This is a genomic window from Streptomyces sp. WG7, assembly GCF_049975785.1.
In the GTDB taxonomy this organism is placed as follows: domain Bacteria; phylum Actinomycetota; class Actinomycetes; order Streptomycetales; family Streptomycetaceae; genus Streptomyces.
Window position 1 is genome coordinate 55,682 of the sequence record NZ_JBNGGE010000030.1, and the last position, 44,288, is coordinate 99,969.

A 44,288-nucleotide genomic window follows, 5' to 3' on the forward strand; every position below is an offset into this window, starting at 1 on the left:
GCCCGCGCAGCCCAGCGAGGCGCCGACGAGCAGCGCCAGCACGATCCGGGGGAACCGCACGTTCCACAGCACCGACTCGGCCACCCGGTCCAGTTCCGTGCCGCCGAGCCCGATCCGGTGCGGCAGCGAGCCGAGCACGTCACCGACCGGGACCGGGTAGGCGCCGGTACCGGCCGCGACCGGGACGAGGAGCGCGAGACCGGCGACCAGGGCGGCCGTCAGCAGCCAGGCGGCGGTGCGCCGGCCGCGGGGTGGGGGCGGGGCCGGCTCGGCGGACGCCTCGGGGAGCTCGGGGCGAACCGGCTTGCCCAGTACGGTCATCGGGCGCCGCCCTCGCCGTACAGCTGGGCCACGACCGACTTCAGCACCTGGTCGGTGCGCGGGCCGTAGTTGAGGAGCACGCCGTCCTCGACCGAGACGATCCGGCGGTCCAGGCCGGCCGGGGTCTGGGCGACACCGGGGATCTTCACCAGCCCGTCGACGCCGCCGACCGACTCCAGGCCCTTGCTCATCACGAGGATCGCGTCGGGCGCGGCCTCGGCGAGTGCCTCGGTGGTGATCGCGGTGAAGTCCTTCACCAGGCCCGAGGCGGCCCCGGCGTCCACCGCACCGGCCGCCTCGATCAGTGAACCGGCGCCGGATTCCCTGCCGCCGATGAGGTAGACGGAGGCCGAGCCGCGCAGGTAGAGGAAGGCGACGCGCGGCCGGTCGCCGTCCGGAACGTCCTTACGGACGGCCGCGATCCGCTCCTCCGAGCGCCGGGTCAGTTCCCTTCCGGCCGCCGGTACGCCGAGCGCGTCGGCGACCGCCTGGATGCGCGGGCCCACGTCGTCCAGGCCCTTGGCCGCCTCGACGGACACCACCGGCACACCGGCGGCGCGGATCTGGTCGACGGCCTCCTCCGGCCCGGTGGTGGTCTCGGCGATCACGAGGTCCGGCCTGAGCGACAGCACGCTCTCGGCGGAGACGTCGTGGCCCCGGGTGACCACGGGCAGCTTCGCCGCCTGGTCGAAGGTGGCGGTGACGTCCCGGGCGACGACCCGGTCACCGAGCCCGAGCGTGAAGACGATCTCGCTGAGGCTTCCGGAGAGGGGGACGACGCGCCCGGCCCGTTCCACCGTCACCTGCTCGCCGTCGGCGGAGCGGACGGTCGCGGGCAGTCTCGGCTCGGGTCTCTTCGCGAGCGGCTCGACCCGGTCGGTGACGGGGGCCGCCGCCGCGGCGGCCCCCGGGCCGGACCCGGCGCCGGACGCCGCGCCGGAGGAGCCTCCGCATCCGGTGGCGGTCAGGGTCAGGGCGAGCGCGGACAGCAGTGCTCCCGCCAGTCGGTTCCGCAAGCGTCGCACGGTGGTGTCCGTTCCTCTCGTCGACCGCCAGTATCAGTCAGCCAGAGCTTAGGTTAGCCTTACCTTCGTTCGCTACCGGCCCCCCGATGCGGAGGACTTCGCATGCCCGCCCGCCTTCGCGCCCTGGTCACCGTGGTGTGCGCGGTGGTCCTCGGAGCGCTGCTCCCCGCGACCGCCGCACACGCCGAGAGCCGGACCGTGCAGGGCGGACGGCTCGACTGGGGTATCAAGTCGTCGTTCCAGAGCTACGTCACCGGGCCGGTCGCCAAGGGGAGTTACTCCTTGACCGGGGGAGCGGCCACCGTCGGTGGCAGCGCCTTCCGCTTCCACTCGGCGTCCGGCGCCTACGACGGCGAGACGGGTGCCTTCCGCGCCGCCTTCTCGGGCGGCGTCCACTTCCTCGGCCACCGCACCGGCACGGGCGCGTACCAGCTCGACCTCACCATCAGCCGTCCCACCGTGAGCATCACCGGCTCCACCGGCACGCTCCACGTGGACGTCGTCAGCAGGGCGAAGGACACCGGGGCGGTCACGACGTCCCGTCAGGTGCCCTTCGCCTCCCTCTCCCTCGGCGGCATCGACATGAAGGGCGGCGGCACCGCCGTGGCCCTGAACAACCTGCCCGCCACCCTCACCGCCCAGGGCGCCGCGTCCTTCGCCGGGTACTACACCGCCGGGACGGCCCTCGACCCGGTGAGCCTGTCGGCGGACGTGCGGGCCCCCGCACGGCAGCAGCGGAAGCAGCCGTCGAGCACGCCCACCGGGTCGGCCAAGTCGCCGGACGCCGCACGCACTTCGAGCGGCGCGGTCAGGGACGGCGCCGTCGACTGGGGCGTGCGCCGCACCTTCCGCGAGTACGTCACCGGCGACATCGCCGACGGCAGGTGGACCCTGTCCGCCGGCGCCCAGGACGGCGGCGCCCTCTTCCGCTTCCCCGGCGGCGAGGGGACGTACGAGGACGGCGGCCTCACCGCCGCCTTCGAAGGCGCGGTGCGCTTCACCGGCGCGCACGGCCTCGACCTGACCCTCAGCGGAGTACGGGCCACGGTCGAGGACGGCCGGGGCACGCTGTATGCCGATGTGAAGAGCCCGGACCTGACCGGCACGAAGGTGCCCCTGGTCACCTTCACCGCCGGAAGCCTGAAGCCGGCCGGCGGCCTGGTGCGGGTGACCGAGGCGCCCGCGAAGCTCACCGCGCGCGGCGCCGAGGCCTTCGGCGGCATGTACCGGGCCGGCACCGCCATGGACCCGGTCTCCCTGGCCGTCGCCCTCACCGCCGACGCGAAGCTGCCCGCACTGCCCGACCTGGGCAGCGCGCCCACGGCGGGCGCGAGCCCGCAGCCGAGGCAGTCCGAGCGGGCGGAGCGGCCGGATTCCGGGACCTCCGCCGAACCCGTCGCGAGCGCCACCGACGACGGCGGCTTCCCCGCCCTGCCCGTCTCCCTCGCGGCCGGCGCCCTGCTGCTGGCGGCCGCGGCCCTCGGGGCCGTCACCGTCCGCAGGCGCCGCGCCCGGCCCGCCGCGTCCGCCTCGGACGAGGGCTGAATCCACGACCCCCGGCCGCCCGCCCGCGGCCCCACCACTCAAGGAGAACCGAGTCATGCCCGTCGGACGACGCCGCTCCACCGCACTCGCCGCCGCCGTGGCGACGGCCGCCGCACTCGGCGCCACCGCCCTCGCCACAGTCGGCGCGACCACCGCCTCGGCGGCCGAAGTCCCGCTCAAGGACTACGAGCTGACGTGGGGCATCAAGGAGACGTACCGCAATTACGTCGCCACCTTCGCCAAGGGCAGCTTCACCCCCGCCGACGGCGCGACGCAGGCCGCCGGCAACGGCGCGTTCACCTTCGTCGACGGCACGGGCACCTACGAGTCGACCGGGCACACCGTGGACCTCGCCTTCGGGGGAAGCCTCGCGATCGAGTCCACGGCGCACCGCTTCGCGCTCACACTGTCGGACGTCAGATTCGACAGCAAGGACGCCGAGATCACCGCCGACGTGACGCGCGACGGCACCACGCAGGACGACGTACCGCTCGCCACGGTCGCCGTCACCCGCGAGATGAAGGACATGGCGACCACACTGACCGAGGAGGCCGCGGAGGTCTTCGGCAGCGCCGGCTACAAGGGCGCGGCGGGCGACCCGCTGACGGTGGCGCGGAAGACACCACCGGCGCCCGGCCCCACGCCCAGCACGGACGCCCCCACCACCGAGCCCTCCACCACCCCCTCACCGACGGCGACGCAGACCCAGCCGGAGGACCCGGAGCCGACGGCCACCGAGACCACCTCGACGGCGCCGGGCCCGAGCGTGACCGCGACCGCGAGCACCGGCTCGTCCCCCTCCGCCACCGCCCCCGCCACCGCGGCCCCCGCCAAGGGCGAGATAGCCGACGGCACCCTCGGCTGGGGTGTGAAGGAGTCCTTCCGCACCTACGTCGTCGACGGCCACGCCAAGGGCAGGGTGACCGTCTCGGGCGGGGCCACCCAAGCGGCCGGAAACGGCGCCTTCACCTTCAAGGACGCCACCGGCACCTACGACACGGACGCCGACACACTCACCGCCTCCTTCCAGGGCGCCGTGAACTTCAAGGGCCACGAGACGAACGGCACGTACGGCCTCGACCTGACCCTGAGCAACCTCAAGGCCACCCTCGACGGCGGCACCGGCACACTGACCGCCGACGTGAACAGCCTGGGCACGCGGACCAGGGGCGTCGTCCTGGCCGACCTCAAGGCCAAGTCCGCCGATCTGACCGCCCGGAACGACGTCATCACCGTCGACGGCGTCGCCGCCACCCTCACCGCCGCCAGCGAGCAGGTCTTCGGCAACTACCGGGCCGGCACCGCGCTCGACGCGGTCGACCTGTCCGTGGCGCTGAGCGAGGACGCACAGCTGCCGGACGGCGACGGCACGACCGGCGGCTCGGGCGCCAGCGGCGGCTCCGGCACCACGGGCGGCACCGGCGGCGCGTCCGGCTCGACGACCGGAGGCACTGGTTCCACCATCGGCGGCACCGGCACGACCACGGGCGGCTCGATCGGCGGCGGCAGCCTGGCCTCCACCGGCGCGGACATCCCGGGCCCGGCCCTGGGCACGGCGGCCGGCGTCGCGGTCGCGGTCGGCGCGGGCGCGGTGTTCGCGGCGCGCAGGCGGCGGACGCAGGCGTAACGGACGCAGGCGTGACGGACCGTGCGTCCCGGCCCGCACCGTCTCCCGGCCCGCACCGTCTCCCGGCCCCGGCCCGGAGACCCGCGCGGCCGGGACGCGCCCGCCGCCCCGGCGATGCTTGAATGCGCCGGTGACTGACTACGACGTACTGCGCGTCTTCTGCGCGCCGAACGGCGGCTACGGCAACGAGCTCGGCGTCGTCCGGGACGGCTCCGTGCTGCCGGACCGGGCCGAGCGGCAGGAGCTCGCCGCGAAACTCGGCTTCAGCGAGACCGTGTTCGTCGACGACCCCGAGCGCGGCGTCGTCGACATCTACACACCCACCCTGCGCCTGCCGTTCGCCGGCCATCCCTGCGTCGGCACGGCCTGGCTGCTCGACGTGCCCGAACTTGTCACCCCGGCCGGAGCGGTGGGCGCCCGGCTGGACGGCGAGTTCAGCTGGATCGAGGCCCGCCCCGAGTGGGCGCCGCCGCGCACCCTGCGCCAGTACGCCACCGTCGCCGAGGTCGACGACCTGCGGGTGCCGCCACCGGGGGAGTGGATCTACGCCTGGGCCTGGGAGGACGAGGCGGCCGGGCGCATCCGTGCCCGCGCCTTCCCGGGGCGGGACGACGGGATCGACGAGGACGAGGCGACGGGCGCCGCGGCGCTGCTGCTGACCGAGCGGCTGGGGCGTGCCCTCAACATCACCCAGGGTGTCGGTTCGCAGATCCTCACGGCCCCGCAGCCCGAGGGCTGGGTCGAGATCGGCGGACGGGTACGCCTGGAGCGGTGACGGCGGTGACGGCGGTGACGGCGGTGACGGCGGTGACGGCGGTGACGGCGGCCCGGCGCCGCGCCCGCGGACCGGCCGCCGTCGTGCCGGCCCGGCCGGTCCTCCTCACGCCGACAGCGGGAACTCCTCGCCCAGCCCCTGGAAGACCGCCGTGTTCAGGGCGAAGGCCCGCTTGCACTCGGCGACGACCCGCTGCTTCTCCAGGTCGTCCGCGGGGATGCCGTCCAGCAGCTCGCGGTACTCGCGCTTGAACGCGGCCGGGTTGGTGATCTCCTCGAAGACGTAGAAGCGGACCCCGTCGCCCTTCTTGGCGAAGCCCCACGTCCGCTCCGCCTTGTCGCGGATGATCTGCCCGCCGGACAGGTCGCCGAGGTAGCGCGTGTAGTGGTGGGCGACGTACCCGCCGGGCCACTGCTCGGCGCACTCGCGCACCCGGGCCGCGTACTCCTCGGTCGCGGGCAGGGCGGTCAGCCCCGTGCGCCACCGCGGGCCGCGCAGGTGGGCCAGGTCCCGCTCCAGCGAGGCCAGCCTCATCAGCTCCGGCCGGACGAACGGCCCGGCCACCGGGTCCGAGGCCAGCCGCCCGGCGCCGCCCTCCAGTGCCTCGTAGACGAACCACAGCTGCTCGGTGTAGCGCGCGTACGCGTCGACGCCGAGCCGGCCGCCGAGCAGGTCGCTCATGAAGGTGGAGGTCTCCGCCTCCACGTGCTGCTCGTGGGAGGCCGTGCGGATGAGGGTCGAGAAGGAGTCCATGAGGCCGATTTTCTATGGTTAGGCTTACCTAAGTCAATACTTTTCCGACGCCCTGTCGGTAAAAGCGTACCCGGACGCGCGAAGGCCCGCCCTCCGAGGAGAGCGGGCCCGGGGAAGAGACGCGGTGGGGCTACGGAAGGGTGAGGATCTCGGCTCCCGAGTCCGTCACCACCAGCGTGTGCTCGAACTGCGCCGTCCGCTTGCGGTCCTTCGTGACGACCGTCCAGCCGTCGTCCCACATGTCGTACTCGTGCGTCCCGAGCGTGAGCATCGGCTCGATGGTGAACGTCATCCCGGGCTGGATGACGGTCGTCGCGTGCGGGCTGTCGTAGTGCGGGACGATGAGCCCCGAGTGGAACGACGAGTTGATCCCGTGGCCGGTGAAGTCCCGCACCACCCCGTACCCGAACCGCTTCGCGTACGACTCGATGACCCGGCCGATGATGTTGATCTGCCGGCCCGGCTTGACCGCCTTGATCGCGCGGGCCAGCGCCTCGCGGGTGCGCTCGACCAGCAGTCGGCTCTCCTCGTCGACGTCGCCGACGAGGTAGGTCGCGTTGTTGTCGCCGTGCACACCGCCGATGTACGCCGTCACGTCGAGGTTGACGATGTCACCGTCGCGCAGCACCGTGGAGTCGGGGATGCCGTGGCAGATGACCTCGTTGACCGAGCTGCACAGGGACTTGGGGAAACCGCGGTAGCCGAGCGTCGAGGGGTAGGCGCCGTGGTCGCACATGTACGCGTGCGCCACCCGGTCCAGCTCGTCCGTCGTCACGCCGGGCGCGATGATCTTCGCGGCCTCCTCCATCGCCCGCGCCGCGATCCGGCCGGCCACGCGCATGGCCTCGATCGTCTCGGGCGTCTGCACCTCCGGTCCGGTGTAGGGCGTCGGCGCGGGTTTGCCCACGTACTCGGGCCGGCGGATGTTTCCGGGTACGGAACGGGTGGGAGAAAGCTCCCCTGGTACGAGCAGCGACTGGCCAGACATGTCAGCGAGTCTAACCAGCGGGCCTGCGAGAGCATGTCCCCGGCAGGTGGGTGAAAGGAGCCGGTCATGGCCTTGTTCAAGAAGCGCACGGTCGGAAAACCGGGCGAGTGGTACTACTGCCTGGAGCACCGGAAGGTCGAGGAGGGGCCGGACTGCCCGGGCAAGGACCGTTTCGGGCCGTACGCGTCCCGCACGGAGGCCGAGCAGGCGATGCAGACCGCCCGCGAGCGCAACCTGGAGTGGGAGAACGACCCCAGGTGGCACGACGCCTCCGCCGAGGGGCGCGCGGACGAGGGCTGACAGGGCTGACAGAGCTGACAGGACTGACAGCCGTTGCCCGGACGTCCGGTCACCAGCGGGACGGAGGCGGGGCCGTCAGGTGGTCGGCCAGGCGGGAGAGGCGGTCCCGGAAGCGGCGGCGGCCCCGGGGCGGCGGCACCGCGTTCTCGCCGGCCGCCGCACTGACCAGGTGCTGCACCGTGTCCAGGTCCAGCTCGGCGCCGTCCGGCACGGCCAGCGTCTCGTGCGCCAGGGCCGTCAGCTCCCGCTCGCCGGTGCCGAGCGCCAGCACCGTCGCGCCGGCCCGGCGGGCGTCGTGCACCCGTTCCAGCAGCGGGGCGCCCGGATCGTCGGGCGTCACCACGAGCAGCGTCTCCCCGCGCCGGGCCGCCGCCAGCCGCCCGAGACCCACCGCGAGGTGCGCCGGGTCCGACGGGCGCGCGTCGTGCCGTACGAGCGTGGGGGCCAGCTCCGGCGTCCCCGACCAGGCGGCCTCGTCCACCAGGTGCGCCGCCAGGTGCCAGGGCTCGTACCCGGCGGAGCCCACCAGCAGCAGCCCGCCGCCGTGCGGGACCACGGACCCGCGCAGCGCCCCCGCGAACCTCCGGGTGGCCCCCAGCCACTCGGTTCCGGCGAGCACGTCCCGCAGCAGCGCGACCCGTACGGCGTCCATGGGCCCGCATCCTGCCGCAACCCGGCCCGCCAGGCCCGGGATTCGCCCGGAATTCGCCCGACCCGGGGACGGCCCGGGAACGGCCCGGGAACGGCCGGAGGACTGCCCGGGACTCCCCGGAGACGGTCCGAGGGCGCACCGGGGACGCACCGGGGACGCACCGGAAACGGCCCGACACCGGGTGGAACCCGAACCCGTCCGGCGGCCGGTACGGACGTAGGGTCGGCCCCATGACCTCTACCGACAGTGCTGCACAGAAGGCCCCCGCCAAGGACCCCTGGGACCTGCCCGACGTCTCCGGGCTCGTCGTCGGCGTACTCGGCGGCACCGGCCCCCAGGGCAAGGGCCTCGCCTACCGCCTCGCCAAGGCCGGCCAGAAGGTGATCGTCGGCTCGCGCGCCGCCGAGCGCGCCCGGGCCGCCGCCGAGGAGATCGGGCACGGCGTCGAGGGCGCCGACAACGCCGAGACCGCCCGCCGCAGCGACGTCGTGATCGTCGCCGTGCCCTGGGACGGCCACGGCAAGACCCTCGAAGCCCTGCGCGAGGAACTGTCCGGCAAGCTCGTCGTCGACTGCGTCAACCCGCTCGGCTTCGACAAGAAGGGCGCCTACGCGCTCAAGCCCGAGGAGGGCAGCGCCGCCGAGCAGGCCGCCGCCCTGCTGCCGGACAGCCGGGTCGCCGCCGCCTTCCACCACCTGTCCGCCGTCCTCCTCCAGGACCCGGAGATCGACGAGATCGACACCGACGTCATGGTGCTCGGCGAGGAGCGCGCCGACGTGGAGATCGTGCAGGCCCTCGCCGGGCGCATCGCCGGCATGCGCGGCGTCTTCGCCGGACGGCTGCGCAACGCCCACCAGGTCGAGTCGCTCGTCGCCAACCTGATCTCCGTCAACCGCCGCTACAAGGCGCACGCCGGGCTCCGCGTCACCGACGTGTGAGGCGATGGGGGACACTGGTGGGTGCCGGCCGCGCCGGCGCAGTACCCGCACGTGTCCCCCGACAGGAGCCCGCCCCATGCCCCGCCTCGCCCTCTACGCCCTGGCCGTCTGCGTCCTCGCGGTGGCCGCCGCCGTCGTCTCCTTCGTGCAGGGCAGCGTCGTGATCGGCGTCGTGTGGGTGCTGCTGTCCGGCGTGTCGTCCAACATGTGCTGGTACTACGTGAAGCGGGGCCGCGACGCCCGGCGCGCCTCGTCCGTCACGGGCTGACGGTGCACAGCTCGTCCGTCTGCCAGAAGCGGTACAGCTCGAAACCGCAGTAGGTGTCGATCTCGCCGATCCCGAGGGAGCGCAGGATCGCGTCGATCGCGTCGAAGAACACGCCGTTGAGGGCCGGGATCCACAGCAGCGCGAACACGATCAGCAGCCCGAACGGCGCGAGCGGCTCCACCTGCCGCCGCACGTTGTACGACAGCCAGGGCTCGATCACCCCGTAGCCGTCCAGGCCCGGCACCGGCAGGAAGTTCAGGATCGCGGCCGTCACCTGGAGCAGAGCCAGGAAGGCCAGCGCCATCCGGAAGTCCCGCGGCACGCCGTCCAGCGCGTCCAGCCAGAACGGCGCCGTGCAGACGATCGCGAAGAGCACGTTGGTCAGGGGACCCGCGGCCGAGATCAGACTGTGCCGCCAACGTCCCCGGATGCGCCCGCGCTCGATGAAGACCGCACCGCCGGGCAGACCGATCCCGCCCATGATCACGAACAGCACCGGGAGCACGATGCTCAGCAGGGCGTGCGTGTACTTCACCGGGTTCAGCGTGAGGTAGCCCTTCGCGCCGACCGAGATGTCCCCGCTGTGCAGGGCGGTGCGCGCGTGCGCGTACTCGTGCAGGCACAGCGACACGACCCACGCGCCCGTCACGAACAGGAACACCGCCACGCCGGGCTGCTCGGCGTACCCGGTCCAGGTGGCCCAGCCCGTGACCGCGGTGACGGCGACGATCCCGAGGAACACGGGACTGATCCGCCGGTCGCTGGGGCGGGAGGTGGCGGTGGTCATGGGACTCCCTGGCTGTCGGACACACATGGGGCCTGCGGGGCCGGCCGGGGGACCGGCGGGACTGCCCGACCGTACCGGGCGCACCGGGAAAACGTCTCGCGGGCGGCGGGAGGTTCCGGAACAACGGCGGGAGGCTCCGGGACGTGGTCCCGCCGGCGCCCGGAGCCGGTGGTCCCGCCGCCGGTACCCGCGGCTCCACGCGCCGCACCGTCGAAACCCCGTGACCGGCTTCGACGGCAGCGGGGACAATGGACCCCGTGCGCTATCGCATCCTCGGCACCACTCAGGTACTCCGCCCCGACGGCACCCTCGTCCCGGTAGGCGGGGCGCGGCTGCGCGCGCTGCTGACCGTGCTCGCGCTCAGGCCCGGCCGGGCCGTGCCGGCGGGGCTGCTGGTGGAGGAGGTGTGGGACGGCGACCCGCCCGCCGACGCACCGGGCGCCCTGCAGGCGCTGGTCGGGCGGCTGCGCCGGGCGCTCGGCGCGGACGCGGTCGCCTCGGCCGACGGTGGTTACCGGCTCACCGCCGCCCCCGACGACGTCGACCTCCACCGCTTCGACCGGCTGGCCGGCGAGGGCACCCGCGCCCTCGCCGACGGCGACCCCGCCAAGGCGGCCGCAGCGCTCGACGACGCCCTCGCCCTGTGGCGCGGTCCGGCCCTCGCCGACCTGCCCGACCGCACCGCCGAGGCGGCCCGCTGGGAGACCCGGCGCCTGGACACCCTGCGCGCGCGCCACACCGCCGCCCTGGCCCTCGGACAGGCCGAGCCCTCCCTGCCCGAGCTGACCGCGCTGTGCGACGAGCACCCCCTGGACGAGCCTCTCCAGGCCCTTCGGCTGCGCGCCCTGCGCGACACCGGCCGCGCCGCCGAGGCGCTGGCCGCCTACGAGGCCGTACGCCGGCTGCTCGCGGACCGGCTCGGCACCGATCCCGGGCCCGAACTGCGGGCCCTGCACGGGGCGCTGCTCAATCCCGGGGCGCCCGAGAAACCCTCCGTGGCCGCGACCCCCGTGGCCGCGATGCCCCCCATGCCCCCCATGCCCCCCATGTCCGCGACGCCCGCGACACACGAGACCGGCGGGATACCTTCGGCGTCCCCGGCATCCCCGGCGTCCCCGGCGTCCCCGGCGTCCCCGGCGTCCTCCCCGCCGTCCCTGCCGTCCCCGGCTCCCGCCGCCCCCGGAGCGCCCGAGCCCCCTGTCGCCGCCGCCGCGGCGCCCCGCCCCCGTGGCAACCTCCGCGCCCGGCTGACCTCGTTCGTCGGCCGGGCCGCCGACCTGGAGGCCCTCCGTTCCGACCTGGCCACCACGCGGCTCGTCACCCTCCTCGGGCCCGGCGGTGCGGGCAAGACCCGGCTGTCGCAGGAGGCCGCGGAGGGCGCCGGGGAGACGGCGCGGGACGGCGTGTGGCTGGCCGAACTCGCGCCCGTCGACGACCCCGACGCCGTACCGGAGGCCGTCCTGACCGCGCTGGGCGCCCGCGAGACCGTGCTGTACGGCGCCGGCGCCGAGGAGATGCGGGCCGTCGCCGCCACCGACCGGCAGGCCACCGCCGTCGAGCGCCTCGTCGAGCACTGCGGCCGGCGCCGCATGCTGATCGTCCTGGACAACTGCGAGCACGTCGTCGACGCCGCCGCCCGCCTCGCCGAGGAACTGCTCGCCCGCTGCCCGAACCTGACCGTCCTCGCCACCAGCCGGGAACCCCTCGGCGTACCGGGTGAGCTGCTGCGCCCGGTGGAGCCGCTGCCCGAGCCGGCCGCGCTGCGGCTGCTCGCCGACCGGGGCGCCGCCGCCCGCCCCGGCTTCCGTACCGACGCCGACGAGGAGACCGCGGCCGCCTGCGCCGAGATCTGCCGCCGCCTCGACGGCCTGCCGCTGGCCATCGAACTGGCCGCCGCCCGGCTGCGGATGCTGACCCCGCGCCAGATCGCCGACCGCCTCGACGACCGTTTCCGCCTGCTCACCTCCGGCAGCCGCACCGTCCTGCCCCGCCAGCAGACACTGCGCGCGGTCGTCGACTGGTCCTGGGACCTGCTCGACGGGCACGAACGGGACGTGCTGGGGCGCCTGTCCGTCTTCGCGGGCGGCTGCGACCTCGCCGCCGCCGAGGCCGTGTGCGGGCCCGCCACCCTGGACGCGCTCGGCTCCCTGGTCGACAAGTCCCTCGTCGTGGCCGCGCCGTCCGGGAGCGACGGGATGCGCTACCGGCTCCTGGAGACCGTCGCCGAGTACGCCGGTGAACGCCTCGACGAGACCGGAGGGCGACCCGCCGCCGAGCGCGCGCACCTGACGTACTACCGGGAACTCGCCCGCACCACGGACCCGTTGCTGCGCGGCCCGCGGCAGCTCGCCGCCGTCGAGCGGCTGGAGCGCGAGTACGAGAACCTGCGCACCGCCCTGCGCCACGCCGTCGCCGAGCGCGACGAGCAGGAGGCGCTGAGCCTGGCCCTGTCGCTGAGCTGGTACTGGCAGATGCGCGACATGCGGGTGGAGGCCCGGAACTGGTTCAGCGAGGTCATGACCCTCGGCCCGGACCCGTTCGCCGAGCCGGTCCGCCGCGCCGAGCCGGTGTGGGAGCGGTGCACGGCCGCCCCGCCCCCGATGACCGGCGAAGTGCTCGCCGAGGCCCGCCGCGGCGTCCACCTGGCCCATCTCGCCTGCATGGACACCGAGCTGGACGCCTGGCAGAGCCCGGCGGCCAAGCGGAAGCTGCGCGCCATCACCGAGACGTACGAACCGGGCATGCCCCAGACCTGCTTCCCTCCCGGCCTGCTCTGGTTCTTCGCCGTGGTGCTCTCCGGCGACATGGAGCGGCTGCGCGAGATCATGGACGGCGCCGTGCGCACCTGCCGCGAGACGCCGGGATACGACTGGGCGCTGGCCGGCAGCCTCCAGATGCGCGCCAACTTCCTCGCCAACCGCGCCGAGTGGGCGGGCGACGCCACCAGTGACGCCGACGAGGCGCTGGAGATCTACCGCCGCCTCGGCGACGCCTGGGGCACCGCCGAGGCCCTCGCCGCCCGCGGCGAGGCCCGGGAGCGCAAGGGCGAGTTCCGGCTCGCCGCCGCCGACTACCGGGCCGCCGCGCAGCACGCCGAGCGGCTCGGCGCGCACGCCCAGGTGGACGTCCTGGAGGCCCGCCTCGGCAGTGTGCTGCTGGAGGCGGGCGACGGCGAGGAGGGCGAGCGCATCCTGTACGCCGTGGTCGACCGCGCCGACGTGGCCGGGCACAGCGGCGCCATGCCGGCCGCCCGGCTCTTCCTCGCCGGCTGGCTCGGCATGACCGGCCGGACCGCCGAGGCGCGGATGCAGCTGCGGCTGCTGCGCAAGGACTTCGTCATCTCGCACTTCATCGTCTTCGACGCCTTCATCCTCGCCGCCGAGGCGTGGATCGCCACGCTGGAGGACCGGCACGAGGAGTGCCTGACCAAGATCCGGGAGTCGTTGGAGCGGGCCGAGGACCCGCTGTCCGCGGCCATCGCCCCGCACATGCGCTCCGGCTACCTGACCATCGCCGCGATGGCGCTGGCCCGCGTGGACGGCGGGCGCCGGGCCGTGGACGCCGCACGCTGCATCGGCGCCGCCGAGGCGATGCTGCCGCCGGACCACGTCCCGATGGGCCTGGAGCGGGACGCGCGTGACCGGGCCGCCGAGCGGGTCCGCGAGGTGCTCGACTCCGAGGCGTACGAGGCCGCGTACGCCGAGGGCGGCGGTCTCTCCGTGGAGGAGGCCACCGCCCTCGTCTGAGGCGAACGCGACTCAGCTCTTCGTACGGAACTTGTGGATGGCGACCGGCGCCATCACCGCCGTCAGGGCCGCCGACCAGCCCAGCGTCACCCACAGGTCGTGCGTGACGGGGCCGCCCACCATCAGCCCGCGCGCGGTGTCCGCGAGGGCGGAGAGCGGGTTGTAGTCGGTGAACGACTGCAGCCAGCCCGGCATCGAGTCGGTCGGCGCGAAGATCGACGAGCCGAACTGGAGCGGCATCAGCACCAGGAAGCCCATCCCCTGCACGGACTGCGCGTTCTTCATGATCACGCCGAGGGTGATGAACACCCACATCAGGGCCGAGCCGAACACCGCGGACAGACCGACCGAGGCCAGCAGCCCGGCCCAGTTGGTGATGTCGAAGCCGACGAGAACGGCGACGACCATCAGCACCGCGGTCGCGAACAGCATCCGCAGGAGCTCCACGGCGATCTTGGCGAACAGCACCGAGCCGCGGCCGATCGGCAGCGACCGGAAGCGGTCCATGACACCGGAGTTGAAGTCCTGGTTGAAGCCGGTGCCGACTCCCTGGGCCATGGTCATGCCCATCATGGCCATCAGGCCGGGGACGACGTACTGCACGTACGCCTCCTGTCCGCCGCCCAGCGACTGCCCGATGGAGCCGCCGAAGACGTACACGAACAGGAGCGTGAAGACGATCGGGAACAGGATGGCGTCGAACATCGACTCCGGGTCCTGCCGGATCCACAGCAGGTTGCGGCGGACCAGGGCGCTGGTGTGCCGCAGATGCCCGCGCACCGAGATCCGGGCGTCGCCGGCCGGCCGCACGGGAACCGGGGAGGCGGGAGCTGTGGGGGCGGTGGTGGTGGCGCTCATACGGCGACCTCCTCGCGGGCGTCGGCGGGCGCGGTGTCCTGCGGGGCACTGGCGCGGTGGCCGGTGAGGGACAGGAAGACCTCGTCCAGGCTGGGCAGTTCGGTGGTGATGGAGGCGATCGTGATGCCGCGCGCGGTGACCGCGCCGACCACGGCGGTCAGTTGCTCGTCGCTGAGGATCGGCACCAGGGCGGCGCCGCGCTCCGTGTCCACGGTGGAGCTGGCGAGCCCGGTGATGCCCAGCTCGTCCAGGTAGGAGGCGAGCGGGCGCAGCTGGAGCGGGTCGGCCGGGCGGATGCGCAGGGTGCGGCCGCCGACCTTGGCCTTCAGCTCCTCGATGCCGCCGTTCGCGATGACCTTGCCGCGGTCCACGACGGTCAGCTCGGAGGCGAGCTGCTCGGCCTCCTCCATGTACTGGGTGGTGAGCAGCACGGTGACGCCGTCGCCGACCATGCGCTTGACCTCGTCCCACACTTCGTTGCGGGTGCGCGGGTCCAGACCGGTCGTGGGCTCGTCCAGGTACAGCACCGCCGGGTGCCCGATCATGGAGGCGGCGAGGTCGAGGCGGCGCCGCATGCCGCCCGAGTAGGTGGCCGCGGGCCGCTTGCCCGCCTCGGTGAGCGAGAACCGCTCCAGCAGCTCGTCGGCCCGGGCGCGCGCGTCCTTGCGGGACAGGTCGAGCAGCCGGCCGATCAGGTAGAGGTTCTCCCAGCCGGGGAGCTTCTCGTCCACGGACGCGTACTGCCCGGTGAGCCCTATCACCCGCCGCAGCTGCCGCGGCTGCCGTACGACGTCGTAGCCGGCGACGTGCGCCCGGCCGGCGTCGGGGGTGATCAGGGTGGACAGGATGCGGACGAGGGTGGTCTTGCCGGCGCCGTTCGGCCCGAGCACACCCATCACGGTGCCCTCGCGCACATCCAGGTCGACACCGTCCAGCGCCTTGGTCTCGCCGTAGTGCTTGACCAGCCCCCGCACGGTGACCGCGCTGCCCGCGGCCGGGGGGTTGTCGTCGATTCGCTTCATGCCGACGACGTTGTCAGCCCCCGCCGACAAACCACCGACATCCGGCCGACACCGGCCCCGGGGTATCGCTATCCCCCGGGGCCGGTGTTCGGTGCCGCGATGGCTCAGTGGACGGAGTGCTCGTCCTGCGGGAACGCTCCGCCGACGACGTCCTCGGCGTACGCCTTCGCCGCGTCGCCCATGACCTTGCGCAGGTCGGCGTACTGCTTGACGAACTTCGGCACCCGGCCGCCGGTCAGCCCGAGCATGTCGGTCCACACCAGCACCTGGGCGTCGGTGCCGGGTCCGGCCCCGATGCCGACCGTCGGGATGTGCAGCGTCCGCGTCACCTCCGCGGCCAGCTCGGCCGGCACCAGCTCCAGGACGACCGCGAAGGCACCCGCGTCCTGCACGGCCTTGGCGTCGCGCAGCAGCTGCTGGGCCGCCTCCTCGCCCCGGCCCTGCACCCGGTAGCCCATGGCGTTGACGGACTGCGGGGTGAGGCCGATGTGCGCCATCACGGGGATGCCGGACTCCACCAGCAGTTCGATCTGCCGGTGCGAGCGCTCCCCGCCCTCCAGCTTGACCGCCCCGGCACCGGCCTCCTTCACCAGCCGGGTCGCCGAGCGCAGCGCCTGCACCGGGCCCTCCTGGTAGGAACCGAAGGGCAGGTCCGCGACGATCAGGGCGCGGCTGGTGCCGCGTACGACGGCGGCCGAGAGCATCGTCATCTCGTCCAGCGTGACGGGCACGGTGGTGTCGTAGCCGAGGTGGCAGTTGCCCGCGGAGTCGCCGACGAGCATGACCGGTATGCCGGCCTCGTCGAAGACGGACGCGGTCATCGCGTCGTACGCGGTGAGCATGGGCCACTTCTCGCCGCGCTCCTTGGCGGCGGTGATGTCCCGGACGGTGATACGACGGTTGCTCTTGCCTCCGTACAGCGCCTTGTTCCCGTCGGCGGGCTTGCGCTGAGGCGTCTGGGCAGCCGAGAGCTGCGTCATGGCAACGGCTCCTTCATGTCATCTCGAGGCGCCCTGACGGCGTCCCCGGATCCCTTCCATGGTGGCACCTCGTGAGCCCCGGCGGCTAGGGGCCCCCGTCGCGGGGCGCGCGAGGGGGGATGTCGCGTGCGGGGGGAAGGCCGCGCACGGGGAACGTCGCGCGCCGGGAAGGACGCGCGGGGAAATTAGCGCGAGGGGGAATTCGCGCGGGGAAAGGGGAGGGAGGGAAAGGGGAGGGAGGGGGTGAAATGTGCCCGTTGTGTCACAGGGCCGACCGTGTCGACGGTCACCGGAACTCCGGACTCCGCCTCGTGCGTCCTCGTGCCCGTACGGCCGTCATGGGACGGCAGGATCGGAACCGATCATCCCCTAGGGTGCTGAGTCACGGGGGGCGACGGTGTGCACGGCAGTCAGTGAGGCAACGGTATGGCGCAGCAGGCGTACATGACGGAGACGGACAACGGCGACTCGGGTCCCGAGCGCCGGGATACCCGGATTCGGCGTCTGTTCGACCGGCTGGTCACCGGCTGGCGCGGCGACCGGCGGATCTGGCGCCGGGGCCTGGTCACCGCCGCGGTGGCCCTGCTCCTGGCCGGCGTCATGGCGGCCCACTCACGCATCCCCAACGCCATCGGCAACCTCGGCAGCCTCACGGAGACCTTCCTGCCGTGGTTCGGCCTGCTGGTCCCGGTCCTGCTGGTGATCGCCGTCGTCCGCAAGTCGGCGACGGCGCTGATCGCGCTGGTGCTTCCGGTGAGCGTGTGGCTCAACCTCTTCGGCGGCCTGCTCTTCGACAAGACCGGCGCCGGCGGTGACCTCACGGTGGCCACGCACAACGTCAACGCCGACAACGCCGATCCCGCCGGCACCGCCCGCGCCGTGGCCGCGGCCGACGCGGACGTGCTGGCCCTGGAGGAGCTGAAGGCGTCCGCCGTGCCGACGTACGAGCGGGCGCTGGAGCCGAAGTACCGGCACCACGCGGTCGTCGGCACCGTCGGGCTGTGGAGCAAGTACCCGGTGAGCGACGTGAAGGCCGTCGACATCCGGCTGGGCTGGAAGCGCGCGATGCGCGCCACCGTCGCCACCCCGTCCGGCCCGGTCGCGGTGTACGTCGCCCACCTGCCCTCCGTACGGGTGAAACTGGAGGCCGGGTTCACCGCCCGGCAGCGGGACAAGAGCGCCGAGGCCCTCGGCGAGGCCATCTCCCACGAGAAGCTGCCCCGCAAGATCCTGCTCGGCGACCTCAACGGCACCATGAACGACCGCGCGCTCACCGCGATCACCTCCCAGATGCGCTCCCCGCAGGGTGCCGTGGGCAACGGCTTCGGCTTCAGCTGGCCCGCGTCGTTCCCGATGGCCCGCATCGACCAGATCCTGGTCACCGGCGTCGACCCGGTGACCAGCTGGACCCTCCCCGAGACCGGCAGCGACCACCTTCCGATCGCCGCCCGTGTGAAGGTCGACACAACGGCTTCCTGAGATTCGCCGGTGGAATACTCGCCCTGAGAGGCTTTGTTCCGTACGGGAACATAACGACGTCCGGATGGGGCGTCCAGACAGACGCCCATCCCGTACGGACACCCCCGCTCTCGAAAGGCGAGACCCCTCATGCCCCTGGCCCTGCTCGCCCTTGCCGTGGGCGCCTTCGGCATCGGTACGACCGAGTTCGTGATGATGGGCCTGCTGCCCGACGTCGCGGAAGACCTGAACATCTCGATCCCCAGCGCCGGCCACCTGGTCTCGGCCTACGCGCTCGGCGTCGTCATCGGCGCCCCGCTGCTCGCGGCGGCGACCGCCCGGATGTCGCGCCGTACGGTCCTCATCGCCCTCATGGTCCTCTTCGTGGCCGGCAACGCGCTCTCCGCGGTCGCGCCCGGGGAGGGCTCCCTCCTGGCCGCCCGTTTCGTCAGCGGTCTGCCGCACGGTGCCTTCTTCGGCGTCGGCGCGGTGGTCGCCACCGGGATGGTGGCGCCGGAACGCAAGGCCCGCTCCGTCTCCCTGATGTTCCTCGGCCTCACGGTCGCCAACATCGTCGGCGTGCCCGCGGCCACGGCCATGGGCCAGCAGCTGGGCTGGCGGGCCACCTTCCTCGGCGTGAGCGCGATCGGCGTCGCGGCGATAGCGGCACTCGTCGCGCTGATCCCCCGCGAGAACGCCCCCGCACCCACCACCGGCCTGCGCGGCGAACTGGCCGCCCTGCGCTCCCTCCCCGTCTGGCTGGCGCTCGGCACGACGGTCGCGGGCTTCGGCGCGCTGTTCTCCGCGTACAGCTACATCACCCCGATGCTCACGGACGCCGCCGGGTTCGCCGAGGCCAGTGTGACGCTGCTGCTGGCGCTGTTCGGCGTCGGCGCCACCGCGGGCAACCTGCTGGGCGGCCGGCTGGCCGACCACTCCCTGCGGGGCACCCTCTTCGGCGGCCTCGCCTCGCTGGTCCTGGTCCTCGCCCTCTTCCCGCTCCTGATGCGCACGGAGGTCACCGCGGCCGTCGCGGTGGCCCTCCTGGGCATGGCCGCCTTCCTCACCGGCTCCCCGCTCCAGCTGATGGTCATGGAGAAGGCGTCCGCGGCCCCCTCGCTGGCCTCCTCCGCCAACCAGGCCGCCTTCAACCTCGCCAACGCCGGCGGTGCCTGGATCGGCGGCCTCGCCCTCGCGGCGGGCTTCGGCGCCACCTCCCCGGCGACGGCGGGGGCGGCGCTGGCGGTGCTCGGTGTGGCGGTCGCGGGCGCGGCCTACGCGGTGGACCGCCGCCGTGCCGCTTCCGCTCCGGTCGCCGGGCGGGAACGCGTGGTCGCGGGCCATGTGCCGGAGCCCGCGGAAACGGTCTGCCGGTAACGTCCGGCGCCCGTCTCCCAGGGACAGGTGCCGGGAGGGCCCGGGCCGGGCCCTCCCGGCGATGGCGACCTGCGGTTTTCTCCGCGCGACCGGCCCGGGTCCGCCGATCGCCGCGGGGGCCCGCCCGGTGGGGGAGGGCAGGAGCGCGAGGAGCGGGAGATTGCTGGGGCGGAAAGTGTGTCAAAGGCCGACAAATAGCCACTCGTCGTGAGACGGACGGTCACGTGTGACGCCCGGTGTGCGCCCTCCGGCACACGCCGGGTCGTCCGGGAGACGGACACGGGACCTCACACAGGACATCCGACGAGGGGAAGTCGCCGATGAGTGAGTCCGTACAGACCGGCCCCAGGAGCAAAACCGGGGACAAGGTCAGAACAGAGGCCGCCGCGACGGCCGGGCAGGCCGGACAGGCCGCGGGCCAGGTCGCCGGAACCGCGGCGGAACAGGCCAGGCACGTGGCCGACGAGGCCCGGCAGCAGGCCGGTACGGCCATCCAGGACCTGCGCGGCCGTGCGATGACCGAGGCCAACGGCCAGACCAGGCGCGCGGCCGGCACGCTGCGGCAGTGGGCGGACGACCTCGCCGACCTCGCCGAGAACGCCCACAAGGAGTCCGCGGTCCGCGGCCTGGCGACGCAGGCGGCCGACCGGGGTCACCGTGCGGCCGGCTACCTGGAGAGGCAGGGGGCCGAAGGCCTCGTGTCCGACCTCCAGGGCTTCGCCCGCCGGCGTCCCGGGGCCTTCCTCGGTGGCGCGCTGCTGGCCGGACTGGCCGTCGGGCGCCTGGCGAAGGCGGGCAGCGCCGCCCGGTCGGACGGCTCCGGACAGGGGCCGGCCACCGGTTCGGCGGGCCGCGACGGCCTGGCCGCCGCCCCGGACACCGCGCCGCTGCCGCCCGGCCCCGCGCCGGGTGCCCCGCCGCGGGTGGCCCCCGCCAGCGCACCGGTCCCACCCGCCACCGGTATACCGCCGGGCGGCGCGCCGGGACGTGCGCACCCGGGGGTGTGAGATGGCCACCGTCCGACCCGCGCCCCGACCCGCCCGCCCCACCGAACCGCACGTCGACGACAGGTCCGTCGGGCAGCTCATGTCCCGCGTGACCGCGGACCTGCAGACCCTCTTCCGGCAGGAGATCGAGCTGGCCAAGGCCGAGATCAAGGAGGAGGGAACGAGGGCGGGCAAGGCCGCCGGAATGTTCGGCGGAGCCGGTTTCGCCGGCTACATGGTCCTCCTGTTCCTCTCGCTGGCCGCCGTGCTGGGCCTGGCCAACGTCATGGACGGGGGATGGGCGGCCCTGATCGTGACCGCGGTGTGGGCCGTCGTCGCGGCCGTGCTGTACATGAAGGGCCGCACGGGGATGCGCACGGTCTCCCCGAAGCCCGAGCGAACCGTCGAGACCATGAAGGAGAACGCGGAATGGGCACGTCACCCGACCAGATGAGGGCCGAGATCGAGGCCACGCGCGGCCAGCTCTCCACGGACGTGGACCAGCTCGCCGAGCGGACCAGTCCCCGGCGGGCGGTCCGCCGCCGCCGGGCCAGGATGCGCGGCGCGGTATCGGGCGTGCGCGACCGGGTCATGGGCACGGCGTCGCACACCGTCCACAGCGTCACCGGCACCGCGCACTCCGCCGCCGGTTCGGTCTCGGACACCGCGCACTCCGCGGCGGGTTCGGTCTCGGACACCGCGCACTCCGCGGCGGGTTCGGTCCAGGAAGGCACCGGGCGGGCGGCCGAGGCGGCGCGCGGCGCGGCCGGCCAGGCGGGAGAAGCCGCACAGCAGGCGCCCGAGATGGCCCGCCGCCAGACCCGGGGCAACCCGCTGGCCGCCGGCCTGGTCGCCTTCGGCGTCGGCCTGCTGGCGTCCTCGCTGCTGCCCGCCTCCCGGACCGAGCAGGAGAAGGCCGCCGAGTTGATGGAGCGCGGCGGCGAGGCCCTGGAGCCGGTGAAGCAGGCCGCCGCCGAGTCCGCGCAGCACCTGAAGGAAGGCGCCAAGGAGGTGACGCAGAGCGCGGCCGCCGAGGTGAAGGACAGCGCGGCGCAGGCCGCCCGCACCACGCAGGACGAGGCCCGCGACCGCGGCGGCGAGGTCGCCGGTCAGGCGCGGGACTCCGGCCGGCACCTCAAGGACGAGGCCCGGCAGCGGGGTCCCGGCTCCACCTAGCGGGTACGACGGAGGAGCCCCGAGCTCCTGACGCATACGACGGGAGCCCCGAGCCCGAGTCCCGAGCCCGAGCCCCGAGCCCCGAGCCCTTGTCCGGCCCGCCCGGCCGGAGGCCCGGGGCTCCGTCCTGCTCGGGGCCCGGGGCCCGGGGCCCGGGGCTCGGGGATCGCCCCGGCTCGCCCCGCCCCGCCCCGGCTCGCCCCGGTACTCCGTCCGGGCGGATGCCCGGCCCGACCCGGCCCCGTCCGTCCCCGATGCGGGCAGGCGCGGGTGACGGCTCAGGCATCGCTGTCGTGCCGTACGCGACGGCGCAGGGCGGCAGCCACCGGCAGTACGGTGCCGACCACGGCCAGGAGAGCCGAGACGGCCGTGACGGACCCCACCGCCGCCCACGGCACGGTGATCGGTGCCGTGCCGAAGAGCTGGTGCAGGGCGGCCCCCAGGCCGAGGAGGTTGATCCCGCCGGCGAGGAGCGCCAGGGTCACCCCGACCGCCGTGACCAGGAGTGCCTCGGCGACGAAGAAGTGCAGGATCTGCCGTGGGGTGGCCCCGGTCACGCCGAGGACGGCCAGGTCGCGACGCCGGTCCGCGGTCGCCATCAGCAGGGTGTTCAGGATGGCAACGAAGCAGAACAGGACGACGATCACGGCGGTGGACCGCTGCCGGGTCTCGGTGAGCCGGCGCGCCTGCGCGGCCTCGGCGGCGACCAGCCCCTCCCGGGTGGTCAGCCGAGCCCCACTGCCCGCGAGCACCGCCCGTACCCGTGCGAGGGCGGCCGTACGGTCCGTGCCCGGGGCCAGGGAGAGGGAGGCCCGGCGGACCAGGCCGTCGCGGGCGAACAGGCCCGTCCCGGCGAAGCGTTCCGGCAGGTACGCCACGTCCTCACCGGGCAGCGCCGCATAGGTGGCGGCCACTCGCAGGGAGACCTCGCGGCCGTCCGCGAGCGTCGTACGCACCCGGTCACCGACCTTCATCCGCCACCGGTCGGCCACGGCCATGCTTCGCTCGTCCAGGTCGTCCAGGGACCCGTGCACGACCTTCAGGCGGGTCGACCGGCGCAGCGCGTCGGGGGCCACCGCGAGCCCGTCGTTCTCCTCCCACCGCCCGTCCCCGTCCGGGAAGTAGACGGTGGTCAGCACGGGTGCCGCGACGCGCACTCCTTCCACCCGGGCGACCCGCTCCGCCACGCTCGGGCTGAAACCGGCCGTGCCGTCCGGGACCACGGCGTACGGCGCGCCCACTCCCGCGCGGAACCCCTCGTCCCGGGCGGCTCCCAGCGAGTCCGTGGCCGTGAGGAGCGACAGCGCGAGCCCGACCGTCAGCAGCACCGGCGCGGCGGTGGCCGCCGTACGCCGGCGGGACGTGAGCGCGCTCTGCCGCACCACCAGGGCCGCGGGACCCGGCAGCCGCCGCAGCGGCCACATCAGCACCCGGACGACGGGGCCCACGGCCGACGGCGCCAGCGCGGCGGTCGCGAGGACGGGTATCAGCAGCGAGACGACGTACGCGGTGGGGGACAGGACGGTCCGCGGCGCGACCAGCCCGATCCAGCAGGCGACACCGGCCCCGCAGGCCAGCCCCGCGACGCCCAGGACGACGCGGCCGGGTGTCACCGCGGCGTTGTCCACCGTGCCTTCCCGCAGCGCCTCCACCGGCCGTACCCGCGAGGCCCGGCGCGCGGCGGCCACCGCACCGCAGAAGGCCACGAGCAGGCCGGTCAGGAAGGCGGCCCCGAGCGGCGCGAGTACGCTCCAGCGCGCGGAGAGTTCCACCGCGAACCAGGGCGGCGCGATGTCCATCGTGATCAGCAGCCCGGTCAGCGGCCGGGTGCCGAACAGACCCAGGACCCCGCCCAGCGCCGAGGCGAGGCACCCCACCAGCAGTGCCTCCGCGCGGACCATGCGGCGCACCTGCCGTCCGGTGGCGCCCACGGTGCGCAGCAGGGCGATCTCCCGGCGCCGCTGCACCACGGCGAAGGCGAAGGTGGAGGCCACCACGAACACCGCGGTGGTACCGGCCACCGCGGCCATCACCGGCAGCAGGGTGAGGGTGTTGTCCAGGGCCTCCCGGTCGTTCGCGGCGTCCGCGTCGGCGCGGTGCAGGCCGGCACCGGTGAGCACCTCGGCCTCGGACTCCTCGCGGACCACCGTGCGCACCCGCTCCACCGGTCCCAGCGCGACCAGGGCGTCGATCCGGGGTGACAGCCGTGCCGCCTCGGCCGCGGTGAAGAAGACGGCGTCCTCCCAGCCGACCGGCGCCACGGTGCCGACGACGGTGTAGCGCCCCGGGCCGGCGGCGGCCGTCAGCACGGTCACCGTCTCGCCGGCGCGCGCCCGCCCCGCCGCGACGACGATCTCGTCTCCCGTACGGGGGGCCCGCCCGTCACGCAGCACGTACCCGCCGAACTCGGCCACCGGCCAAGGGTGTCCGACCTGTTTCTCCGGACCGTCCGCGAGCTGCGCGTAGAACGCCCGGTCCACGACCGTGGCCCCGGTCGCGGCCACCGCCCGCAGCAACGGCCGCGACAGGCCTCTGGCCTGGGCCGGCGACCGTACGCCGAGATCGTGCTGCGCGGAGTCCCACCGCGGGTCGACGGGCAGTACGACGGCCGGTGCGTCGGCGAACCGGTGCGGAGGACGCTCCGGCGGCTCGGCCACGGCCAGCAGCACCACGCCCAGAGCGGTCAGCTGCGCCACCGCGAGAACGAGGGCGACCACCGTTCCCAGGAACGACACCCACCGGGTACGCAGCGTGCCCAGCGCCACCCTCAGCATCGCGCACCCGCCGCTTCGGCCGCGGGCCGGCCCAGCGCCGTCATCCGCTCGGCGACCGCCTCCGGGGTGGGCGAATGCAGCTCTCCCGCGAGGCGTCCGTCGGAGAGGAAGACCACGCGGTCGGCGAAGGCGGCGACCTGGGGATCGTGGGTCACCATCACCACCGTTCCCGGCTCCCGCCCGCCGGGGGAGTGCACCAGGTCCCGCAGGACGCGCAGGAGTTCGCGCCCCGTGGTGAGATCGAGAGCCCCGGTCGGCTCGTCGGCGAAGAGGACGGCCGGCCGGGACACCAGCGCGCGGGCGACGGCCACCCGCTGCTGCTGGCCCCCCGAAAGGTGATGCGGACGGCTGCCGGCCCGGTCCGCGAGTCCCACCTGCTCCAACGCCCGCCGCACCTCGCCGCGAGCCGGGCGCCGCCCGGCCAGCCGCAGGGGCAGCGCCACGTTCTGCCCGGCGGTCAGCGAGGGCAGCAGGTTGTACGCCTGGAAGACGAACCCCGTCGCGGTCCTGCGGAAGCGGGTCCGCTCCGTCTCGCTCAGCGAGGACAGGTCGGTGCCGGCCAGGACGACGCGCCCGGAACTGGGCCCGTCCAGGCCGGCGGCGCACTGCAACAACGTCGATTTGCCCGACCCCGAGGGTCCCATCACGGCGGTGAAGGTGCCTCGCGGGAAGCCCACGTCCACCGGGCCGAGGACGGTCACCTCCGTCCTCCCCGAGCCGTACCGCTTGGTCAGCGCCTCGAGACGTACCGCGTCGTCACTCATGCCGATCCCCCTCGACCGCACCTATGTGGACGGCGTCCACATTTCGTGCCCGCGCGAACCCGGAAGCCGGGTGCGGGATGCGTCGTAGACTAGCCCGCGATGTGTACGCCGTCCACATCGCGGGAGAGCGGAAGATCCGCGGAGAAAGGAGCGCACCATGGCCCCACGGGAGACCTACCGGCACGGAAACCTGCGCCACGCGCTCATGGTGGCGGGCGTCGGACTCGCCCGCGAGGGCGGCCCGGACGCGGTGGTCCTGCGTGAGGCGACCAGGCGGGTGGGCGTCGCACCGAACGCGGCCTACCGCCACTTCGCCGACCGCCGCGCGCTGCTGAGCGCGGTCTCACAGGCGGGCCTGGCGGAGCTGGCCCGCACGATGGAACGGCAGCTGGCGAAGGCCCCTTCCCCGCCCCGCGCGCGCCTGCGCGCCCTGACCCGCGGCTACCTCTCCTTCGCCCAGGCCGAACCCGGCCTGTTCCGCGCCGCGTTCGCGACGACGGGCATGGCCGAAACCGACACGGAGGAAGCGGCCGGAGCCGACGGCCGGACCGCCTACCGCCTCCTGTCCGAGGCCCTGGACGACCTGGCCGCCTCGGGCGACCTGCCCCCCGAACACCGCCCAGACGCCGAGTACTTCGTCTGGTCCACCGTCCACGGCATGGCCGTACTCCTCATCGACGGCCCCCTGCGCGGCCTGCTCCCGTCGGAGGCGGAGGAGGCCGAACGACGGGTGGCGGACGCGATCGAACGAGGTCTGTGCCCCACGCGGGGGTGACGGAGTAACCGTATCCAGTCACTCGACGTCGCCCGCCCGTCTTCTACCGGGACGCCCATCGCTGCACCCGGCAACCGCGCGTCCTCGAACTGTGAGTGGGCCCCGGATACGGAGATCCGGGGCCCACGTTTCACTGTTGTCAGCGCATGTCAGCGCATGTCAGCGTGTCGGCAGTGCGGCTCAGAAGCTGGTGGTGCGCGCGTGGCCCTCCGCGGCACCGCCGGGCGTCACCGAGGCGCCGAGACCGCCGTTGACGGCGAGCGGGCCGGCCTCCGCGTAGAGGCCCGCGCCGGCGGTACCACCGACCGTGATGACGGCCGCGCCGGCGTCGATGCCGATCTGGCCGCCGGACACCTGGTCCAGGTCCGCGTCGGAGATTTCAGCCGTTTCGACCTGGGGGACGAGGTTCATGGCAGGTCTTTCCTTTCGTATGCACGAATTCAGAGCGGCGAAGCACGCCTGGAATCCGGAGTGGGGATCCGGAACCGCTCACCGGCGTGCCGCGCACTGATCCAAGCACGCCGGTGATCTTCCGACCAGCCGCGCGCTGTCGGGATCTCCCGCGCGGCGTCGCCGTATTCATCAGTGTGCGAATGCCGTTATGGAAATGGCCCGCGCCTTCACAATACCCGTCGGTAGTGGGTGCCCTCCGGGCCCAGGACGCGCATGGTGGACCCGGTTCGCCTCTTTCCCCCGCGTTCCATGCGGCCGTGTGATGAACGGTGTGTGGGTCCGAGGGACGTTTCGGGTCGGACTCCGGCACAAGGGGGTGTGACACGACGGAGGGGGTTCGACCGGGGTCGAGCAGCCGCTCGGAGCTGTGCCGGAAGGCCGGACGGCCGCGGCCGGCCCAGCGGAAGAGCCCGCCGGCAGGCCGGCGGGCTCTCGCGAAGTGCTGAGGTCAAGGTGCCATCAGGTCAGTGCCTTCAGGTCAGTGCCGTCAGGTCAGTGCCGTCAGGTCAGTGCCATCAGGTCAGATGGTCGGAGTCTCGTCGATGACCTCTTTGTGCGGTTCGACGATGAACTTCCAGCCGTCGCTGGGCTCCATGAACCGCACTCGGGTCGGATAGATGTCCAGGGCGCGGCGGTCGCGGATCTGGCCGCTCGCGTTCTTCCGCGCCCGGGCCGGCTCCTCGAACAGGTCGACCTTGACGTCCGGCACCGTGATGACCTGCTCGCTCCAGCGCTGGACGATTCCCGCGCCGAAGGCGTCCCGGGCCGCGGAGTAGAGCGACTCCAGGGATTCCTTGCTCCCGTTGGGAACGAAGAGGGCGAGGTTCAGGAGTACGCCGGCATTCTGGAGAACCTCGATCTCTTCCCCAGTCTTGTCGGCAACCCAGACCCCGGGCTCCTCGGCATTGTCCGGGAGAACGCGGATTTCCTGACCGAATATCGTCCTCGCGGTGAAGGAGCCCCCCTCGAAATTCTTACCCGGCTCCGTCAGGGAGGCCGGGGCGTAGCAGTCGAGAGGAAGGCCGTCCATCTCCGCCGAGACGAAGATTTCGTCCTGAGGACTCAATCCCGTAAGCTCTTCGGCCGTAAGACGTCGAGCCGTGACCTTCTCGGTGTTCACACCATTCCCCTTTTTTCGCGGCGTTCTGCGAATTCACCGAAACTCTACCACGAAAACGATCACTCATCTCTCGTGCAATTCCACCTGGAATAACGAGCGAACACAGCCGAATGGGAACAAGGAGACAGAACCGCGCCACTCGCGCCGGGCACTGCCGCCGAAAGCCCAGCCAGCCTCCCCATTCACATGGGGAGGAGGCCATCCGACCGGCCTGTCCCTACAGCACCGGCAGCGACTTCCGCAGCTCGAACGCCGTCACCTGGGACCGGTACTCCTCCCACTCCTGCCGCTTGTTGCGGAGGAAGAAGTCGAAGACGTGCTCGCCGAGGGTCTCGGCGACCAGGTCGCTGCGTTCCATCAGGGCGAGGGCCTCGCCGAGGTTCTGGGGGAGGGGCTCGATGCCCAGCGCGCGGCGCTCCGAGTCGGAGAGGGCCCAGACGTCGTCCTCGGCGCCCGGCGGGAGTTCGTAGCCCTCCTCGATGCCCTTCAGGCCGGCGGCCAGCAGGACGGCGTAGGTCAGGTACGGGTTGGCGCCGGAGTCGATGGAGCGGACCTCGACGCGGGCCGAGCCGGTCTTGCCGGGCTTGTACATGGGGACGCGGACCAGGGCCGAGCGGTTGTTGTGGCCCCAGCAGATGTAGGAGGGGGCCTCGCCGCCCGCGCCGGCCGTGCGCTCGGAACCGCCCCAGATGCGCTTGTACGAGTTCACCCACTGGTTGGTGACGGCGGAGATCTCCGCCGCGTGCCGCAGTAGGCCCGCGATGAAGGAACGGCCGACCTTGGAGAGCTGGTACTCGGCGCCCGACTCGTAGAACGCGTTGCGGTCGCCCTCGAAGAGGGAGAGGTGGGTGTGCATGCCCGAGCCCGGGTACTCCGAGAACGGCTTCGGCATGAAGGTGGCCTGCAGGCCCTGCTCCAGCGCGACCTGCTTCATGACCAGGCGGAACGTCATGATGTTGTCGGCCGTGGAGAGCGCGTCCGCGTAACGCAGGTCGATCTCCTGCTGGCCGGGGGCGCCCTCGTGGTGGGAGAACTCCACCGAGATGCCCATCGACTCCAGCATGGTGATGGCCTGGCGGCGGAAGTCCATGCCGATGTTCTGCGGGGTGTGGTCGAAGTAGCCGGAGTTGTCCGCCGGGGTCGGCACCGAGCCGTCGACCGGCTTGTCCTTCAGCAGGAAGAACTCGATCTCCGGGTGGGTGTAGAAGGTGAAGCCCAGGTCGGAGGTGCGGGCCAGGGCGCGCTTGAGGACGTAGCGCGGGTCGGCGAAGGACGGGGAGCCGTCCGGCATGAGGATGTCGCAGAACATGCGGGCCGTGCCCGGGGCCTCCGCGCGCCAGGGCAGGACCTGGAACGTCGACGGGTCCGGCTTGGCGATCATGTCGGACTCGTAGACCCGGGCGAAGCCCTCGATCGCGGAGCCGTCGAAGCCGATGCCCTCGTCGAAGGCCTGCTCCAGCTCGGCCGGGGCCACGGCGACGGACTTGAGGAAGCCCAGTACGTCCGTGAACCACAGGCGTACGAACCGGATGTCGCGCTCCTCCAGCGTCCGGATCACGAACTCCTGCTGCTTGTCCATCTTCCGCTTCCCCATCCTCGCTGGTCAGGCCGCCTGTATCCGGTACGGCGGAAGGCGGCCCCGCACCCGAGCATCACACCACAGCACGGTTTCGTACGCGTTGCGGGCCTCGATCGGCCCACCGGCCCTCCCCGCAGGGTAGAGGCCACCTGTTCGATCGGGCCATTCCTGGGCTCCCCCCGGCGACGGATCCTGTGATCTCCCTACGATTCATCCCTCCATCGCCATTACGATCAGCGGACTCCACCGCCCCCCTTTTCCCGAAAGGGCACACCTCATGGGTTCCGCGAAGAAGACCAGCAACACGGCGAGACAGGCACGCATAGCCGAGATGCGGCGCGCCGAGGAGGCCCGCGACCGCCGGAACCGGATCCTCACCATCGCGGTCAGCGCGGTGGTCGTCGCCGGTCTCGTCGTCGGCGGGGTCGTCCTCGTCCGGTCGCAGTCCGACGACTCCTCCTCCGACACGGCGTCCGACGGCAAGACCTCCGGCGAGTTCGTCGCCGGCGAGGACGGGGTGCAGACCTGGAAGGGGACGCTCGGCCGCAACCACGTCACCGAAGCGGTGTCCTACCCGGCCGAGCCTCCGGTCGGCGGTGACCACGACCAGGTCTGGATGAACTGCGACGGCGACGTCTACACCAAGCCGCTGAAGAACGAGAACGCCGTGCACTCACTGGAGCACGGCGCCGTCTGGGTGACGTACACCGACAAGGCGCCGAAGGCCGAGGTGGACAAGCTGGCGGCGAAGGTGAAGAAGACGCCGTACTCGCTGATGAGCCCGGACGACAAGCAGAAGGACCCGATCATGCTCACCGCCTGGGGCCACCAGCGCACGGTGACGGGCGCCGACGACCCGAACGTGGACAAGTTCTTCGAGAAGTTCGTCCAGGGCGAGCAGACCCCCGAGCCGGGCGCCGCCTGCACGAACGGACTGTCCGAGTGACACCGAAACAGGCCGGCTGGATCGCGGGGGCCGCCGCGGCGGTCCTCGTCCTGGCCGGCGGCATCACCTACGCCGTCGCCGGGGACGACGGCGCGGGCCGCGTCCCGTCCGCCGACTCGGCGGACGCCGGCTTCGCGCGGGACATGGCGGTGCACCACCAGCAGGCCGTGGAGATGTCGTACATCGTGCGCGACCGCACGAAGGACGAGGAGGTGCGGCGGCTCGCCTACGACATCGCGCAGACGCAGGCCAACCAGCGCGGCATGATGATCGGCTGGCTCGACCTGTGGGGGCTGCCGAAGGTGTCGTCCGACCCGCCGATGACCTGGATGGGCATGGGCGACGCGCCCTCCGCCGGCGAGGGCTCGCTGATGCCGGGGATGGCCACCGACGCCGAGATGGAGAAGCTGGCGACGCTCGACGGCAGGCAGGCGGAGGTCTACTACCTCCAGCTCATGACCGAGCACCACAAGGGCGGCGTCCACATGGCCGAGGGGTGCGCCGACCGGTGCACCGTCGGCGTGGAGAAGCGGCTGGCCCAGGGCATGGTGGAGTCGCAGGAGTCGGAGATCCGGCTGATGACGGACCTGCTGGCGGAGCGGGGCGCGAAGCCGCGGGCGTGAGGCCGCGGGTGTGAGGCCGCGGGTGCGAGGCGGTCGGCGGTACGCACGCCGGCCTGCCCGGTCGCGGCTCAGCCGACGCGGAGGACGTGCTTGCCGCGTACGCCCCCCTGCTCCAGCGCCCGGTGGGCGGCGGCGATGTCGGCCAGCGGGCGCACCGTGTCCACCACGGGACGCAGGGCGCCGCTCTCCGCCAGGGCCGTCAGTTCGGTGAGCAGGGCGCGAGTGGGGTTGCCGCTGAAGAACCGTACGCGGCGCGAGCCGAACGCCGTCGACGCCAGCAGGTAGGCGATCGACGCGGCCGGGTGCGCCAGGTCGAAGGCGATCGCCACCATGCGGCCCCCGGGGGCCAGCAGCCGGCGGTAGGCGCGCAGTCCGGTGCCGACCGCGTCGAGGACGACGTCGAACCGGCCGAGACCGGCCGCACCGGTGGTGGCGTAGTCGAAGGCCTCGTCGGCGCCGAGGTCACGGACGAAGCCGAGGTTCCGGGCCCCCGCCAGAGCCGTGACGTGGGCCCCGTAGGCCCGGCCGAGCTGGACGGCGACGCTGCCGACCCCTCCGGCGGCCCCGCGGACCAGGAGCCGCTCACCCACCCGGAGGCGGGCCTTGTCCCGCAGGGCGGTGATGGCCGTCGTGCCCCCGGCGGGCAGGGACACGGCCTGGACCGGATCGAGGGCGGAGGGGGCGAGGGCCACCCGCTCCGGAGGTACGGCCACGAACTCCGCGGCGCTGCCGAACATACGGTGGCGGGGCAGCAACCCCCACACCCGGTCGCCCGCCGCGACCCCGGACCCGGGCGGCCCCGGGGTCACGACCTCGCCCACGAAGTCCATGCCGGTCCGCTTGGGGAAGCCCCGTCCCGTCAGTCCGGTCACCAGCCTGACCTTCCCCGCCCGTCCGGCCAGTTCACCGCCGTTGACACTGGCGGCGAGGACCCGCACCAGGATCTCGCCCGGTGCGGCGACCGGCCTGGGCACGGTGCCCTCGTACAGGACCTCAGGGGGGCCGTACCCGTCGTACAGCGCCGCGCGCATCTCACTCATGTCCCGAACGCTAGGCCCGTAACCGGACGGGGTCGTCCACTTCGGCTAATGTGAGAGACATGGCCGCTGCTTCTTCTCGGATGCCGCCCGGACTGCGCGCGGACGCGAGCCACAACCGCGACCGCATCCTGGAGGCCGCCCGCGGCCTGTTCGCCGCCCGGGGCCTGGACGTGCCGATGGCCGCCGTGGCCCGCCGCGCCGGCGTCGGGGTCGCCACGCTCTACCGGCGTTTCCCCACCCGCGAGTCGCTCGTCACGACGGTCTTCGCCGACCAGCTCACGGTCTGCACGGGCACCATCGACGAGGCGCTCGCCGACCCCGATCCCTGGGCGGGCTTCTGCGGGGTCGTCGAGAAGGTGTGCGCGCTGAACGTCCTGGACCGGGGTTTCGCCGCGGCGTTCCTCACCCGGTTCCCGGACGCGTCGGAGTTCGAGGAGACCCGGGTGCGCGCCGAGGAGGGCTTCGCGGTGCTGGCCCGGCGGGCGAAGGAGGCCGGGCGGCTGCGCGCCGACTTCGACCGGAGTGACCTCACGCTCGTGTTCATGGCCAACAACGGCATCAGCGCCCGGTCGACGGAAGCCGCCCTCGCGGCGTCCCGCCGGCTCGTGGCCCTCCTGCTGCACTCCTTCCGGGCGGACTCCGCCGGCCCGGCGGCGGCCCCCCTGCCGCCCCCGGCGCCGCTCGGCCTCTACCACCTGCCGTGGCCCAGGAAGACGGCCACCTGACCGGGGGCCCGCCCGTCGACCGGGCCCCTAGCGCTGCCGCTTGAGGTCCGCCAGCAGCTGGTGCAGCGGCTCCGTTTCCCGGCGCCGGTACTCCTGGACCGCCCAGCCGTTGCCGTCGGGGTCCTTGAAGTACATGAACGTGGCGCCGTCGTCCGGGGAGTACTGCACCGGCTCGGAGACGTCCAGGCCGCGCCCCACCAGCTCGGCGTGGGCCGCCTTGATGTCGGCGACGCACAGCTGCAGGCCCTGGTACGTGCCGGGGGCCGGCGCGGTCTGCCCCTGCGCCATGTCCCAGATGGCGTCGCCGAGGGCGATCGAGCAGCCCGAGCCCGGCGGCGTCAGCTGGACGATGCGCATCCCCGGCATGACCTCCTGGTCGATGTCGACGTGGAAGCCGACCTTGTCCCGGTAGAAGTCCCGGGCGCGGTCGATGTCGGTCACGGGCAGCGGGATCACTTCGAGGGTGAAGTCCATGGCCTGGCTCCTTCGGTGTCCTTGCCGAGCACGATGTCGGTTTCAGTTGTCAGTGTCAGTGTCAGCGCCGGTTGCCGGTTGCCGGTTGCCGGTTGTCTTGTCGGTCTTCGCTGTCAGTAGTGGTATCGCGCCTGGACGATGACCAGCTGGCCGTCGACCGGCTTGTACACCAGGCGATGCGTGTCGTCGATGCGCCGTGACCAGTAGCCCGACAGGTCGCCCTTCAGCGGCTCAGGCTTGCCGATGCCCTTGAACGGGTCACGTGTGATGTCGGTGATCAGTTTGTTGATCCGCTTGGTCACCTTCCGGTCGCTCTCGGCCCAGTGGACGTAGTCCTCCCAGCCGTGCGACGTGAAAGTGATCTTCACGGGCGCTCCGTGTCCGGATCGATCAGTTCACGCCGCCGCGCACCGCCGGATTCGGCCTCGGCGATGGAGTCGAGCAGGCGGCGGGCGTTCCTGGGGGAACGCAGGAGATGCACCGTCTCCGTCCAGGCCGTGAAGTCCTCTTCGGACATGAGTACGGCGTTCCCCTTGCGGGAGGTGATGTGTACCGGGGCATGGTCTTCGTTGACCTGCTCTATCAGAGGGAACAGGTTCTGACGGGCCTCACTCGCGGTAATGGACATACCGGTGCCTCCCTTCGCGGCTTGTACAAGATATCGTACGACTGTGGAGCGGTCTACCGGAACGGTCACCGGAGACCGAGACCGGTACGCCCCGGCGCCCGCGCACGCCTTCCCGGTTACGCTCAGGCGTACGACCTTGATCCCACGGTTCGAGGGTCCGACAGTCCGTGGAGCCGTGGAGCCGTGGGTCCGTGGGTCCGTGGGTTCGACGAAACGCCAGTCCGACAGGAGGCCGGGATGACGGCGCCGGGGCGCAGGAGCAGTACCTTCACGCGGCTGCTGCGGCACGGCTTCACCGATCCCTCGGCCGCCGAGCGGCTGCTGGACGGCGTGGAGCTGGCCCCGGTCCGCGACGACCCGGTCCTGCTGGAGGCGCTCGGCGCCACCGCCGACCCGGACCTCGCCCTGCACGGCCTGGTCCGGCTCCTGGAGGCGCAGCCGGACCCCACCGCCCGCCGGGAGCTGCTGGACACCCTGATAGCGGCCAAGCCGCTGCGCGACCGTCTCCTCGGTGTGCTCGGGGCCTCCGAGGCGCTCGCCGACCACCTCGCGCGGCACGCCGGTGACTGGCAGGCCCTCGTCACCTACGAACCCCGTGACCTGCACCGCGGCGTGGAGGACTTCGAACGCGGCCTCGCCGGGGCCACCGACCCCGTCTCCCTGCGCGTCGCCTACCGGCGCTGCCTGCTGTCCATCGCCGCCCGCGACGTGTGCGGCACCATCGACGTCGCCGAGACCGCCGCCGAGCTGGCCGACCTCGCCACCGCCACCCTGCGTGCCGCCCTCGCCCTCGCCGAGGCCGCCGCGCCCGAGGACGCGGCGCTGTGCCGGCTCGCGGTGATCGCGATGGGCAAGTGCGGCGGACACGAGCTGAACTACGTCTCCGACGTCGACGTCATCTTCGTCGGCGAGGCGGCGGAGGGCGTCCCCGACGTCGACGAGACCAAGGCGCTGCGGGCCGCGACCGCACTCGCCTCGCACCTGATGCGGATCTGCTCCGAGACGACCGTCGAGGGCTCCATCTGGCCCGTCGACGCCAACCTCCGTCCGGAGGGACGCAACGGCCCGCTGGTGCGCACCCTCAGCAGCCACCTCGCCTACTACCAGCGCTGGGCCAAGACCTGGGAGTTCCAGGCGCTGCTCAAGGCCCGCCCGGTGGCCGGCGACCCCGGCCTCGGCGCCGAGTACGTCGCCGCCCTCCAGCCCCTGGTGTGGCAGGCCGCCGACCGCGAGAACTTCGTCCCGGACGTGCAGAAGATGCGCCGCCGGGTGGTGGAGACCATCCCCGTCGCCGAGGTCGACCGGCAGCTGAAACTGGGGCCCGGCGGGCTCAGGGACGTCGAGTTCGCCGTGCAGCTGCTCCAGCTGGTGCACGGGCGGTCCGACACCTCCCTGCACAGCGGCACGACGCTGGACGCGCTGGAGGCACTGGCCGCGGGCGGGTACGTCGGCCGGGCCGACGCCGCCCAGCTCGACGAGGCGTACCGCTTCCTGCGCTCCATGGAGCACCGCATCCAGCTCCACCGGCTGCGGCGCACCCACCTGGTGCCCGAGGACGAGCCCGACCTGCGGCGCCTCGGCCGCTCGCTGGGCCTGCGCAACGACCCGGTCACCGGGCTGCTGCGCGCGTGGAAGCGGCACGCCTCCGTCGTACGCCGGCTGCACGAGAAGCTGTTCTACCGGCCGCTGCTCGACGCCGTCGCCCAGCTGGCGCCGGGCGAGGCCCGGCTCAGCGCGGAGGCGGCCCGGGAACGCATGGTCGCCCTCGGATACGCCGACCCGGCCGCCGCGCTCCGGCACCTGGAGGCGCTGGCGTCCGGCGTCACCCGCAAGGCGGCCATCCAGCGGACCCTGCTGCCCGTGCTCCTCGGCTGGTTCGCCGACTCCGCCGACCCGGACACCGGCCTGCTCAACTTCCGCAAGGTCTCCGACGCGCTCGGCACGACGCCCTGGTACCTGCGGCTGCTGCGGGACGAGGGAGCGGCGGCCGAGAACCTCGCCCGCGTGCTCTCCGCCGGGCGGCTCGCCCCCGACCTGCTGATGCGGGCGCCCGAGGCCGTCGCACTGCTCGGGGACGGCAACGCCGGCGGGCTGGCGCCGCGCGGGCGGCTCCAGCTGGAGCAGGAGGCACTCGCCGCGGTCCGCCGCGCGGACGGCGCGGTACAGGCGGTCACGGCGGTGCGCGGGGTCCGGCGCCGGGAACTGTTCCGTACGGCCGCCGCGGACATCGTCGGCTCCTACGGCACCGACGCGCAGCCCGTCGAAGCCGACCAGGGAGCCCTGGTGGACCGGGTCGGCGCCGCCGTCTCCGACCTGACGGCGGCGACACTGGCCGGGACGCTCCGGGCGGTCGTGCGGGAGGGCTGGGGCGACACCCTGCCGACCCGGTTCGCGATCATCGGCATGGGCCGGTTCGGCGGGCACGAGCTGGGCTACGGCTCGGACGCGGACGTGCTGTTCGTGCACGAGCCGCGGGACGGGGTCGACGAGCGGGAGGCGGCGGACGCGGCGAACAAGGTCGTCTCCGAGATGCGCCGCCTGCTCCAGGTGCCGAGCGCCGACCCGCCCCTGCTCATCGACGCCGGTCTGCGGCCCGAGGGCAAGTCCGGGCCGCTGGTGCGGACCCTGAAGTCGTACGAGACCTACTACCGGCGCTGGTCGCTGGTGTGGGAGCGGCACGCGCTGCTGCGGGCCGAGTTCGTCGCCGGCGACGCGGATCTCGGGCGGCGGTTCACCGAGCTGGTCGATCCGCTGCGGTACCCGGCGGACGGGCTCGGGGAGGACGCCGTACGGGAGATCCGGCGGCTCAAGGCCCGGATGGAGTCCGAGCGGCTGCCACGCGGCGCGGACCCCAAGCTGCACGCCAAACTGGGGCCGGGCGGACTGTCCGACGTCGAGTGGACCGTACAGCTGTTCCAGCTGCGGCACGGCCACACCGAGGCGGGGCTGCGGACCACCCGGACGCGCCGGGCCCTGGCCGCCGCGTGCGACGCCGGCCTCGTCTCGGCGGAGAACGCCGGGACGCTCGACGAGGCGTGGGTACTGGCGACGCGCGTCCGCAACGCGGTGATGCTGGTGCGCGGACGGGCCGGGGACACGTTCCCGAGCGACCCCCGCGAACTGGCGGCGGTGGGCCGCTACCTCGGGCACGGCCCCGGCCACGCGGGCGACATGCTCGACGAGTACCGCCGCACGGCCCGCCGGGCCAGAGTGGTGATGGAGGACCTGTTCTACGCCTGAACCCTGGTGATCCAGGGTCCAGGGCCCCTCGCCGGGCCGTGCCGCCGCGCGGGAAAGCGGCTCAGACGACGATGACCCGGCGCCCGCGCGTGTGACCGGCCTGGCTGTCGATGTGCGCCGCCGCGGCCTCGGCGAGCGGGTACGACTTCTCGACCGGGATGTGCAGCCGTCCCCGTGAGATGAGGCCGACGGCCTCGGCGAGCGCGTCGGGCACGCTCCCGGCCACTCCGGAGAACCGGACACCGGACTCCGGCGCATCGAGATCGGCGATGGACACCACCCTCCGGGGATCCCCGGTCAGCTCGACGAGCTCGCGGATCACACCCGAGCCGGCCAGATCGAGAGCCGCGTCGACCCGGCCGAGCCGCCGCACCCGCTCGACCCAGCCCTCCCCGTACGTCGTGGGGAGGGCGCCCAGGCTCCGCAGGTAGTCCTGGTTCGCGGCCCCGGCCGTGCCGATCACCGTGATGCCGCGGTCGCGGGCGATCTGCAGCACCGCCGACCCGACTCCCCCCGACGCACCGCTGACCAGCAGCGTCTGCCCGGGCTGCACACCGACCTCGCGGATGACGCGCAGCGCGGTCTCCACGACGGAGGGGTACCCGGCCGCCTCGTCGAACGTCAGCCCCTCGGGCATCCGGGCCCAGGCCCCCAGCACGGCGAACTCGGCGTAGGTGCTCGAACCTTCGCCGAAGACGTGGTCGCCCACCTCGATCCCTTCGACGCCCTCACCGATCTCGTCCACCACCCCCGCGGCGTCCAGCCCGACTCCGGCGGGCAACCGGATCGGATGGGCGCCCAGGACCTGGCCCTCCCGGACCCTCCAGTCGACGGGGTTCACGCCCGCCGCCCGCACGGCGATGCGTATCCGGCCGGGGCCCGCGTGGGGCTCCTCGGCGTCGATGAGTTGCAGAACGTCCGGACCGCCGAACTCGGCGAAGCTCACTTTTCTCATGCCGGCGACCGTAACACTAACGGTTAGGTTTTAGGAACGGTTGCGGTTTTGTATTTGGTAGTGTCAGGCGCATGACCGTGCAGTCCGGACGCCGTGAGCGCAAGAAGGCCGCGACCCGCCAGAAGATCGCCGACACCGCCCTGCGGCTCTTCCTGGAACGCGGCTATGACGCGGTGGGCATCCGGGACGTGGCCGCCGAGGCCGACGTGGCCGTCACCACGCTCTTCTCCCACTTCGGCTCGAAAGAGGCCCTGGTGTTCGAGCAGGACCAGGACTTCGAGCGACGCCTCACGCAGGCGGTCACCGGCCGTGCGCCGCACGAGTCGCTCGTCCCCGCACTGCGCCGCGAGGTCCTGGCGCTGGTGCGGCACTGCACGGCGGACGGCGCCGCGCCGATCCGGCGCATGATCGACGGATCACCCGCCCTGCGGAAGTACCAGGAGTCGATGAGGCTGCGCCACGCGGAGTCGCTGGCGGCGGCCCTCGCCGCCGATCCCGGCCTGTCGCAGACCACGACGGCCTGCCGGGCGATCGCGAGGTTCGCGATCGACGCCTATTCGCTCGCCCGTGAGGCGGCCGATCCGGAAGCCGCGGTGGACGAGATCTTCCGGATGATCGAGGCGGCCTGGGAGGTCACCCGCGCCCCCGGGAACGCCTAAGGAACCGGCCCGTCAGAAAGGGTGAAGGGCGGTAGAGGGCGGGGCGGTGGAGGTCGGTCCTACGCCCGTGTGGGCGAAGGCACCGCGCCTCGCCGCGCCACCACCGTCCGCGGCAGCGCGTGCGGCAGGCGCCCGTACCAGGCGGCCGCCACCGCGTACCCGAACCCCAGGCACAGCACCCCGCCCACCGCGTCCAGCCAGAAGTGGTTGGCGGTGGCGACGATCACCACCAGGGTGAGCACCGGATACACCAGCCCCAGCACCCGCACCCACGGAACCGAGGCCAGCGCGAAGATCGTCAGCCCGCACCACACCGACCACCCGATGTGCATCGACGGCATCGCCGCGTACTGGTTCGACATGTTCTTCAGGTCGCCGGACGCCATCGACCCCCACGTCTCGTGGACCATCACGGTGTCGATGAAGTGCTCGCCGTTCATCAGGCGGGGCGGGGCGAGCGGATACAGGTAGTAACCGACCAGGGCGACGCCCGTCGTCGCGAAGAGCACGAGCCGGGTCGCCGCGTAGCGGCCGGGATGGCTGCGGTACAGCCACACCAGCACGCCCAGGGTCACCACGAAGTGCAGCGTGGCGTAGTAGTAGTTCATGCCGATGATGAGCCAAGTCACCGAGTTCACCGCGTGGTTGACCGACTGCTCGACGGCGACGCCGAGTTGCTGCTCGACCCGCCAGATCCAGTCCGCGTTGTGCAGCGCCTGTGTCCGCTGCTCCGGTACCGCGTTGCGGACGAGGGAGTACGTCCAGTAACTGACCGCGATCAGCAGGATCTCGAACCACAGGCGGGGCCGGCGCGGCGCGCGGAGCCGGCGCAGGAGATCCCGCCCCGTCTCCTCCGTGACGGGGTGCGGAACGGCCTCTTCCTGGCGTTCCGTGGTCCTCACGGTCGTGTCACCCATAGGCATGAAGTCTGCCAGAAAAGCCTTCTCCCCCCGATCATCCCCCCGGCGGACCGGGGTCGCATCCGGCCAAACCACGGGAGGACTCAGGGCCGGTGGCGCTCTCCGGGCGCCGACGCCGTCGAGCCGCGCACGACCAGCTCCGGCATGAACACGAACTCACTGTGCGGCGCGGGCGTCCCGCCGATCTCCTCCAGCAACGTGCGCACCGCCGCCTGTCCCATCGCCGGGACCGGCTTGCGGACGGTCGTCAGCGGCGGGTCCGTGAAGGCGATCAGCGGCGAGTCGTCGAAGCCGACGACCGAGAAGTCCCTGGGCACCTCCAGGCCCCGCTGCCGGGCCGCCCGTATCGCGCCCAGCGCCATCATGTCGCTGGCGCAGACCACCGCGGTGCAGCTCCGCTCCATGAGCGCGGCGGCCGCCGCCTGGCCGCCCTCCAGGGTGTAGAGGGAGTGCTGGACGAGCTCCTTCTCCACGGCCTCGGCGTCCATGCCCAGTTGGTCCTGGACGGTGCGGACGAAACCCTCGATCTTGCGCTGCACCGGCACGAACCGCTTCGGGCCGAGGGCCAGCCCGATGCGGGTGTGCCCCAGCGAGACGAGATGCGTGACCGCGAGGTTCATCGCGGCGCGGTCGTCGGGGGAGATGAACGGCGCCTGCACCTTCGACGAGAAACCGTCGACGAGGACGAAGGGCACGCCCTGTGCGCGCAGCCGCTCGTAGCGCTGCATGTCGGCGGTGGTGTCGGCGTGCAGACCGGAGACGTAGATGATCCCGGCGACCCCCCGGTCGACCAGCATCTCCGTCAGCTCGTCCTCGGTGGAGCCGCCCGGGGTCTGGGTGGCGAGGACCGGTGTGTAGCCCTGGCGGGTCAGCGCCTGGCCGATGACCTGGGCCAGCGCCGGGAATATCGGGTTCTCCAGCTCCGGGGTGATCAGGCCCACCAGGCCCTCGCTGCGCTGCCGCAGCCGCACGGGGCGCTCGTAACCCAGCACGTCGAGAGCGGCGAGTACGGACTGGCGGGTGGTGGCGGCGACGCCCGGCTTGCCGTTGAGAACGCGGCTGACGGTCGCTTCGCTCACCCCCGCCTGGGCGGCGATGTCGGCAAGCCGTGTGGTCACAGGGGTGGACTGTACCTGTCGGCCGCTGCCTTGCACACCGATCGGGCGTCGTGGGCGGCCTGTTGGGCGGCCTGCTGGACGGCCCGTCGGACGGCCCGGCGCGGGCTGCTGCGTCATCGCGCTCCCTCAGGAAAAGTGACGGCAAGAGCTTGCAGAGTCTTGCACAACCGGCCCGATACCGCTCGATCCCCGCAATCAAGCGTCTCACGACGGTCGCCGGGAGGTCACGCCCGGATAACTTCAGAGACTTCTTGCACTTTTTTGCTGCAAGACCTTTCCGTCGAGCTTGCGGCGCTGTTACGTTCACGTCGCCCGACGGCGGCAAAGGCGCGGTCGGCAGTCGGCAGGAGCGGCGGACGGGCCCGCACCCTGCACCACTCGGGCTTTCACCCTCAAGGAGAACTCATGCGGCGTGGCATAGCGGCCACCGCTCTGGTGGCGTCCCTCGCCCTCACGGCGACGGCGTGCGGCGGGGACGGCGACGACAGCGGGTCGGGCGGACCGGTCACCATCACGTACTGGGACACCTCGAACGCGACCAACGAGGCGCCGACCTACAAGGCCCTGGTCAAGGAGTTCGAGGCCGCCAACAAGGACATCAAGGTCAAGTACGTCAACGTCCCCTTCGACCAGGCGCAGAACAAGTTCGACACCGCCGCCGGTGCCTCGGGCGCCCCGGACGTGCTGCGCACGGACGTCGGCTGGACCGCCGCCTTCGCCAAGAAGGGCTTCTTCCTGCCGCTGGACGGCACCGAGGCCCTCGCCGAGCAGGACAAGTTCCAGCCCAAGCTGATCGAGCAGGCCAAGTACGAGGGCAAGACCTACGGCGTCCCGCTGGTCACCGACACCCTCGCCTTCGTCTACAACAAGGAACTGTTCGCGAAGGCCGGCGTCGAGGCCCCCAAGACCTGGGACGACCTGAAGAAGGCCGCCGCCACCATCAAGGACAAGACCGGCGTCGACGGCTACTGGGCCTCCACGGCCGGCTACTACGCGCAGCCGTTCCTGTACGGCGAGGGCACCGACACGGTCGACGTCGAGGCCAAGAAGATCACCGTCAGGTCACCCGAGGCGAAGAAGGCCTACGGCACCTGGCTGAGCCTGTTCGAGGGCAAGGGCCTGCACAAGGCCGACACCACCGCCGACGCCTACGCCCACATCCAGGAGGCGTTCGTCAGCGGCAAGGTCGCCTCGATCATCCAGGGTCCGTGGGAGATCACCAACTTCTACAAGGGCACCGCCTTCAAGGACAGGAACAACCTCGGCATCGCCACCGTCCCGGCCGGCTCCACCGGCAAGGCGGGCGCCCCGACCGGCGGCCACAACCTCTCGGTGTACGCCGGCTCGGACAAGGCGCACCAGGAGGCGTCGCTGAAGTTCGTGAACTTCATGACCTCCGCGAAGTCGCAGGAGACCGTCGCCCTGAAGAACTCCACGCTGCCGACGCGCGACGACGCCTACACCGACAAGGTCAAGGCCGACCCGGGCATCGCCGGCTACCAGACGGTCCTGCCCTCCGCCCAGCCGCGCCCGGCGCTGCCGGAGTACAGCTCCCTGCTGACCCCGCTCGACGACGAGCTGCCGCAGATCGCCGGCGGCAAGAAGTCCCTGGACGAGGGCCTGGGCGACGCGGAGACCGCCATCGCCAAGCTGGTGCCGGACTTCAGCAAGTAGGTCCGCGCGGCCGCCGGGTCCCCCGCCGTGGGGGGGAGGGGACCCGGCGGCCACCGGCCTGCGCGCCGCAGCCCCCGGCGCCGTACCCCCTGATCGTCCCGCTCGTCCCGATGCTCCCGAAGGTGTCGAACCATGACAGTCGCCATCGACCGCGCGACCGGCAAGCGCCGCGGTGACCGCACCCCGCGGCCCGGCCTTGGCCGGCGTCTGAAAGACGGCTACCAGAAGCACTGGTACGCCTACGCCATGATCGCGCCGGTGGCCGTCGTGATCGGCGTCCTCGTGCTGTACCCGCTCGGGTACGGCCTCTACCTCACCCTCACCGACGCCAACAGCCTCAACACGGGCCGCACGATCGGCGTCAACGAGATCGAGGCCACCTACAAGTTCGTCGGCCTGGACAACTACGCCGACATCCTGTGGGGCCCCACCGCGTACGACCGTTTCTGGTCGCACTTCATCTGGACCATCGTGTGGACGGCGGTCTGCGTCGGACTGCACTTCTTCATCGGCCTCGGCCTCGCCCTGCTGCTCAACCAGAAGCTGCGCGGCCGCACCTTCTACCGGCTGATCCTGGTCCTGCCGTGGGCCGTGCCCACCTTCGTCACCGTCTTCGGCTGGCGCTTCATGCTCGCCGACCAGGGCATCATCAACTCCGGCCTGGACTGGCTGCACCTGCCGACGCCCGCGTGGCTCGAGGACACCTTCTGGCAGCGCTTCGCCGCGATCATGGTCAACACCTGGTGCGGTGTGCCGTTCATGATGGTCTCCCTCCTCGGCGGCCTGCAGTCCATCGACAACAGCCTGTACGAGGCCGCCGAGATGGACGGCGCGAACGCCTGGCAGCGGTTCCGCTACGTCACCCTGCCCGGCCTCAGGTCCGTCAGCTCCACCGTCGTCCTGCTCGGCGTCATCTGGACCTTCAACCAGTTCGCCGTGATCTTCCTGCTGTTCGGCAACACCGCCCCCGAGGCCCAGATCCTCGTCACCTGGGCGTACCAACTCGGCTTCGGACAGCAGCCCCGTGACTTCGCGCAGTCCGCGGCCTACGGCATCCTGCTGCTGGCCATCCTGATCGTCTTCACCTCCTTCTACCGCCGCTGGCTGAACCGCAATGAGCAGCAGCTCGCGAACTGAGGCAGGAGCCGCCATGAGTACAACCACCGCGCACACCAAGGCTCCGGCGGAGCAGGTCACCGCGTCCCCCGAGCCGCCGCGCCCGGGGCGTGGCCGCGGCGAACGCAGCCGGGCCGCGTCCCTCGCCTCCCACGGCATCCTGACCGTCGCGAGCCTCATCGCGCTCTTCCCGGTCGCCTGGCTGGTCTACCTGTCGCTGGGCCCGGACAAGAACGACTACCTGCACCCCGAGCGCATCTGGTCGAAGATGACCTTCGACAACTACGCGTACGTGCTCCAGCACACGCAGTTCTTCGACTGGCTGAAGAGCTCGCTGATCGTGTCGCTGGGCACCACGGTCATCGGCGTCATGGTCGCCGCCACCACCGGCTACGCGGTCTCGCGGATGCGCTTCCCCGGCTACAAGAAGCTGATGTGGGTGCTGCTGGTCACCCAGATGTTCCCCATCGCCGTGCTGATCGTGCCGATGTACCAGATCCTGTCCGAGCTCCAGCTCGTCGACAGCTACCTCGGCCTGATCCTCGTCTACTGCTCGACCGCGGTGCCGTACTGCGCGTGGCTGCTCAAGGGCTACTTCGACACCATCCCGTTCGAGATCGACGAGGCCGGGCGCGTCGACGGGCTGACCCCCTTCGGCACCTTCTTCCGGCTGATCCTGCCGCTCGCCCGGCCGGGCCTCGCGGTCGCCGGCTTCTACAGCTTCATCACCGCATTCGGCGAGGTCGCCTTCGCCTCGACGTTCATGCTGAGCGACACGAAGTACACCTTCGCGGTCGGTCTGCAGAGCTTCGTCAGCGAGCACGACGCGCAGCGCCACCTGATGGCCGCCACCGCCGTACTCGTCGCGATACCCGTCTCCGCGTTCTTCTACCTCGTGCAGAAGAACCTGGTGACCGGCCTGACCGCCGGCGGGACCAAGGGCTGACGCCCGCCCGGGAAAACGTCCGGCCGCGGTGCCCATCCGACCCCGCAGCACCGCGGCCGGCCCCCGCGCCCCCCCCCCCCCCCCCCCCAGGGGGCCAGACCCGAACACCGTCACAACACCAGGACGGCCAGAGCCAGCCGCACACCCCCCCACCCGCCCCCCCCACCCCCCTCCCCC

42 protein-coding genes (1 of these 42 cut by a window edge) are annotated in these 44,288 nt (G+C 72.7%); 21 read left to right on the forward strand and 21 right to left on the reverse strand.

The window, feature by feature from the left end:
* Together ACP4J0_RS25950 and ACP4J0_RS25955 are read right to left on the reverse strand one after the other, a co-directional pair.
* Nucleotides 1–321: the 5' end (the start) of a FecCD family ABC transporter permease gene (locus tag ACP4J0_RS25950; RefSeq protein ID WP_426601141.1), read on the reverse strand. The gene continues 786 nt to the left of window position 1, outside the view; the window shows 321 of its 1,107 coding nt (coding positions 1–321); it begins with the start codon at nt 319–321; its stop codon lies off the left edge, out of view.
* A complete protein-coding gene (locus ACP4J0_RS25955) occupies nt 318–1,346 on the reverse strand; it encodes a heme/hemin ABC transporter substrate-binding protein (protein ID WP_426601142.1) in 1,029 nt (342 codons plus the stop codon). Before ACP4J0_RS25955 ends, ACP4J0_RS25950 begins: the two co-directional genes overlap by 4 nt.
* A 102-nt stretch (nt 1,347–1,448) precedes the next feature.
* Here ACP4J0_RS25955 and ACP4J0_RS25960 point away from each other — a divergent pair, with 102 nt between their 5' ends.
* From ACP4J0_RS25960 to ACP4J0_RS25970, 3 genes are all read left to right on the forward strand, one after another.
* Nucleotides 1,449–2,891: an HtaA domain-containing protein gene (locus ACP4J0_RS25960; RefSeq protein ID WP_426601143.1), complete on the forward strand. Its 1,443-nt coding sequence runs from the start codon at nt 1,449–1,451 to the stop codon at nt 2,889–2,891.
* Nucleotides 2,892–2,946: 55 nt separating this feature from the next.
* A complete protein-coding gene (locus ACP4J0_RS25965) occupies nt 2,947–4,518 on the forward strand; it encodes an HtaA domain-containing protein (protein WP_426601144.1) in 1,572 nt (523 codons plus the stop codon).
* A gap of 130 nt (nt 4,519–4,648) precedes the next feature.
* Nucleotides 4,649–5,293, forward strand: a complete 645-nt coding sequence (locus ACP4J0_RS25970; protein ID WP_426601145.1) for a PhzF family phenazine biosynthesis protein — start codon at nt 4,649–4,651, stop codon at nt 5,291–5,293.
* Nucleotides 5,294–5,398: 105 nt separating this feature from the next.
* Here ACP4J0_RS25970 and ACP4J0_RS25975 read toward each other — a convergent pair whose 3' ends face one another.
* Nucleotides 5,399–6,046 carry a heme oxygenase (biliverdin-producing) gene (locus ACP4J0_RS25975; RefSeq protein ID WP_426601146.1) on the reverse strand — a complete coding sequence of 216 codons (648 nt, stop codon included), beginning with the start codon at nt 6,044–6,046 and terminating at the stop codon, nt 5,399–5,401.
* A gap of 130 nt (nt 6,047–6,176) precedes the next feature.
* Entirely contained in the window at nt 6,177–7,034 is an 858-nt protein-coding gene (map, locus tag ACP4J0_RS25980; RefSeq protein WP_426522490.1) for a type I methionyl aminopeptidase, read from the reverse strand.
* A 66-nt stretch (nt 7,035–7,100) separates the two neighbouring features.
* Here map and ACP4J0_RS25985 point away from each other — a divergent pair, with 66 nt between their 5' ends.
* Nucleotides 7,101–7,334 (forward strand): hypothetical protein, encoded by a 234-nt coding sequence (locus ACP4J0_RS25985; RefSeq protein WP_426601147.1) that lies wholly within the window; start codon nt 7,101–7,103, stop codon nt 7,332–7,334.
* A gap of 49 nt (nt 7,335–7,383) precedes the next feature.
* Here ACP4J0_RS25985 and ACP4J0_RS25990 read toward each other — a convergent pair whose 3' ends face one another.
* Nucleotides 7,384–7,986 (reverse strand): hypothetical protein, encoded by a 603-nt coding sequence (locus ACP4J0_RS25990; protein WP_426601148.1) that lies wholly within the window; start codon nt 7,984–7,986, stop codon nt 7,384–7,386.
* A gap of 230 nt (nt 7,987–8,216) precedes the next feature.
* Here ACP4J0_RS25990 and npdG point away from each other — a divergent pair, with 230 nt between their 5' ends.
* The gene (gene npdG / locus ACP4J0_RS25995; protein ID WP_426601149.1) at nt 8,217–8,924 is read left to right on the forward strand and encodes an NADPH-dependent F420 reductase; all 708 of its coding nucleotides are present in this window, start codon (nt 8,217–8,219) and stop codon (nt 8,922–8,924) included.
* Between the two features lie 76 nt (nt 8,925–9,000).
* Nucleotides 9,001–9,192: a hypothetical protein gene (locus ACP4J0_RS26000; protein ID WP_426601150.1), complete on the forward strand. Its 192-nt coding sequence runs from the start codon at nt 9,001–9,003 to the stop codon at nt 9,190–9,192.
* Here the strand turns inward: ACP4J0_RS26000 and ACP4J0_RS26005 are convergent.
* A complete protein-coding gene (locus ACP4J0_RS26005; RefSeq protein WP_426601151.1) occupies nt 9,182–9,979 on the reverse strand; it encodes a site-2 protease family protein in 798 nt (265 codons plus the stop codon). The two genes, ACP4J0_RS26000 and ACP4J0_RS26005, sit on opposite strands and share 11 nt — an antisense overlap.
* Before the next feature lie 248 nt (nt 9,980–10,227).
* Here ACP4J0_RS26005 and ACP4J0_RS26010 point away from each other — a divergent pair, with 248 nt between their 5' ends.
* Nucleotides 10,228–13,725: an AfsR/SARP family transcriptional regulator gene (locus ACP4J0_RS26010; RefSeq protein WP_426601152.1), complete on the forward strand. Its 3,498-nt coding sequence runs from the start codon at nt 10,228–10,230 to the stop codon at nt 13,723–13,725.
* Between the two features lie 12 nt (nt 13,726–13,737).
* On the opposite strand, the gene ACP4J0_RS26015 is transcribed toward ACP4J0_RS26010, so the two are convergent.
* The 3 genes from ACP4J0_RS26015 to panB all read right to left on the reverse strand — a co-directional run bounded on the left by ACP4J0_RS26015 (nt 13,738) and on the right by panB (nt 16,585).
* The gene (locus tag ACP4J0_RS26015) at nt 13,738–14,583 is read right to left on the reverse strand and encodes an ABC transporter permease (RefSeq protein ID WP_426601153.1); all 846 of its coding nucleotides are present in this window, start codon (nt 14,581–14,583) and stop codon (nt 13,738–13,740) included.
* On the reverse strand, nt 14,580–15,605 hold the full coding sequence (locus ACP4J0_RS26020) for an ATP-binding cassette domain-containing protein (RefSeq protein WP_426601154.1): 1,026 nt from the start codon (nt 15,603–15,605) through the stop codon (nt 14,580–14,582). Before ACP4J0_RS26020 ends, ACP4J0_RS26015 begins: the two co-directional genes overlap by 4 nt.
* Before the next feature lie 104 nt (nt 15,606–15,709).
* Complete coding sequence (panB, locus tag ACP4J0_RS26025) at nt 15,710–16,585, reverse strand: 3-methyl-2-oxobutanoate hydroxymethyltransferase (RefSeq protein WP_426601155.1); 876 nt, start codon at nt 16,583–16,585, stop codon at nt 15,710–15,712.
* A 426-nt stretch (nt 16,586–17,011) separates the two neighbouring features.
* On the opposite strand from panB, the gene ACP4J0_RS26030 reads away from it, so the two are divergent.
* The 5 genes from ACP4J0_RS26030 (at nt 17,012) to ACP4J0_RS26050 (ending at nt 21,582) form a co-directional block, all read left to right on the forward strand.
* A complete protein-coding gene (locus ACP4J0_RS26030; protein ID WP_426601156.1) occupies nt 17,012–18,064 on the forward strand; it encodes an endonuclease/exonuclease/phosphatase family protein in 1,053 nt (350 codons plus the stop codon).
* A 129-nt stretch (nt 18,065–18,193) separates the two neighbouring features.
* Nucleotides 18,194–19,420: an MFS transporter gene (locus tag ACP4J0_RS26035; protein ID WP_426601157.1), complete on the forward strand. Its 1,227-nt coding sequence runs from the start codon at nt 18,194–18,196 to the stop codon at nt 19,418–19,420.
* A gap of 320 nt (nt 19,421–19,740) precedes the next feature.
* Nucleotides 19,741–20,427 carry a hypothetical protein gene (locus ACP4J0_RS26040; protein WP_426601158.1) on the forward strand — a complete coding sequence of 229 codons (687 nt, stop codon included), beginning with the start codon at nt 19,741–19,743 and terminating at the stop codon, nt 20,425–20,427.
* Nucleotide 20,428: 1 nt separating this feature from the next.
* A complete protein-coding gene (locus ACP4J0_RS26045; protein WP_426601159.1) occupies nt 20,429–20,860 on the forward strand; it encodes a phage holin family protein in 432 nt (143 codons plus the stop codon).
* Nucleotides 20,836–21,582, forward strand: coding sequence for a DUF3618 domain-containing protein (locus ACP4J0_RS26050; protein WP_426601160.1), 747 nt, complete (start codon nt 20,836–20,838; stop codon nt 21,580–21,582). The genes ACP4J0_RS26045 and ACP4J0_RS26050 overlap by 25 nt, the downstream gene beginning before the upstream one ends.
* Before the next feature lie 278 nt (nt 21,583–21,860).
* Here the strand turns inward: ACP4J0_RS26050 and ACP4J0_RS26055 are convergent, their stop codons facing one another.
* Together ACP4J0_RS26055 and ACP4J0_RS26060 are read right to left on the reverse strand one after the other, a co-directional pair.
* Complete coding sequence (locus ACP4J0_RS26055) at nt 21,861–24,356, reverse strand: FtsX-like permease family protein (protein WP_426601161.1); 2,496 nt, start codon at nt 24,354–24,356, stop codon at nt 21,861–21,863.
* Nucleotides 24,350–25,120, reverse strand: coding sequence for an ABC transporter ATP-binding protein (locus ACP4J0_RS26060; RefSeq protein WP_426601162.1), 771 nt, complete (start codon nt 25,118–25,120; stop codon nt 24,350–24,352). Before ACP4J0_RS26060 ends, ACP4J0_RS26055 begins: the two co-directional genes overlap by 7 nt.
* Nucleotides 25,121–25,277: 157 nt before the next feature.
* On the opposite strand from ACP4J0_RS26060, the gene ACP4J0_RS26065 reads away from it, so the two are divergent.
* On the forward strand, nt 25,278–25,895 hold the full coding sequence (locus ACP4J0_RS26065; protein ID WP_426601163.1) for a TetR/AcrR family transcriptional regulator: 618 nt from the start codon (nt 25,278–25,280) through the stop codon (nt 25,893–25,895).
* 180 nt (nt 25,896–26,075) lie between these two features.
* Here ACP4J0_RS26065 and ACP4J0_RS26070 read toward each other — a convergent pair whose 3' ends face one another.
* The 3 genes from ACP4J0_RS26070 to glnA all read right to left on the reverse strand — a co-directional run bounded on the left by ACP4J0_RS26070 (nt 26,076) and on the right by glnA (nt 29,047).
* Complete coding sequence (locus ACP4J0_RS26070; protein WP_426601164.1) at nt 26,076–26,306, reverse strand: hypothetical protein; 231 nt, start codon at nt 26,304–26,306, stop codon at nt 26,076–26,078.
* Nucleotides 26,307–26,868: 562 nt separating this feature from the next.
* Nucleotides 26,869–27,468, reverse strand: a complete 600-nt coding sequence (locus tag ACP4J0_RS26075) for a hypothetical protein (protein WP_426601165.1) — start codon at nt 27,466–27,468, stop codon at nt 26,869–26,871.
* A gap of 217 nt (nt 27,469–27,685) precedes the next feature.
* Nucleotides 27,686–29,047, reverse strand: a complete 1,362-nt coding sequence (gene glnA, locus ACP4J0_RS26080) for a type I glutamate--ammonia ligase (RefSeq protein ID WP_351388604.1) — start codon at nt 29,045–29,047, stop codon at nt 27,686–27,688.
* Between the two features lie 277 nt (nt 29,048–29,324).
* On the opposite strand from glnA, the gene ACP4J0_RS26085 reads away from it, so the two are divergent.
* Both ACP4J0_RS26085 and ACP4J0_RS26090 read left to right on the forward strand, forming a co-directional pair.
* On the forward strand, nt 29,325–29,993 hold the full coding sequence (locus ACP4J0_RS26085) for a DUF3105 domain-containing protein (RefSeq protein ID WP_426601166.1): 669 nt from the start codon (nt 29,325–29,327) through the stop codon (nt 29,991–29,993).
* Nucleotides 29,990–30,616 carry a DUF305 domain-containing protein gene (locus ACP4J0_RS26090; protein ID WP_426601167.1) on the forward strand — a complete coding sequence of 209 codons (627 nt, stop codon included), beginning with the start codon at nt 29,990–29,992 and terminating at the stop codon, nt 30,614–30,616. Before ACP4J0_RS26085 ends, ACP4J0_RS26090 begins: the two co-directional genes overlap by 4 nt.
* A gap of 68 nt (nt 30,617–30,684) precedes the next feature.
* Here ACP4J0_RS26090 and ACP4J0_RS26095 read toward each other — a convergent pair whose 3' ends face one another.
* On the reverse strand, nt 30,685–31,656 hold the full coding sequence (locus ACP4J0_RS26095; RefSeq protein ID WP_426601168.1) for an NAD(P)-dependent alcohol dehydrogenase: 972 nt from the start codon (nt 31,654–31,656) through the stop codon (nt 30,685–30,687).
* A gap of 59 nt (nt 31,657–31,715) precedes the next feature.
* Between ACP4J0_RS26095 and ACP4J0_RS26100 the strand changes: the two genes are divergently transcribed.
* Entirely contained in the window at nt 31,716–32,381 is a 666-nt protein-coding gene (locus tag ACP4J0_RS26100) for a TetR/AcrR family transcriptional regulator (RefSeq protein WP_426601169.1), read from the forward strand.
* Between the two features lie 27 nt (nt 32,382–32,408).
* Here the strand turns inward: ACP4J0_RS26100 and ACP4J0_RS26105 are convergent, their stop codons facing one another.
* The 3 genes from ACP4J0_RS26105 to ACP4J0_RS26115 all read right to left on the reverse strand — a co-directional run bounded on the left by ACP4J0_RS26105 (nt 32,409) and on the right by ACP4J0_RS26115 (nt 33,483).
* Nucleotides 32,409–32,855, reverse strand: a complete 447-nt coding sequence (locus tag ACP4J0_RS26105; RefSeq protein ID WP_426558630.1) for a VOC family protein — start codon at nt 32,853–32,855, stop codon at nt 32,409–32,411.
* A 113-nt stretch (nt 32,856–32,968) separates the two neighbouring features.
* On the reverse strand, nt 32,969–33,223 hold the full coding sequence (locus ACP4J0_RS26110; RefSeq protein WP_426558628.1) for a Txe/YoeB family addiction module toxin: 255 nt from the start codon (nt 33,221–33,223) through the stop codon (nt 32,969–32,971).
* Nucleotides 33,220–33,483, reverse strand: a complete 264-nt coding sequence (locus ACP4J0_RS26115; RefSeq protein ID WP_279563697.1) for a type II toxin-antitoxin system Phd/YefM family antitoxin — start codon at nt 33,481–33,483, stop codon at nt 33,220–33,222. The genes ACP4J0_RS26110 and ACP4J0_RS26115 overlap by 4 nt, the downstream gene beginning before the upstream one ends.
* A gap of 237 nt (nt 33,484–33,720) precedes the next feature.
* Between ACP4J0_RS26115 and ACP4J0_RS26120 the strand changes: the two genes are divergently transcribed.
* Nucleotides 33,721–36,723 carry a bifunctional [glutamine synthetase] adenylyltransferase/[glutamine synthetase]-adenylyl-L-tyrosine phosphorylase gene (locus ACP4J0_RS26120; protein ID WP_426601170.1) on the forward strand — a complete coding sequence of 1,001 codons (3,003 nt, stop codon included), beginning with the start codon at nt 33,721–33,723 and terminating at the stop codon, nt 36,721–36,723.
* A 61-nt stretch (nt 36,724–36,784) separates the two neighbouring features.
* Here ACP4J0_RS26120 and ACP4J0_RS26125 read toward each other — a convergent pair whose 3' ends face one another.
* Nucleotides 36,785–37,678, reverse strand: coding sequence for an NADP-dependent oxidoreductase (locus ACP4J0_RS26125; RefSeq protein ID WP_426601171.1), 894 nt, complete (start codon nt 37,676–37,678; stop codon nt 36,785–36,787).
* Between the two features lie 71 nt (nt 37,679–37,749).
* On the opposite strand from ACP4J0_RS26125, the gene ACP4J0_RS26130 reads away from it, so the two are divergent.
* Nucleotides 37,750–38,337: a TetR/AcrR family transcriptional regulator gene (locus tag ACP4J0_RS26130; protein ID WP_426601172.1), complete on the forward strand. Its 588-nt coding sequence runs from the start codon at nt 37,750–37,752 to the stop codon at nt 38,335–38,337.
* 59 nt (nt 38,338–38,396) lie between these two features.
* On the opposite strand, the gene ACP4J0_RS26135 is transcribed toward ACP4J0_RS26130, so the two are convergent.
* Both ACP4J0_RS26135 and ACP4J0_RS26140 read right to left on the reverse strand, forming a co-directional pair.
* On the reverse strand, nt 38,397–39,254 hold the full coding sequence (locus ACP4J0_RS26135; protein ID WP_426601173.1) for a phosphatase PAP2 family protein: 858 nt from the start codon (nt 39,252–39,254) through the stop codon (nt 38,397–38,399).
* 86 nt (nt 39,255–39,340) lie between these two features.
* Nucleotides 39,341–40,375 (reverse strand): LacI family DNA-binding transcriptional regulator, encoded by a 1,035-nt coding sequence (locus ACP4J0_RS26140; protein WP_426601174.1) that lies wholly within the window; start codon nt 40,373–40,375, stop codon nt 39,341–39,343.
* 405 nt (nt 40,376–40,780) lie between these two features.
* Here ACP4J0_RS26140 and ACP4J0_RS26145 point away from each other — a divergent pair, with 405 nt between their 5' ends.
* The 3 genes from ACP4J0_RS26145 (at nt 40,781) to ACP4J0_RS26155 (ending at nt 44,111) form a co-directional block, all read left to right on the forward strand.
* Nucleotides 40,781–42,049 (forward strand): extracellular solute-binding protein, encoded by a 1,269-nt coding sequence (locus tag ACP4J0_RS26145; RefSeq protein ID WP_426601175.1) that lies wholly within the window; start codon nt 40,781–40,783, stop codon nt 42,047–42,049.
* Between the two features lie 132 nt (nt 42,050–42,181).
* A complete protein-coding gene (locus ACP4J0_RS26150) occupies nt 42,182–43,186 on the forward strand; it encodes a carbohydrate ABC transporter permease (RefSeq protein WP_426601176.1) in 1,005 nt (334 codons plus the stop codon).
* Nucleotides 43,187–43,199: 13 nt separating this feature from the next.
* Complete coding sequence (locus ACP4J0_RS26155) at nt 43,200–44,111, forward strand: sugar ABC transporter permease (RefSeq protein ID WP_426601177.1); 912 nt, start codon at nt 43,200–43,202, stop codon at nt 44,109–44,111.
* Nucleotides 44,112–44,288: the final 177 nt, after the last annotated feature.

What these genes read in the sequence shown, in the direction of transcription:
- ACP4J0_RS25975 (WP_426601146.1), bottom strand. Translation starts at nt 6,046, where the DNA reads ATGGACTCCTTCTCGACCCTCATCCGCACGGCCTCCCACGAGCAGCAC.
- ACP4J0_RS26040 (WP_426601158.1), top strand. Translation starts at nt 19,741, where the DNA reads ATGAGTGAGTCCGTACAGACCGGCCCCAGGAGCAAAACCGGGGACAAG.
- ACP4J0_RS26055 (WP_426601161.1), bottom strand. Translation starts at nt 24,356, where the DNA reads ATGCTGAGGGTGGCGCTGGGCACGCTGCGTACCCGGTGGGTGTCGTTC.
- ACP4J0_RS26035 (WP_426601157.1), top strand. Translation starts at nt 18,194, where the DNA reads ATGCCCCTGGCCCTGCTCGCCCTTGCCGTGGGCGCCTTCGGCATCGGT.
- ACP4J0_RS26020 (WP_426601154.1), bottom strand. Translation starts at nt 15,605, where the DNA reads ATGAAGCGAATCGACGACAACCCCCCGGCCGCGGGCAGCGCGGTCACC.
- ACP4J0_RS26060 (WP_426601162.1), bottom strand. Translation starts at nt 25,120, where the DNA reads ATGAGTGACGACGCGGTACGTCTCGAGGCGCTGACCAAGCGGTACGGC.
- ACP4J0_RS26100 (WP_426601169.1), top strand. Translation starts at nt 31,716, where the DNA reads ATGGCCGCTGCTTCTTCTCGGATGCCGCCCGGACTGCGCGCGGACGCG.
- ACP4J0_RS26135 (WP_426601173.1), bottom strand. Translation starts at nt 39,254, where the DNA reads ATGGGTGACACGACCGTGAGGACCACGGAACGCCAGGAAGAGGCCGTT.
- ACP4J0_RS26050 (WP_426601160.1), top strand. Translation starts at nt 20,836, where the DNA reads ATGGGCACGTCACCCGACCAGATGAGGGCCGAGATCGAGGCCACGCGC.
- ACP4J0_RS26065 (WP_426601163.1), top strand. Translation starts at nt 25,278, where the DNA reads ATGGCCCCACGGGAGACCTACCGGCACGGAAACCTGCGCCACGCGCTC.
- npdG (WP_426601149.1), top strand. Translation starts at nt 8,217, where the DNA reads ATGACCTCTACCGACAGTGCTGCACAGAAGGCCCCCGCCAAGGACCCC.
- panB (WP_426601155.1), bottom strand. Translation starts at nt 16,585, where the DNA reads ATGACGCAGCTCTCGGCTGCCCAGACGCCTCAGCGCAAGCCCGCCGAC.
- ACP4J0_RS25960 (WP_426601143.1), top strand. Translation starts at nt 1,449, where the DNA reads ATGCCCGCCCGCCTTCGCGCCCTGGTCACCGTGGTGTGCGCGGTGGTC.
- ACP4J0_RS26005 (WP_426601151.1), bottom strand. Translation starts at nt 9,979, where the DNA reads ATGACCACCGCCACCTCCCGCCCCAGCGACCGGCGGATCAGTCCCGTG.
- ACP4J0_RS26030 (WP_426601156.1), top strand. Translation starts at nt 17,012, where the DNA reads ATGGCGCAGCAGGCGTACATGACGGAGACGGACAACGGCGACTCGGGT.
- map (WP_426522490.1), bottom strand. Translation starts at nt 7,034, where the DNA reads ATGTCTGGCCAGTCGCTGCTCGTACCAGGGGAGCTTTCTCCCACCCGT.
- ACP4J0_RS25990 (WP_426601148.1), bottom strand. Translation starts at nt 7,986, where the DNA reads ATGGACGCCGTACGGGTCGCGCTGCTGCGGGACGTGCTCGCCGGAACC.
- ACP4J0_RS26010 (WP_426601152.1), top strand. Translation starts at nt 10,228, where the DNA reads ATGGACCCCGTGCGCTATCGCATCCTCGGCACCACTCAGGTACTCCGC.
- ACP4J0_RS26115 (WP_279563697.1), bottom strand. Translation starts at nt 33,483, where the DNA reads ATGTCCATTACCGCGAGTGAGGCCCGTCAGAACCTGTTCCCTCTGATA.
- glnA (WP_351388604.1), bottom strand. Translation starts at nt 29,047, where the DNA reads ATGGACAAGCAGCAGGAGTTCGTGATCCGGACGCTGGAGGAGCGCGAC.
- ACP4J0_RS26155 (WP_426601177.1), top strand. Translation starts at nt 43,200, where the DNA reads ATGAGTACAACCACCGCGCACACCAAGGCTCCGGCGGAGCAGGTCACC.
- ACP4J0_RS26150 (WP_426601176.1), top strand. Translation starts at nt 42,182, where the DNA reads ATGACAGTCGCCATCGACCGCGCGACCGGCAAGCGCCGCGGTGACCGC.
- ACP4J0_RS26130 (WP_426601172.1), top strand. Translation starts at nt 37,750, where the DNA reads ATGACCGTGCAGTCCGGACGCCGTGAGCGCAAGAAGGCCGCGACCCGC.
- ACP4J0_RS26070 (WP_426601164.1), bottom strand. Translation starts at nt 26,306, where the DNA reads ATGAACCTCGTCCCCCAGGTCGAAACGGCTGAAATCTCCGACGCGGAC.
- ACP4J0_RS26120 (WP_426601170.1), top strand. Translation starts at nt 33,721, where the DNA reads ATGACGGCGCCGGGGCGCAGGAGCAGTACCTTCACGCGGCTGCTGCGG.
- ACP4J0_RS26015 (WP_426601153.1), bottom strand. Translation starts at nt 14,583, where the DNA reads ATGAGCGCCACCACCACCGCCCCCACAGCTCCCGCCTCCCCGGTTCCC.
- ACP4J0_RS26095 (WP_426601168.1), bottom strand. Translation starts at nt 31,656, where the DNA reads ATGAGTGAGATGCGCGCGGCGCTGTACGACGGGTACGGCCCCCCTGAG.
- ACP4J0_RS26085 (WP_426601166.1), top strand. Translation starts at nt 29,325, where the DNA reads ATGGGTTCCGCGAAGAAGACCAGCAACACGGCGAGACAGGCACGCATA.
- ACP4J0_RS26145 (WP_426601175.1), top strand. Translation starts at nt 40,781, where the DNA reads ATGCGGCGTGGCATAGCGGCCACCGCTCTGGTGGCGTCCCTCGCCCTC.
- ACP4J0_RS26045 (WP_426601159.1), top strand. Translation starts at nt 20,429, where the DNA reads ATGGCCACCGTCCGACCCGCGCCCCGACCCGCCCGCCCCACCGAACCG.
- ACP4J0_RS25965 (WP_426601144.1), top strand. Translation starts at nt 2,947, where the DNA reads ATGCCCGTCGGACGACGCCGCTCCACCGCACTCGCCGCCGCCGTGGCG.
- ACP4J0_RS26105 (WP_426558630.1), bottom strand. Translation starts at nt 32,855, where the DNA reads ATGGACTTCACCCTCGAAGTGATCCCGCTGCCCGTGACCGACATCGAC.
- ACP4J0_RS26125 (WP_426601171.1), bottom strand. Translation starts at nt 37,678, where the DNA reads ATGAGAAAAGTGAGCTTCGCCGAGTTCGGCGGTCCGGACGTTCTGCAA.
- ACP4J0_RS25985 (WP_426601147.1), top strand. Translation starts at nt 7,101, where the DNA reads ATGGCCTTGTTCAAGAAGCGCACGGTCGGAAAACCGGGCGAGTGGTAC.
- ACP4J0_RS26000 (WP_426601150.1), top strand. Translation starts at nt 9,001, where the DNA reads ATGCCCCGCCTCGCCCTCTACGCCCTGGCCGTCTGCGTCCTCGCGGTG.